Origin of the sequence: Actinoplanes sp. NPDC051851 (genome assembly GCF_040681165.1) — a bacterium.
Taxonomy (GTDB): domain Bacteria; phylum Actinomycetota; class Actinomycetes; order Mycobacteriales; family Micromonosporaceae; genus Actinoplanes.
Genome location: NZ_JBFAYF010000028.1, coordinates 1 through 57,671, shown reverse-complemented (window position 1 = coordinate 57,671; position 57,671 = coordinate 1). Strand labels below are relative to the sequence as shown.

Sequence of the window (57,671 nt, the reverse complement as noted above, 5' to 3'; positions counted from 1 at the left end):
CGGCGAAATCGCCTGCGAGCAGGTCCTCGGTCGGGGCAGAATCGTGCGCGGAGGCTGCGCCGGCACGACGCCGCGGCGCCTCCGGTTCCTCACCGCCCGGGGTTGCGTCCCGGCGGGCGGCGGCCTGGCGGACGCCGACGACCAGCGCCACCGCGGCCAGCAGGCTGGCCACGATCGAAGCTATCAGGGCGACACTCGAGCCGTTGAGCAGGCCGAGCGCCAGAAACAGCACCGCGACGAGGATGAGCAGGAAAATCGCAGGAATCATGGCTCATCCTCGTCGGGTGGGAGCGGCGCGCCGGGGAGGTCAGCGGCCCGTTTCGATGGCGTTGGAGCGGCCACCGCCGTACGAACCGGCCAGGCCGGCCGCGGCGAGACCACCGGAGCCGCCGACCGAGCGGCTGGCGTCGGCCCGGGCCATCTCGGCCTCCAGACCCTGGCCACGGCCGTCGAGGTCGCGCAGCTGGCTCTCCAGGTACGCCTTCAGACGCGTGCGGTACTCCCGCTCGAACTGCTTCAGCTCCTCGATGTGCTTCTGCAGCGCGGTCCGCTTGGCGTCCAGGCCGCCCATGGCCTCCTGGTGCCGCTGACGCGCGTCCCGCTCGAGCGCGTCCGCCTTGGCCCGGGCCTCGCGGGTGACCTCCTCGGCCTTGGAACGGGCATCGGAGAGAAGCTTGTCGGCCTCGCGGCGCGCGTCGGACACGTGGTCGTCGGCGGTGCGCTGGGCCATCATCAGGACGCGGAGCGCCTGCTGCTCGCCGTCCGCACCGGTCGGGCCGCCGCCGGGGCCGGGGCCCTGCGCGCGCACCTGCTCGAGCTCGGCCTGCATCTGGCGAGCCGCCTGCTCGGCCGCGGACTTGTCCCGCTGCACCCGGTCGAGCTGGGCCTTGAGGTCGTTGAGCTCGGCCGCGAGGCGAGGGTCGGCACCCGGGCCGGCTGGCGCGCCACCCCGACCGCCGCGCTCCACCTGGGCACGCAGCTCGTTGTTCTCCTCGATCAGACGGGCGAGCTCGCGCTCGACCTCGTCCAGGAAGGCGTCGACCTCCTCCTCGTCATACCCCCGCTTGCCGATCGGGGGCTTCTTGAAGGCGACGTTATGAACGTCGGCCGGGGTCAGCGGCATCGAAACTCCTCGGGTCAGTCGCGGCCGCGGTTGAGGCTGCTGTCTAGCTGTAGGTGTGAATCAACGGAACTAGCACGAACTCCATGAGCACGAACAGGATAACCAGCAGCACGATGGAAGCCAGGTCCAAACTCACGTTACCAATGCGCAGCGGTGGGATCACACGCCTCAACGCCCGCAGGGGTGGATCCGTGACGCTCCACACCGATTCGAGTGCGGCTGATGCCCCCCGTCCGGGCTGCCATCGGCGTCCGTACTGGAGTACCGCACCCAGCACGAACCTGGCCAGCAGCACCAGGAAGAAGAGGTACAGCAACAGATAGAGGATTTGGAACACGATCGACAGCACGTCCGGCGGATCCCTCGTTCGGGTCAACTCTGAGTGAAGAAGCCACCCTCAGCGATCTTGGCCTTGTCCTCCGCGGTGACCTGGACATTCGCCGGTGAGAGCAGGAAAACCCGGTTGGTCACGCGCTCGATCGTACCCCTCAGGCCAAACGCCAGCCCGGCGGCGAAGTCGACCAGACGGCGGGCGTCGGACTCATCCATCTCGGTGAGGTTGATGATCACGGGAACACCGTCCCGGAAGTGCTCGCCGATGGTCCGCGCCTCCCGGTACGTGGTCGGGTGCAGCGTGGTGATCTGGTACCGCTGCTCCTCCTCGACCAGGCGCTGGTGAACCTGCTGCTGGTGCACCGGGGGCTGCGGCGCGAGCGCCAGGTTCTCACGGGTGGAGTACGTCATCGCCGAGGACTGCTCGGGCGCGCTCGGACGGGTGATGGAGCGCACCCGGGAGCTCTCCATCCGCTCGTCCTCGGCCCGGTCCAGGTCGGCACGGGCCGACGCGACCCGGTCGCTCAGCCGCCCGCCGCGGTCGCGGTCGCCACGGTCGCGCTCCGACCGGTCGATCCGGGAGCGCGGGACGGTGCGCTCCTCCTCGACGTCGTCCTCGTCACCGAACTCGTCGGCGTACCGGTCGCTGGAGTAACGGTCGCGATCGCGCTCTCGGTCACGCCCCCCGCGGTAGGAGCTCTCCCGGTAGTTGCGGTCGTCGTACCCGCGGTCGTCGTCCTCCTCGACGAGACCCAGCCACACGCCGGCCTTTCGGAAAGCGCTCATGCCGGTACCCCGTCCTGCCGAGACTCCATGCCCCCACCTCCGTCCGCTGTGCGGCGCGCGCCCCCTCTGGCGCACCGCTGACCCCCCTCGCGGGCTGACCACCGGTCCGATGCGGACCGGCACCCGCTGCGACGCTGCGTCGTCGGACGCAACGGCCGCCGGTGGTGGCGCGTCGCGTAAAACAACACCTGTGTAGTTTGCTGCCCGCCGCAAGGCTACCGCAGCGAGTTTCGCATCCCGAGTAAAGATGTACCGATCCGTACGTGTGTCGCCCCGTGCCGCACCGCGGCCTCCAGGTCGCCACTCATGCCGGCCGAAATCGTTGTGGCGCCCGGGTATCGGCCGGCCACCTGTCCGGCGAGGACGGCGAGCCGCTCGAAGGCCCGGTCCGGTTCCCAGCCGACCGGCGCGACCGCCATCAGACCACCGAGCCGGAGACCGTCCGATGAGGCCACGGCCTCGCATACCCGGTGAAGATCGTTCTCAATCACGCCACCGCGGGCGGGATCGCCGTCGATGCTGACCTGGATCAGCGCCTCCAGCGGCTCGGCCCGGCCCGCGGCCGCCTTCGCCAGCGCCGCGACCAGGCGCTCCGAGTCGACGGACTCGACCACATCGGCGTACGCCGCGACCGACTTCGCCTTGTTCCGCTGGAGCTGACCGACGAAGTGCCAGCGCAGCCGGACCCCGGCGGCCCGCACCTCGGCCGCCTTGGGGCCCGCGTCCTGGTCCTTGTTCTCGCCGACGTCGGTGACGCCGAGCCCGGCGAGCAACAGCACGTCGCTCGCCGGGTAGGTCTTGGTCACCGCGGTCAGGGTGACCGCGCCGGGCGGCCGGCCGGCCGCCGCGCAGGCGGCCTCGATCCGCTCGTGCACCTGCTGAAGATTGGCGGCGAGCTCGGCCCGCCGCCCTTCGTCGTCAACCATGAAGGAGGGTCAGGACCCGTTCTTGAGGAAGTCCGGCACGTCGACGTCGTCGAAGAGCACCCGGCGCGGCGGCGGGGTGGTGCTGACCGGGGGCGGGGTGGTGACCGGGGCCGACGGCGCCGCGGGCACCGCGGGCGGGGTGGCGGGCGCCGGCACCTTGCGGACCGGCTCGGACGGCTTGTACGAGGGCGCGCCCCCGTCGAAGCCCGCCGCGATCACGGTGACCCGCACCTCGTCGCCGAGCGCGTCGTCGATCACCGCACCGAAGATGATGTTCGCGTCCGGGTGGGCCGCGTCGGTGACCAGCTGCGCCGCGTCGTTGATCTCGAACAGGCCGAGGTCCGAGCCGCCGGCGATGGAGAGCAGCACGCCGCGCGCGCCGTCCATGCTCTGCTCGAGCAGCGGGCTGGAGATCGCCTTCTCGGCCGCCTCGACCGCGCGGTTGTCGCCGCGGGCGCTGCCGATGCCCATCAGGGCGCTGCCCGCACCGCTCATCACGCTCTTGACGTCGGCGAAGTCCAGGTTGATCAGACCCGGCGTGGTGATCAGGTCGGTGATGCCCTGGACGCCGGAGAGGAGTACCTGGTCGGCCTGGCGGAACGCGTCCATCATGCTGATGCCGCGGTCGCCGAGCGCCAGCAGCCGGTCGTTCGGGATCACGATCAGCGTGTCGCACTGGTTGCGCAGCTCGTCGATGCCCGCCTCGGCCTGGACCTGGCGGCGCTTGCCCTCGAAGGAGAACGGCCGGGTGACCACGCCGATGGTCAGCGCGCCGAGCTTGCGGGCGATGTTCGCCACCACGGGCGCGCCGCCGGTGCCGGTACCGCCGCCCTCGCCACAGGTCACGAAGACCATGTCGGCGCCCTTGAGCACCTCCTCGATCTCGTCGCGGTGGTCCTCGGCGGCGTTCTTGCCGACCTCGGGCTGCGCGCCGGCACCGAGGCCCCGGGTCAGCTCGCGGCCGACGTCCAGCTTCACATCGGCATCGCTCATCAGCAGGGCCTGGGCATCGGTGTTGATCGCGATGAACTCGACGCCCTTGAGCCCTACCTCGATCATGCGGTTCACGGCGTTCACGCCGCCACCGCCGATGCCGACGACCTTGATGACCGCAAGGTAGTTGTGCGGAGGTGTCATCGGGCTCAGCCTTCCCTTCAGGGGTTTGCGGATGTCGTGGACCGCACTGCGACATCCACTCCGTACAAGGGAGGGCGAGGAAACCCTCACCCTCTACTAGAGGTTTAGAGTTATGTCAACCACTCCAACCTCTCGACGCAACGTAAGCGGACTTCTCGCCTCAACCAAAGACCCGGGACGGCGTGTCGCGTCCGCTTACGAGGTGAGAATCCGACTCACCCGTAACCTCAGCCCTAATATTACGTTCGTGGTGATTCACGTATTTGGTCCGGCTTGTTACCGGGCTACCGGATGGTCACCACGGTCGTCGCGCTGACGTCGATCTCGTCGCCCTTCTGCTTCAGCAGGGCCGTGGCGACCTCGCTCTTCTTGGCGCTGTCGGTGTCGTCGCCCCAGATCACCACCCGGCCCTTGCGCAACTCCAGGCGGATCTGCACCGGCGAGGCGACCGAGATCGCGATCAGCTGCTCGCGCAGATCGTCGCTGAGCGCGGCGAGCACGGTCAGCGCCGAGCCGGTGTTCTCGTCGTCCCGCCCCGGCGTCGCCAGCCGGGCCAGCGGCAGGCCGTCCGGCTGCTCGGCGACCGTACGGAACGGCACGCCCTCGCCGTCGATCAGCGTGAACCGCGTCCCGGCCGGCACCGCGGCCACCGGGGTGCGCTCCACCACCTCGATCATCAGGGTGCCCGGCCAGCGCCGGCTCACCGCGACCCGGTCCACCGGGGGCAGCGCGCGGATCCGGGCACCGACCCGGTCCAGGTCGACCCCGGCCAGCGGGCGGCCCTCCTGCACCGCGGCGGCGGCGCGCACCTGGTCGGCGGTGAGCACCTGGACGCCGACCACCTCGACGTTCCGGACACCGAGCACCGAGGTGCCGTAGACCAGCCAGGTCAGCACGCCGGCGACCAGCAGCACCCCGGCGCCGACGGCCCAGGGCATGGCCGCGCGCAGGCGGCGCTGGCGGGCCCGGGCCATGAACCGCCGTGCGGACGGCGGGACCGCGTCGGTGTCGGCGCGGACCAGCCGCCAGTTGCGCGTACCGCCGGCGGCCACCGGGTCAGCCCGCGAGGTCCGGGCGGCGGTCGGCCTCGGCGAGCGCGGCGAGCAGTTCGTCGCCCATCAGCGAGATCGGCGGGGCGCCCATGGTCACCACGACGTCGCCGGGACGGCTGCGGCGGACCACCTCGGCGGGCACGTCCTCCCAGTCCGGCACGAAGACCTTGTGCTCGGCGGGCAGGTCGATCGCGGCGGTCAGCGCGAGGCCGCCCTCGCCGGGGCCGCGGGTCTCGCCCGGGCCGAAGACCTCCATCACGATCGCCTGGTCGGCCAGGGCCAGCCCCTCGGCCAGCTCGGCCTGCAGGTCGCGGGTGCGGTACACCCGGTACGGCTGGAAGACCACCAGCAGACGACCGTCGCCGGCCACCTCGCGCAGCGTCCGGAGCGCCGCCAGCACCGAGGTCGGGTGGTACGCGTACTCGTCGTACACCCGGACGCCGGCCGCGATGCCCTTGCGCTCGAACCGGCGGCGGACCCCCGGGAACGACGCCAGCGCCTCGCGGATCTTGTCCAGCGGCAGGCCCAGCTTGATCGCGGTGAGCACGGTAGCCGCACTGTTCAGGCCCATGTGCTTGCCGGGCAGCGCGAGCTTGAACTCGCCCAGCCGCTCGCCGTCGAGTTCGGCGGTGAAGCGGACGCCGCTGACCGAGGTCACCACGTCGCTGATCCGCAGGTCGGCGCCCTCGGATTCGCCGTACGTGAAAACGGTCTTGCCCTGGCTCTTCAGCCCGGCGATGAGTTCCTCGGTGCCGGGGCCGTCGGCGCAGGTCACCACGAAGCCGTCGGCGAGCCCGCCGAACTCCAGGAAGCCCGCCTTGAGCGTCTCGAGGTCACCCCAGTTGTTGAGGTGGTCGCCCTCGATGTTCGTGATGATCGCGACGTGCGGCCGGTAGATCAGGAACGAGCGGTCGTGCTCGTCCGCCTCGGCCACGAAGTGCGGCCCGGTGCCGTGGTGGCCGTTGGAGCCGGCCGCGGACATCTCGCCGCCGATCACGAAGGACGGGTCCTGCCCGGCGTGCTGCAGGATCACCGTCATGATCGACGTGGTGGTGGTCTTGCCGTGCGTGCCGGCCACCGCGATGGTCTGCCGGTCGGTCATCGCCGCGGCGAGCGCCTCCGAACGGTGCAGCACGCGCAGCCCGCGGCGGCGCGCCTCGACCATCTCCACGTGGTCCCGCGGGATCGCGGTGGAGTAGACGACCGTGTCGACCCCGTCCAGGTTCGAGGCCTCGTGGGCCATGTGCACCGTGCCGCCGAGCGCGCGCAGCGCCGCCAGCGCGGGCCACTCCCGCAGCTCGCTGCCGGAGACCGGGACGCCACGGGTCAGCAGCAGGCGGGCCAGGCCGGCCATGCCGACCCCGCCGATGCCGATCAGGTGCACGCTGCCCAGGTCCTCGGCGGTCATCTCGCCGGCCGGCGTCAGCTCCGCCGTGTTCACCACTCGTCTCCCTCAGTCACTGTGTCCGCGAGCAATCCGCCCGCGAACAATGTGTCCGCGAACAATGCGCCCGCGAGCCCGTTCCACCGGCTCCCGGGCCTCATCGGCCCGCCGCTTCGAGAACGAACCGCAGCAGTTGCTCGTCACCGTCGCGCCGGCCGTACTGGCCCGCGGCGGCACCCATGTGCGCCAGCCGTTGCCGGTCCCGGGCGAGCGGGATGATGTTCCGTTCGATCCAGTCCGGGGTCAGCTCGCTGTTGTCGACCAGCAGCCCGCCGCCCGCCTCCACCACGGGCAGCGCGTTGCGGCGCTGCTCCTGGTTCGAGAACGGGTAGGGCACGTAGATCGCCGGCATGCCGAGCGCGGTCGTCTCGGCCACCGTGATCGCGCCGCCCCGGCAGAGCATCAGGTCGGCGGCAGCGTATCCGAGCTGCATGTCCGACAGGTAGGGCACGACGACATAGGGCACCGGCAGGTCGTTCGGCACGTCGAACGGGTCGTTGCGCCCGCCCTGGACGTGCAGCACCTGGATGCCGGCGTGGGCCAGTCGCTTGGCCGCGGCGGCGACCGCGAGATTGATCGTACGGGCCCCGGAGGACCCGCCGGAGACGAAGAGCACCGGCAGATCGGGGCGCAGGCCGAAGTGGTACAGAGCCTGGGGACGCAGCGCCGGGCGGTCCATGTGGGTGATCCCGGTCCGCAGCGGCACGCCGACCAGCCGGGCGTTGCGCAACGACTCGGCCTGCTCCAGCTGGTGCGGGAAGCCGACCGCGATGCGCTTGGTGAACTTCATGCCCATCCGGTTCGCGACGCCCGGCGGCACGTTCACCTCGTGGATCACGATGGGCAGCTCGCGGCGCCAGGCGGCCAGGTACGCCGGGACCGACACGTACCCGCCGAAGCCGACCACCACCTCGGCGCCCACCTCGTCGATGATCTCGCCGGCCGCCGCCGCGGACTTGTACATCCGGTCCGGGGTGCGCAGCAGATCGAGGTTGAGCGCCCGGGGCAGCTGGAACGCCGGGATCACCCGCAGGTCGTAGCCGGCCGCCGGGATGAGCGTGTTCTCCATCCCCTTGGGGCTGCCCAGCGTGGTGATCCTGATCTCCGGGAAGTGGCGCCGCAGGGCATCGGCGAAGGCGAGCAGCGGATAGATGTGGCCACCGGTGCCTCCTCCGGCGAGCACTACCGACCGCAGCGGAACCATCACCGTCTCCCTTCGCCCCCCGCACCAGCAGGTGTCCGATTACCTGGCCTCTTCTGCGCAGGCGGACGCGGCTGTGCCGGCCGCCGCGCGGGGGGAATCGGCGGCAGCGGGGCCCAGACTAGTCGCACCCATCGAGGCGTCGGACGGGCGTTCAGGGCTCGGGCCGCGTCGGGCTCCGCGCGGGCGAACGACGCCAGCATGCCGATCGCCGCCAGGGTCACCACGAGGGCGCTGCCACCAGCGGAGATGAACGGCAGCGGGATGCCGGTGATGGGGAGCAGGCCGACCACCACGCCCATGTTGATCGCCGCCTGGGTCACCAGCCACGTGGTGATCGCGGTGGCGGCGTACCGGCGGAACGGGTCGGCGGAGCGACGGGCGATCCGGAACCCGGTGTACGCCAGGACCGAGAGCAGTCCCAGCACCACCATGCAGCCGACCACCCCGAGCTCCTCGGCGACCACCGCGAAGATGAAGTCGTTCTCCGCCTCGGGCAACCAGTTCCACTTCAGCGCGCCCTTGCCCAGGCCCACCCCGAACCAGCCGCCCTCGAAGATCGCCGAGCGGCTCTGGATCAGCTGGTAGCAGGGTCCGTTGAGGTCGCACTGGTCCAGCGGGGTGAGGAACGCGGTGAGGCGCTCCAGGCGGTAGTTGGGCTCGCCCTCGGCACCCGATCCGGCGCCCCGGGAGGCGGCGGCGACCAGCAGCGCGAAGCCCGCGGCGCCGAGCACGCCGAGCGCGGAGAAGACCCGCAGGCGCACCCCGGCGGTCCAGAGCAGGCCGACGATCAGCGCCACCAGGACCAGCATGGTGCCCAGGTCGTTGTAGCCGACCAGGACGAAGAGCAGGCCGATCATCGGGAAGAGCGGCATCGCCAGTTCCCGCCAGTGCCCCAGGGCCGGGCCCTTGCGCGCGATCACGTCGGCGCCCCAGAGCACCATGCCGAGCTTGGCCAGCTCGGAGGGCTGGATGCTGACCGGGCCGAGGTAGAGCCAGAGCAGGTTGGCCGAGACCGGGCCGATCTCCGCCGCGCTGAGCAGGCCGACCTTCTTCATCAGCCCGAGCGCGTCGAGGACGCAGAGCAGCACGATCGCGATGCCCAGGATGTACTTGCCGAGGGTGCGCAGGGTCAGCGCGGGCAGCCGCTGGCAGACCCAGAACGCGACCAGGCCGAGCAGGGCGTAGACCGCCTGGCCGGAGATGGCCGAGAACGCGTTGCCGTTCTCGGCGTACGCCTTCACGCTGGTCGCCGAGAAGACCATCGTCAGGCCGATCAGCAGCAGCATGCCCGAGCTGGCGATCAGCAGGTAGTACGACGAGAGGGGGCGCGCCAGCAGCCCGTGCACCGCGGGCAGGAACTGCCGGCTCAGTGACGGGCGGTCCTTCTGGGTACGGTCGTCCGCCATAGCCCCATCATCGTCGGGTGTCCACGACTCGCCCCTCACCGCGGGGGGCGTGTCGCGTGAGAGTTAGCCCATGGCCGCCAGATGGTCGCTGTAGAAGAGACCGAGGCCGATCGCCGCGCAGATCCCCGCGATGATCCAGAACCGGACCACGATGTTGACCTCGCTCCACCCGGCCAGCTCGAAGTGGTGCTGGAGGGGTGCCATCCGGAACACCCGCTTACCGGTGCTCTTGAACGAGATGATCTGGATGACCACGGACATCGTGATCACCACGAAGAGACCGCCGATGATCACCGAGAGCAGGGTGGTCCGGGTGGCCACGGCGAGACCGCCGATCAGGCCGCCCAGGCCGAGCGCACCGGTGTCGCCCATGAAGATCCGGGCCGGGTTGGTGTTCCACCAGAGGAAGCCGACACAGGCCGCCGCGGCCGCCGCGGCGATCATCGCGATCTCCAGCGGGTCGCGGACCTGGTAGCAGTGCAGCTCGGTCAGGTGGTTGGTGGCCCGGTAGTCGTCGTCACCGCACCAGTGCCGGTACTGCCAGAAGCCGATCAGCGAGTACGCCCCGAGGACCAGGATCGACGCGCCGGTGGCGAGGCCGTCGAGACCGTCGGTGAGGTTCACGCCGTTCGACATCGCCATGATCACGAAGACGAAGACCATCACCGAGCCGACCTTGCCGACGTCCAGCCAGCTCACGTCCCGGATGAACGAGATGTGCTCGCTCGCCACGGTCTGGCCGTTGGTGCTTGGCACGTAGAGGGCCGCGATGCCGAACGCCGCGCCGACCAGCAACTGGCCGAGCAGCTTGCCCTTGGCGGAGAGGCCGTCCGAGTTGCGCTTGCGGACCTTCAGGAAGTCGTCCAGGAAGCCGATGGCGCCGCAGAAGACGAAGAGGCCGAGCAGGACCAGCGCGGTCATGGTCGGCTTCTCCTGGGCGATCTGCCGGTCCGGCAGGGTGGTCAGCGCCAGGTGCCCGGCCACGTACGCGAAGAGGGTGGCGATGATGAACGCCACCCCGCCCATCGTCGGGGTGCCCTTCTTGCCCATGTGGGTGGCGGGACCGATGGTGCGGATCGGCTGACCGGCCTTGAGGGCCGAGAAGACGCGGATCGCGATCGGGGTGCCGAACAGCGAGATCAGGAAGGCGACCGCGGCCGCGACGATGACTGCCCTCACGGGGCTAAACCTCCTCGGAACGCAGCCAGTCGGCCACATCCCACGTCCGGTAGCGGGAACCCTTGACCAGCACGACGTCGTCGGCGCGCAGGTCGGCCTGGAGAATCGCGATCGCGGCGGCCTGGTCGGCGGCGGCGTGCGCGGCACCCGGCCAGTCCGCCACCGCACCGGCGCCGTCCAGGATCGGGTGGGCGTTCTCGGCCACCGCGATCAGCCGGTCCACCCCGAGCGTGGCGGCGAGGCGGCCCGTCTCGGCGTGACCCGCGACCTCCTGGTCGCCGAGCTCGGCCATGTAGCCGAGCACCGCGGTGGTGCGCCGCCCCTCGCCCATCGCGGCGAGCGCGTGCAGCGCCGCGGCGGTCGAGGAGGGGTTGGCGTTGTACGAGTCGTCGATGACGGTCACGCCGTCCGGGCGGGTGAAGACGTCCATCCGCCGCTCGGAGACGATACCGACCTCGCCGAGCGCGGTGACCAGGTCCGCGAAGGCCATCCCGGCGGTGAGCGCCACCGCCGCGGCGGCGAGGGTGTTCGCGACTTGATGCCGCCCCGCGACGCCCAGCCGGACATGTCCGGTTTTATCGCCAGAAACAAGGTCGAAGGATGCCCTGCCGGAAGAATCAACGGAAACCGATGCCGCTCGCACATCGGCGTCCCCCGCCTCACCCGTGAAGATCACCCTGGCCCGGGTACGCGAGGACATCCCCGCGACCAGGGCGTCGTCGGCGTTCAGGATGGCGACTCCGGAAGGGGCGAGCGCCTCGACCATCTCGCCCTTGGCCAGCGCGGTCCCCTCGACCGACCCGAACTCGCCGATGTGCGCCGCCCCGACGTTGAGGACGAGGCCGATCGACGGGCGGGCTATCTCGGTCAGGTACCGGATGTGCCCGACCCCGCGGGCGCCCATCTCCAGCACCAGGAAGCGGGTCTTCTCGTCCGCCAGCAGCACCGTGTACGGGAACCCGAGCTCGTTGTTGAGCGAACCCTTCGGTGCCACCGTCGGCCCGAGGCGGGACAGCAGCTGACCGATGTAGTCCTTGGTGGTGGTCTTGCCGGACGAGCCGGTCAGCCCGACGACGGTCAGGTCGGGGAGCCGCTCCAGCACGGCGTGCGCCAGCGTGGCGAGCGCGGCCAGCTGCTCCTCGACCACGACGCCCGGCTGCCCGGTGTCGCGGGTGCCGAGCACCGCCGCCGCGCCGCCCGCGATCACCGCCGCGGCGTAGTCGTGGCCGTCCACCTTCTCACCGGCGAAGGCGACGAAGAGCCCGCCCGGGCCGACCTTGCGGGAGTCGTACTCCACGGTGCCGGTGACCTCGGCCGACGGGTCGGCGTTCACCACCCGCCCACCGGTGATCGCGGCGATCTCCCCCAGCGACAGACGGATCACGAGCGCTCCTCCAGTGCCGCGGCCAGCTCGATCCGGTCGTCGAACGGCAGCACCTGGCCGTTCACCTCCTGACCCTGTTCGTTGCCCTTGCCCAGGACGGCGATGACGTCGCCGGCCGACGCGAGACGGACCGCCTCGTCGATCGCCGCCCGGCGACCGGCGATCTCGACGGTCTTTCCCGCGGCGCCCGCCTCTTCAGCGCCCCGGTGCACCGCCGCGCGTACCGAGGAAGGGTCTTCGGTCCTGGGGTTGTCATCCGTGACGATCACCAGGTCGGCGCCGTGTGCCGCGGCCGCACCCATCAGTGGGCGCTTGCCCTTGTCGCGGTCGCCGCCGGCACCGATCACGCAGATCAGGCGGCCGCCGCGCGCGGTCGCGAGCTCGCGGAGCGCGGCCAGGGCGGCGACGATCGCGTTCGGCTTGTGGGCGTAGTCGACCACGCCGAGGATCTCGCCGGGCGACGCGACCTGCTCCAGGCGGCCGGGGACACCCTTGCACGCGGCGATCCCGGCGCCCGCGACCTGCGGATCGATCCCGGTCGCGACCAGCAGGGCGAGGGCGAGCAGCGCGTTGGCGACGTTGTGCAGGCCGGGCAGCGCGACGCCGGTCTCGACGGTCACGCCGTCCGGCCCGTGCGCCGTGAAGACCTGGCCGTAGGAAGAGGGCCGCACATCCGACGCCCACCAGCTTGCCGAAGTATCCCCCGAAGCGGAATAAGTCAACATTTCGGGTGAGAAAAGCGACATAACTGCTGGATCGTCGTGATTCAACACGCCGACCTCACTCCGGCCGTCGAAGAGCCGGGCCTTGGCCGCGAAGTACTCCTCCGACGACGGATGGAAATCGAGGTGGTCCTGACCGAAATTGGTGTACCCACCGGCGGCGAAGCGGATCCCGTCGGCCCGGCCCATCACCAGCGCGTGGCTGGAGACCTCCATGACCACCGCGGAGACCCCGCGCTCCACCCCGTGGGCCAGGATCGCCTGCAGGTCGGTCGCCTCCGGCGTGGTGCGCACGCTCTTGACCACCAGGTCGCCGAGCCGCGTCTCCACCGTGCCGACCAGGCCGGTGATCCGCCCGGCCGCCCGCAGACCCGCCTCCACCAGGTACGACGTCGAGGTCTTCCCCGCCGTCCCCGTGATGCCGATCATGGTGAGCCGACGGGACGGGTCGCCGTAGACCGCCGCCGAGGCCGCGCCGAGCACCGCGCGGGGATCCTCGGCGACCAGCACCGGCAGCCCGGCGGACTCCGCCCTCTCCCGGCCGGCCGGATCGGTCAGCACGGCGACGGCGCCCGAGCGCGCGGCGTCGTCGATGAATTCGGCGCCGTGCCGGTTGGCTCCGGGCAGCGCCGCGTACAGGTCGCCGGGACGCACCGCAGAACTACTGTGCGTGATGCCGGTGACCGATACGTCGGCACCGCCGAGCGTTGCCGGTAATAACGCGCTGAGCCGCGTCAATGACAGCGGCGCGACCGTCTCGGGTCGTGGAATGCCGGACACGGCGTCAGACCCTACCCCGTGCCGCACAGGTTCCGTTCAACGCCATGCGGAGACGCTCACGGATGGATCTTGAACGTCGGGGCCTTCGTGCCGGAAGGTAGCACACGGTAATGGAGCAGGGCATAGTTCATCATCTGCTGGAAGGCCGGTGCGGCCACCTCACCGCCGGTGCCGGTGGCGACGTCCATCGAGACCGCGATCACGAACTGCGGGTTCTCGGCGGGCGCCATACCCACGAACGAGCTGGCGTTGTGGCTGGTGTACTGCCCGTCGACCAGCATCTTCCCGGTGCCGGTCTTGCCCGCGACCCGATAGCCCTGGATGGCCGCCGCGGTGCCGGTGCCCTCACCGTCCTCGACCACCGCCTCCAGCAGCTCGCGCAGATCGGAGGCGACCTTCGTGTCCAGGACCCGGTGCGTCTCGGGCGCGGCGGCCGCGGTGACCTTCCCGTCGGCGCCGGAGATGGTCGCCTTGATCAGGTGCGGCTGGATGTAGACGCCGTCGTTGGCGATCGCGCCGTACCCGGCCGCCATCTGCACCAGCGTCGCCGAGACACTGTGGCCGATCGGCACCGAGCCGTACGCCGAGCCGCTCCAGTCCTCCGGCTTCAACAGCTCGCCCGCGGACTCGCCGGGCATGCCCTCGTTGGTCTTCTGTCCCAGCCCGAACTTCTGCTGGTACTCGTAGATCTTCTCCTTGCCGAGCATGTCGCCGATCTCGATGGTGCCCACGTTGGACGAGTACGCCAGCAGCCCGGCCAGGGTCAGCTTGGTGCCCTTGGCCTGCTGGTGACTGTCCTTGAAGACGGTGTCGCCCTTCTTGATCGCCGGACCGACGGTGATCGCCGAGTCCTTGTCGATCAGCCCCTCCTGCATCGCCGCGCCCAGGATGAACGCCTTGTGACTGGAGCCGGGGTCGGTGACCACCGCGGTCGGCACGTCGATCCGGTCGGTCGGCTTCGCCGCCTGCGGCTGGGCCGCGTTGTAGCTCGGGTAGCTCGCCTGCGCGACGATCTCGCCGGTCTTCGCGTTCAGCACCACCGCGCCGGCCACCGTGGCACCCTTCTCCTCGGCCTCCGCGTCCAGGATCTGCTGTACCCGGTACTGCACCTCCTGGTCGATGGTGAGCTGCAGCGAGCTGCCCGGCTGGGCCGCGGTGTAGCTCTCGTAGCCACCGGTGATCGGCACGTTCAGGTCGCCCTTGCCGACCTCGAAGACCCGCTTGCCGTCGGTGCCGTGCAGCAGGTCGTCGTAGCGCGCCTCCAGCCCCTCCAGGCCGTGATGGTCGTCGCCGGTGAAGCCGATCAGGTTCGCCGCCAGGTCCTTGCCGGGCACGTCACGCCGCTCGTCGCTGTGCGTGTAGATGCCGGGCAGCTCCAGCGCCTCGATCTTGTCGGCCTGCGCGATGTCCACGCCACGGGCCAGGTAGCGGAACCGCAGCCAGCGCCCGAGCACCTGCTTGCGCTGCATGTTCTCGATCAGCTCGGAGGGCGCGATGCCGACCAGCGGCGCCAGCTTCGCCGCGATCCCGGCGATGTCCTTCTGCAGGTCCGCGTTCTCCGGGTCGGCGTAGATGTAGCGCGCCTCGACGCTGTGCGCCAGCACGTTGCCGTTCACGTCCAGGATGCTGCCCCGCGCGGCCGGCAACTCGACCGTGCTGAGCCGCTTCTCGCGGAGCTCCAGCAGGCTGTTCACCTCCGACGGCGAGGTCGCCACCTGCAGCACCACCAGTCGCATGCCGATGGTCACGAAGAGGGAGAGCGCCAGCACGGTTCCCAGTCGCAGCCGCCGCGTGCTGTTGGCGAGCTTGGGCGGTTCCGCCGGCACTTCCATTCTTCCGGTACGCCGTACGCCCGGCCGCCCCTCGTCAGAGGCCGACGGCCCACGGCGGCGCATCCGCGACGTACCGGTCCCGGCGCGTTCGCCCTCCCGCCGCCGATCCCGCCCGTCGTCCCGGCCCCGGACACCACGCACGCCGTCCCGAATGCTCCGCGCCCGGCCATCGCCGCCCCGCGTCCCCTCGCCACCGCGCGCCGTGTCCCGGTCACCGCGCACGCCGCCCCTGCCACGCGCACCGTCCCTACCGCCCACGCCGTCCCGGCCGTTGCCGCCACGGGCGCCGCCCCTGTCGCCGCGCGGCCCGTCCCGGTCGTCACGCGCCCCGGCCCGATCGTCGTCCCGGCCGCCGCTGTTGCGCGTGCCCGGCGCCCGGCCATCCCGGCTGCCGCCGTCCCGGCCGGTCGCGCCCTCATTGCTCTTGGACGACTTTTCCGATTTACCGGATTTTTCCGGCGAGCCTGCACCGCCGTCCGCAGCCTGATCTCCGCGAGCGCCGCGCCCCCGCCGCTGCGGCGCGACCTCACCGCCGTCGAGGACCTGGAGCGCCGGCCGGAACGGGTCGGTGTTCCGCCCGGTCCGCGGCAGCCGCCCGCGCTCGGCGACGGTCCGCCCGCGCGGCGTGTAGGCCCGCGCCTCGCCGATGCTGTTGCGCCCCCGGCGCCCGGACCCACCGGCCTGCTCGTCGGTCTCCTCGGCGGGAACGTCACGTGACGCACCGCGCCGGGGCTGACTGCCCCGGCGCGGTGTCTCGTCGTCGTCTCGCGGTGCCACGGGCTACTGCCCCGTTCCCGCGGTCTGCTGCCCGGTCGTCCCGGTGCCCACGGCCCCGGTCCCCGTGCCGGTCGCCCCGGTCGTTCCCGTCCCGGTCGTTCCCGTCCCGGTCGCGTCGGCGCCCGCCGTCGCGGTGCCCGTCGATGGCGTGTCCGCCGCGCCGGTCTCGAGCGAGTCCTGCGCCGTGACCGACACCGACCCCTTACCCGGCGTGGGGGTACGGATGATCTTGCCGTCCGGCAGCCGGATCATCGCCGGCGAGTCGGCGGCGACCAGGCCGAGCTGGCGGGCCCGCGCGGCCAGGTTGCCCGGGCTGGAGGCCTCGATCAGCTCGTCGTTCAGCTGCTGCTGCTCCTTGTCCAGGTCGGCCTGGCTCTTGCGCAGCGCGTCCAGCCGGAACGACTGCTCCATCGTCTTGGTGTTGATCAGGAGAATGCCCAGCACCCCGACGAGCACCAGCGCGATCATCCCGGCCGCGAAGGCGGCCCGGGGCGCCCGGATCGGCAGCGGCGGCGCGACCCGCAGACGCGGGGTGGCCGGCGACTCGGTCTCCACCGGGTCCAGCCGCAGCGCGGCGGTTCCCTGCACGTCGCCCCGCATCCCTGATCGGCGCGTGTCGGACTGCTCACTCTCGGTGCCGGTGAGTCGGCGCGCCCCCCGGGCGCCGGCTCCCGTGGTCCCGGCATCGCGGCTCGCCTTCCGCCCCCCGGCGGTGGTGCGCGCTGATCCCGGCCGACCCCCCGACCGCGACGCGCTGGTTCGCTCGCTCATGCTGTTCCCTCCCCCTCGTCGTTCGCCCCCGGGCGTAACCGCCCTTGTCCCCCGTGCGTTTCAACTCGGGGTTGCCTCAGTCTTCCGCCGCGGACGGGCTCAGCCATGCGAGGCCGCTCGCGAACGGTCCTCGGTCCCCTGTTGCTCGCCTGCTCCCGCTCGTCGATCCGCTCCACCGCGCGCAGCTTCACCGAGGCCGCTCGCGGGTTCTCCGCCACCTCCGCCTCGCTCGGCGGCTCCGACCCCCTGGTCAGCAGCCGCAGAGTCGGGCCCGTTCCGGGCAGTTCGACCGGCAGGTCGATCGGCCCCGTGCTGCGCGACCTCGCGGTGAGGGCGCGCTTGACGATTTTGTCCTCCAGTGATTGATAACTCATCACCACAAGTCGCCCGCCGGGCGACAAGGCGTCCAAGGCGGACGGAACAGCCGACTCGAGAACCTCGAGCTCGCCGTTCACCTCAATGCGTAGTGCTTGGAAGGACCTTTTGGCGGGATTTCCACCCGTTCGCCGCGCGGCGGCCGGGATCGCGTCCTTCACCAGCTCGGCGAGCCGGGCCGTGGACGTGATCCGTGCCTTGGCCCGCTCCCGCACGATCGACGAGACGATCCGCGGCGCGAACTTCTCGTCGCCGTACTGCCGGAGGATCCGGACGAGCTCACCCGGCTCGTACCCGTTGACGACCTCCTCGGCGGTGATCCCGCGAGTCTGGTCCATCCGCATGTCGAGGGGCGCGTCCTGCGCGTACGCGAACCCGCGGTCCGCCTCGTCCAGCTGCAGCGACGAGACGCCGAGGTCGAAGAGCCCGCCCTGGATCGACGGGATGGAGAGCTCGGCGAGGACACGGGGCAGCTCGTGGTAGACGGCGTGCACCAGGTGCATGCGCCCGGCGAACCGCTCCAGCCGGTGCCGCGCGTGGGCGAGCGCCTCGGTGTCGCGGTCCAGTCCGATCAGGACGACGTCGGGGTAGCGCTCCAGCACCGCCTCGGCGTGACCACCCATGCCCAGGGTGAAGTCGACGTGCACCGCGCCCGGCAGGCCGAGGCCCGGACCGAGCAGATCGAGGCAGCGCTCCAGCAGTACCGGAACGTGCGCACCGCGCGGCTCCCCCATGACGACCCCCACTTGCCCCACCAGCTCGCGTCTCACCCGGTTGTTCCCTCTACCGTTCCTTCCCCGGCCGCCCATCCGTACCGCCAGATCCCCATCCGCTCGTTTCCGCGACCCGGCGGCAACCGGGCCCGGACACGCGCCTGGCGCCGGGGAAGAGGCGCCAGGAGCGGGAGCGGCTGGAGATCTCGCAGTACGGCGGCAGTGGCGTCCGGGCCGTAGGAGCGGCCCCATCCGAGTGCCACGCCCTACAGTCCGCCGGGCAGCACCCCCTCCTCGATGTCGGCGAAGTCCTCTTCACTCGCCGCGAGGTAGTCGTCCCAGGACTGCTTGTCCCAGATCTCGACCCTGGTGCTGGCCCCGATCACCACGAGATCCCGCTGGAGACTCGCATACTCCCGCAGGTGGCCCGGGATGGTGACCCGGCCCTGCTTGTCGGGGACCTCGTCGTGCGCACTGGCGAAGAACACCCGGCTGTACGCCCGGGCGGCCTTGTTGGTCACCGGTGCCTCGCGAAGCTGACCGGCGATCCGCTGGAACTCCGGCATCGGGAACACGTAAAGACAGCGCTCCTGCCCCTTCGTGATCACGACACCTCCCGCCAGCTCGTCGCGGAACTTCGCCGGGAGGATCAGCCGGCCCTTCTCGTCGAGGCGCGGGGTGTGCGTGCCGAGGAACATCGGCCTGAACCCCCCTTGCCGTGGCGACCACTCCTTCGCGGAGGGAGCGTCCGCCGTTCAACTCGGGCCGGCAGGCTCCGCGGTTGAGTCCCAGGGTTCGTTCCTCGGTCCTGCCACTGTGCCCCACTCTACTCCACTTCCCTCCACCTGCAACCCGAATGCGCCCGCTTGCGAGGGCTTTTCGCGGACGTCCTCCCAGCTCACAGGCGGTGGAGCGGAGTGGAGGGCCAGACCATGATCATCAAGGTCCGCTTTCCGACATCCACCCCCACCCCCCTCTCAACGCGGCGTCAATCACCCCTGCTGAGACCCCCGACACCCCGCCCCGTCCCCCCAGTGGAGGAAAGTGGAGCCCCCTCCCCAGCCAGGTTCACCCCCTTGCACACCGCGTGAGGTTCACCCCCTCCGCTCCGCGCCGCCCGAGGTTCACCCCCTGCCCCGCACCGCGTGAGATTCACCCCGCTCCGCACCACGACTCCCCCTCGCCGCAGCCACCGGTTCTTGGCTGGCACTCCGGGGTGCATCCGCGATCCCGACACACCCCGGAACACCAGCCACCAGACCCCCACCAGACCCCAGCTGGCACCCAGGGGTGCATCCGAGGGCCCGAGACACCCCACAACGCCAGCCGAGTGATCAGCCGGTGCCGATTCGCGGGATTCCGGGCAGACGGCTGGCGGCAGGCGGCCGGCTGATGGCTGCCCAGGACCGGCTCCGGGGCCTGCGCGGGCAACGGGCAGCCGGCGACGGACGGCGGCAGACGGCGGACGGCGGACGGCGGGCAGCCGGCGGCGAACGGCGAGCAGCCGGCGGCGAACGGCGAGCAGCCGGCAGCAGCGGGCGGCGGGCGGCGACAGGGTTCCGGCGCGGGAACGCCAGTGGGGCGCGGCCCGGAGTTCCGGGACGCGCCCCACTGGCGGTCATTCCTTATTTACTAAGTGCTGTCACGCAACGAGGCGGCGTACGACATAGTTGCTGCCGTAGATCTTGTGCTTGCCGACCCGGGCGCCGGTGTGCGGCGAGTCGTACATGTACCCGTTGCCGGCGTAGATCGCCGCGTGGTAGCCGTACGAACCCGACCGGAAGATGATCAGGTCGCCGACCTTCTTGTTCGACTTGCTGACGGCCTTGCCGTAGTTCTGCTGCGAGTTCGCCTTGTGCGGCAGCTTCTTACCGGCCGCCTTCTTGTAGACGTACTTGGTGAAGCCCGAACAGTCGAAGCGGCTCGGACCGGCTGCCGCGTACTTGTAGAGGGCGCCCTTGTGGCTCTTGGCCTCGGCGAGGATCTTGGCGCCGCTGGCGACGACCGTGATCTTGACCTTGGAGCTGACCTTCGAGGTGTAACCGGAGCCGGTGAAGACGGTCCGCACGTAGGCGGTCGACTTCTGCTTGTACTTCAGGGCCACCGTCCCGTTGGCGTTCTTCACGGTCTCGGTGTCCCAGGTGACCCACTTGCCACCCTTGTAACCCTGCAGGCGCACGGTGCCCTTGGCGATCTTCCCGGTGTTCGGGTCGATGACCTTGGCGGTGACGGTGAGGGTGGAGCCCCACTTGAGCTTCCGGGTGTTGACCTTCGCGATGGTCAGCTTGGGCGTGACCTTCGTGGAGGCGGCCGTCGTGACGGCGGTTGTCGTTACCGGGGTGGTCGTCGTAGCGGCGACCGCGGGCGTCGCCCCGATCAACTGGCCGGCGCAGAAGCAGAGGCCAAGGGAGAGGGCGGCGGTACCGGCGCCGGACATGCGGCGGCCCCGGCTCGAACGGTGTGCGGGCACGGAAAGTATTCCCTCCGGCACGCCTGCGAGGTTAGCTGTCGGGTTCGGGCGGGAAGGATGCCCGGCCGCCGGAGCGGCTTCACCCCAAGGTCCTGACCTGGTACGCCGTGAATGGTGCCAGCGCGGTGTGGACCGGGAATGGTTCCCCCGTCCCTGCCCCCGAATGCCTTTTTCGGTCGTACTGGTGTTGCGGTGGTCGCACCCTCAGACCCGGGGCAGGGCTCGGCGTGAGCCGTCCGGTGCGAGCCGCGATCGTTCGTCGCTGGCGGATTCCTTGGTACCTGAGAATTTCCTAGATCGTCAGGTCCTAAATCGTCACCGTCCGTGGTTGGCATTCTTGGCGATGTCCAATTTGTTACCGGACGAAGACAATTGCCAATACCTAAAGTAATCAACCAAACACGGAGCGTCGAAGACGATCGGTGAACCAGAACACAGAAAAAGTGGAGCGGTAACCCGTACGTGACCCGGGTAGGTCACCCACCGGCACAAACGCGGTAAACCGTTCGGCCGACCCCGACATCGCCGGTGTTCCACCCCTTCCGGCAACTCGACGTAACCCTTCGTTCCGGTACCCTCGCTGGCGTGACGGACGGGAAGATGCCCTTGCGGGCCGTGGTGGCGACCCAGGTGTCGAAGACCGCGGCGGCGCTCTCCAGGGCCGCGGGACGCGGCGACGGTTCGGTGATCGGTGGCTGGATCGGTCTCAAGATCGACCCTGACCTGCTGGCCCACCTGGCGTCCGGCCGGGCGGTCGCGCTCGTCTCCGGCACCAACGGCAAGACCACCACCACCCGGCTCACCGCCGCGGCGGTCGGGGTGCTCGGCCGGGTCGCCACCAACTCGTACGGTGCGAACATGCCCACCGGCCACACCTCGGCGCTCGCCAAGGAGGGGCACACCCCGTTCGCGGTCCTCGAGGTCGACGAGCACTACCTCGCCCAGGTCATCGAGGCGACCAGGCCGCGCGTGGTGGCCCTGCTCAACCTCTCCCGCGACCAGCTCGACCGGGCGAAGGAGGTGGCGATGATGGCGCAGCTGTGGAAGACCGCGCTCGCCAACCACCCCGACATCCGGGTGGTCGCCAACGCCGACGACCCGCTCGTGGTCTGGTCCGCCGCCGCCAGCCCGCAGGTGACCTGGTTCAGCGCCGGCCAGCGCTGGCTGGACGACTCGTTCGTCTGCCCGGAGAGCGGCCACCCGATCGAGCGCGCCAACGGCGACTGGTGGTGCACCGGCTGCCCGCTGCGCCGCCCGCGCCCGCAGTGGTCGGTCGAGGACGAGGGCGTCACCGACCCGCGCGGCGACTGGCACCTGGTCAAACTCCAGCTCCCCGGCAAGGTCAACATCGGTAACGCCGCGACGGCCCTCGCGGTCGCCGCCGAGTTCGGCGTACGCACGATCGAGGCGCTCCCCCGGCTCTCCCGGGTCACGTCGATCGCCGGCCGGTACGCGCAGGTCGACAAGGACGGCCGCAACATCCGGCTGCTCCTGGCGAAGAACCCGGCGAGCTGGCTCGAGGCCTTCGACATGGCCGACCAGGCGCCGACGCTGCTCTCGATCAACGCGCGGGACCCCGACGGCCTGGACACGTCCTGGCTCTACGACGTCGACTTCGCGCCGCTCCGCGACCGTCCGGTGCTGATCACCGGCGACCGCGCGTACGACCTGGCCGTCCGGCTCCAGGTGAACCAGGTGCCGTTCCGGCACGTACAAACTTTCGACGAGGCGCTGCAGGCCGTGCCGCCGGGCCGCCTCGAGGTGATCGCCAACTACACGGCGTTCCAGGACATCCGAGCGGAGTTGGACCGTGTCAACTGAGTCCCTGCGGATCGTCTGGATCTATCCGGATCTGCTCTCGACCTACGGCGACCGGGGCAACCTGCTGATCCTGGCGCACCGGGCGGCGGCCCGCGGCATCCCGGTGGAGACGTACGAGGTCCGCTCCGACCAGCCGATGCCGACCACCGCCGACATCTACCTGATCGGCGGCGGCGAGGACGGCCCGCAGGCGCTCGCGTCACAGCGGCTGCTCACCGACGGCGGGCTGCACCGCGCGGTCAACCAGGGCGCGGCCGTCCTGGCGATCTGCGCCGGCTACCAGCTCTTCGGTCACTCCTTCTTCGCCAAGGGCACGAAGTGCGCCGGCCTCGGGCTGCTCGACATCACCTCGGACCGGGGCGAGACCCGCGCCGTCGGCGAGCTCGGCGGGGAGATCGACCCCCGGCTCGGCCTGCCCCCGCTGACCGGTTTCGAGAACCACGGCGGGCGTACGCACCTCGGCGCGCACGCCGCTCCCCTGGCCCGGGTGACCGCCGGCATCGGGAACGACGGCCAGACCGAGGGCGCGTGGTACGGCAAGATCCTCGGCACCTACTCGCACGGCCCGGCGCTCGCTCGCAACCCAGCGATAGCCGATCTGCTACTGCGCTGGTCAACGGGCGCGGATAGGCTTCAGCCTCTCGACGACGCCTGGGCCGACCGGCTCCGGGGGGAGAGGCTCGCGGCGGCAAGCCCGGCATGACCCTGTTCTGAACCGACGACAGTTGGGGCGGTAGGCCTGCATGACCGACATCCTGATCGCCCCGCGGGGCGTGCACTCCGCGGACCCTCAGGCCGTTGCTCACGCGACCACGCCGACTCCGTCAGCCCCTCCGGCAGCCCCGGACGCCGCCAGGGCGGGCACGGCCACTGCGGAGGTGACCGCACCCGCCCACCCGGCCGCATCCGCCCACCCGGCCGCATCCGCCCACCCGGCCGCGTTCGGCTGGAAGCGCCGCCTCCCCCGTCTCGGCCTGTTGGCGGCCCTGATCGGGGGCCTCGCCGCCCTCGCCGCGGTCCTCCCGCTGCGCCAGATCGGCGAGACGGTCAGCGACCTCGGACCGGCCGCCGCCCCCGCCGTCGCGGTGCTGGGTGGCCTGCTGCTCTCGGTGCTGGTCCCGCGTACGGCGATCACCCTGGCCTGCGGCGCCCTCCTCGGCGCCGCCACCGGTGCCGCCGCCGCCCTGGCCGCCGCCATGATCGCCGCCGTCGCCACCTACTACGCGGGCCGCTGGGCCGGCCGCGGCGCCCTGCAGGCCCGCGCCGGCTCCCGGATGGCCCGCCTCGACGGCTGGCTCAACAAGCGCGGCCTCTCCGCCGTCCTCCTGGTCCGCTTCCTCCCGCTGGCCCCGTTCGGCCTGGTCGGCTACGCATACGGCACCACGAGCGTCTGCCGCAAGCGCTACCTCCTCGGCACCACGCTCGCCGCCATCCCGTCCACGGTCACCTACGCCGTGATCGGCGCCGCGGTGGTCCGCCCCGGCGAGATGAGCCCACTGACGGTCGCCCCCGCGGTGATCGGCTTCGCCCTCTCAACGGCCATCATCCTGCGCTGGCGCCACACCTCCCGCCGCCCGGCCTGCACCCCCGCCTGACCCACCCACCCGCCTGACCCACCCAGCCCGCGCCCCGGACTTCCCGCGCCTCGCACTTTCCCCGGCCGCCCCGGCTCCCCGCCCGGGCGGCCGCACTGTTCCACCCTCTCCGACAGCGGCTGGCGCCCAGGGGTGCCTCGTCCCTGCCCACACACCCGTCACCACCAGCCACTCAACCCGGGCTGGCGCCCAGGGGTACGGGTGCCTCGACCGCTCCGAGACACCCCTCAGTACCAGCCAAAGGGCGCACCGCCAGCTGAGAGCGGGGACGGGCGGGTCAGCCGGGAAACGGCGGGAACGAGTGGAAGCGGGCGGGTCGCGGGGGAACGGCGGGAACGAGTGGGTCAGCGGGGGAGCAGGCGGATCTCGGCGGCGGGGAGGGGCTTGGTGAACCAGTGGGCGTGGCGGGCGAACGGCAGCGGGTCGATCGGGGCGAGGAACGCCGTCAGGGCCGCCGCCTCCGCGGACAGGCCCGCCCAGTCGGCGCGGCTGAGCGGATGGAAGGCGGTCGCCTCGATGCCCTCGGGGGTGGCGCGCCAGACGCCCGCGACCCGGCCGTCGACCAGCAGGGTGGGCAGCACGTCGCCGTTCACCCGGGCGAAGGCCTTCCGGTGCTCGGGCGTCGTGAACCGGGCCTGGTCGGCGTGGGCCAGCAGCACGTTGTCCCACATCGGGAGCAGGCGCGGCGGAGCGGGCGTGTCCTCGTCGGGGAGCGGCGCGCCGGGTACGTCGTAGAGACCCGCGGACAGCTCGATCACGTCCGCGGAGCGGAGATCGGCGGCGACGGCGGCCCGCAGCACCGCACGCGGCAACAGGGTGAACCGGGCGATGTCGGCGATGGTGGCCGGACCGTAGGCGGCGAGATACCGCCGGACCAGAGCACGCGTAGCGGAATCCCGATCAGTACCGGACGCCGGGAGACCGGAGTGAAGAGAGGACGCCGGGAGACCGGAGTGAAATGAGGACGCCGGGAGACCGGACTGGAAGGAGGACGCCGGGCCGAAGCACCATGGGCTGTCGTCGGGCGCCCGCAGCACCGGGGCATACGTGCGCAGAGCCCACCACAACCCCTTGCGCTCCCCGCCGAAGTGCGACGCGATCATCGCCTCGATCTCCGGACCGGTACGCGGCACCGCCGTGAATTCAAGCAGCACCGGGAGGAAGGCGTCCGCCTCCTCGATCGAGAGGCCGGCGGCGGTGAACCGGCGATCGCCCAGCCGTGCGGCCCGCAGGATCCGGAGGACGGCAGCGTGAAGGTCCGGGTAGTCCCCGGCGAGCGCCGCGTGCAGCGTGATCCGCATCAGGGTGCCGCGGACGACCGTACGATCAAAAAAGGACCCACGCAGCGCGGCGGCATCGAAGTGCGCGACCCGGCACCAGAGGGACAGGAACGGCGAAGCCGGTGCTTGGGCCTGGAGCCCGACCAGGCGGCGGACCGCCTCGACGACCGGAACCGCCTCGCGCGCCAGGAGCATCTGGCGCGCGAGGGTGGCCCGGTTGAGGGCCCGGACGGTCAGCGGCGGCACGTCAGACGACGACGCTGACCAGGCGGCCCTTCACCACGATGACCTTCTTCGGGGTACGGTCCCCCAGCGACTCGGCGACGGCGGCCAGTGCGGCGGCGCGCACCTCCTCCTCCGGGGTGTCCGGGGTGACCTCGACCTTGGCGCGAACCTTGCCGTTGATCTGCACCGGGTACGTGACCGAGTCGGCGACCAGCTGGGCCGGATCGGCCACCGGGAAGTCCGCGTAGGCCAGCGTGCCCTGGTGGCCCAGCCTGCCCCACAGCTCCTCGGCCATGTGCGGGGCGAACGGGGACATCATCAGCACCAGCGGCTCGACCGCCTCGCGGGACACCACCGGCAGCGGGGTCAGCGTGTTGGTCAGCTCGATCAGCTTGGCGATCGCGGTGTTGAAGCGCAGCTCGTCCATGTCCTCACGGACACCGGCGATGACCCGGTGCAGCACCTTGCGGGACTTCGGGTCCAGCGGCTCGTCGGTGACCCGGTTCGCGCCGGTCTCCTCGTCGACCACCAGGCGCCAGGCCCGCTGCAGGAAGCGCTGCGAGCCGATCACCGCGCGGGTCTCCCAGGGGCGGGAGACGTCCAGCGGGCCCATCGCCATCTCGTAGACCCGGAACGTGTCGGCGCCGTACTGGTCGCACATCTCGTCGGGGGTCACCACGTTCTTCAGCGACTTGCCCATCTTGCCGTACTCGCGGTTGACCTGCTGGTCGCCGTAGAACCACTTGCCGTCGCGCTCGACGACCTCCTCGGCCGGCACGATCACGCCGCGGGCGTCCCGGAACGCGTACGCCTGGATGTAGCCCTGGTTGAACAGCTTCCGGAACGGCTCGAAGGACGAGACGTGGCCCAGGTCGAACAGGACCTTGTGCCAGAAGCGGGCGTACAGCAGGTGCAGCACGGCGTGCTCGACGCCGCCGACGTACAGGTCGACGCCGCCGCAGTCGCCGTCCTTGCGAGGGCCCATCCAGTAGGCCTCGTTGGCCGCGTCGACCAGGGCCTTCTCGTTGTGCGGGTCCAGGTAGCGCAGCTCGTACCAGCAGGAGCCGGCCCACTGCGGCATGGTGTTGGTCTCGCGGGTGTACGTCTTCGGCCCGTCGCCCAGGTCCAGCTCGACCTGTACCCAGTCCTTCTTGCGGGACAGCGGGGTCTCCGGCTCGCTGTCCGCGTCGTCCGCGTCGAAGGTGCGCGGCGAGAAGTCGTCCACATCGGGCAGTTCGACCGGCAGCATCGACTCGGGCAGCGCGATCGGCAGGCCGGTCTCGTCGTACACGATCGGGAAGGGCTCGCCCCAGTAGCGCTGGCGGCTGAACAGCCAGTCCCGCAGCCGGTAGGTGGTCGCGCCCCGGCCGGTTCCCTGCTCCTCCAGCCAGGCGATCATCGCCGCCTTCGCGGCGGTCTTGTCCCGACCGTTCAGGAAACCAGAGTTGATCACCGTGCCGTCGCCGGTGAAAGCTCCTTCAAACCCTTCAGGCGTTTCAACGGTACGGATCACCGGCAGATCAAAAGCGGTCGCGAAGTCGAAGTCGCGCTCGTCGTGCGCGGGCACCGCCATAATCGCGCCGGTCCCGTACCCGGCCAGTACGTAGTCCGCGATGAAGACCGGGACGCTCGCACCGTTGACCGGGTTGGTCGCGTAGGCACCGGTGAAGACGCCCGTCTTGGTCTTCCCGTCGGCGGTCCGCTCCTCCTCGGTCTTCGCGGCGGCCTCGGCCTGGTAGGCGGCGACCGCCTCGGCCGGGGTGGCCTTCCCGCCGGTCCAGACATCCTTCGTCCCCGCGGGCCAGGCGGCCGGGATCAGGGTGGCGACCAGCTCGTGCTCGGGCGCCAGGACCATGTAGGTGGCGCCGAACAGCGTGTCGGGGCGGGTGGTGAACACGGTGATCGTGTCCGCGCCGACGGTGAAGTCGACGTGCGCACCCTGCGAGCGGCCGATCCAGTTGCGCTGCATCAGCTTGACCGGCTCCGGCCAGTCCAGAGTGTCCAGATCCTCGACCAGCCGGTCACCGTACGCGGTGATCCGCATCATCCACTGTTTCAGGCTGCGCTGGAAGACCGGGAAGTTGCCGCGCTCGGAGCGACCGTCCGGGGTGACCTCCTCGTTCGCCAGCACGGTGCCCAGACCGGGGCACCAGTTGACCGGCGCCTCACTGACGTACGCCAGACGGTGGTCGTCGATGACCTTACGCCGCTCGGCGGGTGACAGGCTCGCCCACTCCGCGCCGCGCTCACCCGCCTCGAAGGAGGCGATCAGCTCGCTGACCGGCCGGGCCCTACCCACCGACGGGTCGAACCAGGAGTTGAAGACCTGCAGGAAGATCCACTGGGTCCAGCGGTAGTACTCCGGGTCGGTGGTGGAGAAGGAGCGCCGGTCGTCGTAGGCCAGGCCCAGGCGCCGCAGCTGCTGCTTGTACCGCTCCACGTTCGCGGCCGTGGTCACCGCGGGGTGGGTGCCGGTCTGCACCGCGTACTGCTCGGCGGGCAGGCCGAACGCGTCGAAGCCCATCGGGTGCAGCACGTTGAAGCCGGCCATCCGCTGGTACCGGGTGTAACAGTCGGTGCCGATGTAGCCCAGCGGGTGCCCGACGTGCAGGCCGGCGCCGGACGGGTACGGGAACATGTCCTGGACGTGCAGCTTGGGAGCGCCGGCGCGCGGGTGCGACGGGTCGGCCAGCTCACCGACCGGGTTCGGCGCGTGGAAGGTGCCGTGCTCCTGCCAGTACGCCTGCCAGCGCAGCTCGATCTCGCCGGCCAGCCCGGCGTTGTAGCGGAACGGCGGGGTCTCGGTCTCGCTCATCGTCTTCACCATCTCGTCTAGAACCACGAAGCTCGAACCCTGGAGGAGGGCATAAAAAAGCCCCTCACGCAGGAGGGGTTGCCGTGCTGGCCGTCAGGTCAGCACGGCTGGCTAAGAAGCAGCACAGACCGAGCCATGGCCGCCATGATACCCGCCCTCCGTCACGGACGGCGACCGGTATACCCGGCAGGCCGATCACCCTGGGTAGATGGACCACATTCGTTCGGTTTCCCGGGAAGAGAGCATTGATCCGGGCTTTCGGAGGGGTGCACGCTCAGGGATAACCTGTCAGGACGGGCGGCGAGCGCCGGAGGCCCACGGACCGCTGGGCGCCCGCAACCTTCGGTCCCCTGACGGTGCGTGATCCGTCACCAGGGGTAGACACGACTTGGAGGAGGCCCGTGACAACGCCGACCTGGGGCGAACCAGCCGGACCCCTGACCAGCGCCGAGTTCCTCTCGGCGACGCAGGCCATCATGGCCAACATCGAGCAGGTCATCGAGGGCAAGAGCGCGACGGTGCGCCTGGCGCTCGCGGTGCTGCTGGCGGAGGGGCACCTGCTGATCGAGGACGTGCCGGGCGTCGGCAAGACGAAGCTCGCCAAGGCGCTGGCCCGATCGATCGACTGCTCGGTCCGCCGCATCCAGTTCACCCCCGACCTGTTGCCGAGCGATGTCACCGGTGTGAGCGTCTACAACCAGGAGACCCGGGACTTCGAGTTCAAGCCGGGCGCCGTCTTCGCCAACCTGGTGGTCGGCGACGAGATCAACCGGGCCTCGCCGAAGACCCAGTCCGCGCTCCTGGAGTGCATGGAGGAGCGGCAGGTCACCGTCGACGGCACGACGTACGAGCTGCAGGCGCCCTTCATGGTGGTGGCGACGCAGAACCCGATCGAGATGGAGGGGACCTACCCGCTGCCCGAGGCGCAGCGCGACCGGTTCACCGCCCGGATCGCGATGGGCTACCCGGACCCGCGCGCCGAGCTCGCCATGCTCAGCGGCCACGGCGACCACGACCCGCTGAACGACCTGCGCGCGGTGGCCGACGCCGCGATGGTCCGCCGGCTGATCGCCACCGCCCGGGACGTGCACGCCGCCGAGGCCGTCCAGCAGTACGCGATCGCCCTGGTCACCGCGACCCGCGAGGCTCCGGAGATCCGGCTGGGCGCGTCGCCCCGGTCCACGCTGCAGCTGCTGCGTACGGCCAAGGCGGTCGCGGCCCTGGAGGGACGCGACTACGTCCTCCCCGACGATCTTCAGGCGCTCGCCGTGCCGGTCCTCGCGCACCGCATCATCCCGACGCCGGACGCGCAGCTCAACCGCCGGACCACGGACACCATCGTCTCGGAGATCGTGCACCGGCTGCCGCTGCCGCACGCGAGTCGCAACCCCTACGACACCCGGGACGGCCGCGCGCCGTACGAGTCCCGGGGGCGGTGAGCATGCGGGAGGCGCTGCGGGGTCTCACCACGCGCGGCCGCTCGTTCCTGGCCGCGGCCGTCGCCGCCGCGATCTCGGCGCTCATCCTCGGCGAGCGTGACCTGCTGCGGGTGGCCGTCCTGCTCGCCGTGCTGCCGCTGATGGCCGCCTGGTACGTCGGCCGGAGCCGGTACAGGCTGGCCTGCACCCGGTCGCTGGAGCCGTCCCGTGCCCCGGTCGGTTCCAGCGCACGGATCATCCTGCGGCTGCAGAACATGTCCCGGCTCCCCACCGGGACGATGCTGCTGGAGGACCGCCTGCCGTACGCTCTCGGCTCCCGCCCCCGGGTCGTCCTGGAGCGCCTCGGCGCGCATCAGGCCAGCTCGGTGGCGTACACGGTGCGCGCCGACGTCCGCGGGCGGTACCCGATCGGCCCGCTCGTCGTCCGGCTGACCGACCCGTTCGGGCTCTGCGAGCTGACCCGGTCGTTCCCCAGCGTGGACCAGCTGACCGTGATCCCGCAGGTGGTCGCGCTGCCCCGGGTCCGGCTGGCCGGGGAGTACGCGGGTGCCGGGGACAGCCGGGCCCGCTCGGTGGCCGTGCACGGCGAGGACGACGCGGCGACCCGGGAGTACCGGCGCGGCGACGACCTGCGGCGGGTGCACTGGCGGTCCACCGCGCGGACCGGCGAGCTGATGGTCCGCCGCGAGGAGCAGCCCTGGGAGAGCCGGGCCACCGTCGTGCTGGACACCCGGGCGGCCGCGCACCGCGGCGAGGGCCCGACGGCCAGCTTCGAGTGGGCCGTCTCGGCGGCCGCCAGCATCGCGATGCACCTGCGCTCCTCGGGCTACAAACTGCGCCTGGTCACCGGCTCCGGTGAGGACATCGACGCGAGCGAGGCGGGCGGCGAAGGACTGATCATGGATGCCCTGGCGGACGTGAAGCCGGTCTCCGGCGGTGACATCGCGGCGCTGGTCGAGTACGTCCGGCGCCGCTCCGACGGCGGGCTGGTGATCGGGCTCTTCGGCTCGCTCACGGTCGCCGAGGCGCAGCTGCTCGGCGGGCTGCGCGGCAACGGCGCGAGCTGCATCGGCTTCGCCGTCGACAGCGCCACCTGGACCCCGATGACCAGCGGCGACCGGCAGGAGTCGGACCGCGAGCACGCGGCCGCCTCGCTGGCCCTGGTGCGCAGCGGCTGGCGGTCGGTGCCGGTCACCCACGGTGACACCCTGACGGCCATCTGGCCGACCGTGGGGCGCGGTTCCCAGGGGTACGCCTATCGGGCCACCATGGCCGAGACCGTGAGCGGGGTGAACCGATGACCGGCCGGCGCCGCCTCGGGATGGTCGCGGCGATCGCCACCCTGCTCGCCTCGGCGCCCCTCTCCGCGATCTTCGACACCTGGACCTGGCTGCTGCAGACCACGCTGGTGGTCCTCATGATCGCCGGCAGCGCGGTGGCCACCCGATCGCTCCGGTTCCCCACCTGGGCACAGGCGATCGGCATGGTGGTGGCCCTGCTGGTCACGCTCACCTGGATCTATCCGAACGGCGGCGAGGTACTGATCCCGACGCCGGGTACGCTCGCGCACTTCGCCGACCTCGTCCAGCAGGCCGGGGAGGACACCCGGTCGTACGGCGTACCGGTGCCGGACCGGGACGGCCTGCTCTTCGTCGCGGTGCTCGGCATCGGCCTGGTCGCGATCGTGGTGGACCTGCTCACCGCGGTGTTCCGCCGTCCCGCGCTGGCCGGCCTGCCGATGCTGGCGATCTACTCCATCCCGGTCGCGGTCTACCTGGACAGCGTCCCGGTGGCCCCGTTCATCATCGCCGCGGTCGGCTACCTCTGGCTGCTGGTCGCGGACAACGTCGACCGGGTACGCCGGTTCGGCCGCCGCTTCACCGGCGACGGCCGCGACGTGGACGTCTGGGAGCCCTCGCCGCTCGCCGCGGCGGGCCGCCGGCTCGGCGTGGCCGGCGTGGTGGTCGCGGTGCTGCTGCCGCTGGCGGTGCCGACGGTGAGCGGCGGGCTGCTCTCCCGGATCACCCAGAGCGGCACCGGCGTGGGCAACGGGCTGGGCTCCGGCGGCGGCCGGATCAACCTGTTCGCATCGCTGAGCGGGCAGCTCCAGCAGACCAACACGGTCAACCTGCTCAAGGTGACCACGAACGAACCGGACCCGTTCTACCTGCGCTTCGGGGTGGCCGACACGCTCACCGACGCGGGCTTCTCGAACCAGTCGCCGACCGGGAGCGCCCTCAGCCGGGGCAGCCTCCCCGATCCGCAGGCAGACCAGTCCACCAACCAGGCCTCCTCGTTCGACCGGTACCACGCGGAGATCGAGGTGACCGACGGGCTGCGGCAGAACATCGCCCCGATCTACTCGTACCTGGTGGGGATCAACGGGATCACCGGCAGCTGGGCGTACGACTCCAGTCAGCAGGTGCTCTTCTCCGGCCGGTCGACCACCAGCGAGCAGAAGTACTCGATCGACTACCTGCGCCCGAAGTACACCGCGAGCCAGCTGCGGAACGCCCCGACGCTGGCCGAGAACGATCTGATCCGGCAGAACTTCACCAAGGTCCCGCCGGACGAGGCGGTCGACGGCAAGGTGCAGAAGCTGATCAAGGGCAAGGACAACGACTACGACCGGGTACGGGCAATCTACGACTCGTTCTCCCGCGACAACGGGTTCACGTACAGCCTCACCACCCAGGCCGCGGGTAACGCCTCGGACATCGCCGCCTTCCTGGAGAAGAAGGAGGGCTACTGCCAGCAGTACGCCGCGGCGATGGCGTGGATGGTGCGGGCGGCGGGCATCCCGGCCCGGGTCGCGTTCGGCTTCACCCGGGGTACGCCCGAGGACACCGACACGTACGTGATCACCAACCGGAACGCGCACGCCTGGACCGAGGTCTACTTCCAGGGCTTCGGGTGGGTGCCGTTCGACGCGACACCCGCGGCCAACGTGTCCGGTTCCGCCCGCTCGGCGTGGGCACCCGACACGGACAGCCCGGAGCCGGCCGCCTCGGCCTCGACCGGCGCGGCCGCCCCCGGCGCGACCTCATCCGCCGCGGCGGGTGCCGCCGACCGCCCGGACCGCTCCAACGACGGCACCGACTCCGGCACCAGCGACGCGCTGACCCCGGCCGCCGGTTCCTCGAACGCGCTGCCGATCGCCGTCCTGGTCACCCTGCTCGTCGCGTTGCTGCTGGTCCCGGCAGTCCGCCGGATCCTGCTGCGCCGCCGCCGGCACGCGGTCACCACCGGCCCACCGCCGGTCCAGGCGACCGTCGAGGGCACCGGGGACACCATCACCGACATCGTGGTGACCACCGAGGAGGGCCGCGCCCGGGCCGACGCCCACGCGGCGTGGGACGAACTCATCGACACGATGATCGACTTCCGCGTCCCGGTCGACCCGACGGAGACCCCGCGCCACACGGCCCAGCGCCTGATCCGGGATGCGGTCCTCACCGGCGACCCGGCCGAGGCCGCCACCCTGCTCGGCACCGCCGAGGAGCGCGCCCGGTACGCCCGCCAGCCCCTCCAGGGCGCCGAGCTGACCACCGCGCTCACCCGGCTCCGCTCCGGCATCTCCCACTCGGCCACGCCCCGGGCTCGCTTCCGCGCGACGTTCCTGCCCCCCTCGGTCTTCCTGAGCTGGCGGCTGGCGCTGAGCGAGGCATCCACCCGCACGGTCGAGGCCGCTTCCCGCCTCCGCGACCACACCACCCGTTTCAGCCCCCGCCGCCTCCTGAAGTCCTCCCGCTGACCCCACCCACCCCTGAGCCCCAGCCCCACCTCCCGGCTGGTGCCCAGGGGTGCCTCACCCCTCCCCACACACCCCCACGCGCCAGCCACCGACTCCCAACCGGGGTCCTGGACCGTGTGCGGTGGTCGTCCGCGGCGCCTGAACCGTGTACAGCAATCGCCGGCGGCGCCCGGACGTGTGCGGTGGTCGCCTCTGCGAAGCGCGGCGTGTGGGGTGGGTGGTCGCGGGGAGTCGTTGCTCGGGGTGTGCTCGAGGAGTGCTCGGGGAGGCAGGGGGGAACCACCGACGGCGGCCCGGAAGGCCGCCGTCAGTCGTGGTGAAGTCCGGCCGTCAGCCGGTCAGCGGTGCCCCTCCGGGCGCTGCCGCCACCGGTCCTCGAGCCGGTCGATGAGGCCGCCGCGGCGGCCCTGCCGTGTGCGCCGTGTCGCCGTACCGCCGACCACCTTCAGGTCGGGGGCCTGGCCCCGCCGTCGCGACTGCATCGCGAAAGCGGCCGCGCCCAGCATGACCACGAAACCGGAGACGCCGAGCAGGGTGTTGCTGGCGACCGTTCCGAAGACGACTAGGCAGAGACCAAGGACGATCACGAACGCGGCGATGATGAGCCGGCGCCGTGCGTGGAAACGCGGGTCGCTGGCCCGCACAGCCGAGGCGAACTTGGGGTCCTCGGCAAGCGACCGCTCGATCTGATCGAACAGCCGCTGCTCGTGCTCCGAGAGCGGCACGGCATTCCTCCCCGGGCGCATGTCCGGCCCCACGTGGGGTCGGGGCAGCCGTCGGCTGCCTTATCACGCAAGTTTACGAGGGGGTAGCCGGGTCGGAAAGCGGGACGACCGCCGAGTGCGGGTGATTTTCGGCCCCCGGAAGATCGATTCGTCCGAAAAGACCGGGTAACTCGGCAGATAACCGGTGGTGACCTGCCCGGATACGTTCCGGCGCCGGAGCGGGCCGCCGACCGATTTCATCGACGGACATCATCGGGCGATCAGCAGCGGAACGGTCATCTCGGCCGCGGTGAGGGAGCCGTGATACGCGATCAACCGGCCCACCTTGCCCGGCTCCCGGTCCGAGGCGAGGGCCACCGTCCGGTTGCGGCAGACGACCACCAGGTCACCGATGCGACCCGCGTGCCCGGGCGGCACCGGGCCGAACCAGCCCTCGGCGACCGCCTCGTCCCGGGTCAGCACCCACGCGTCGTCGCCGAGGACGCCCCGCCAGGTGGCGCGCACGTCGTCGAGGGCCCCGTCGGCGCAGTACAGGTAGCGGACCCGGGGCTCGCCGGTCACCCCGGTCAGGCCGGCACGCAGCTCGGGGCGGGTCGCGGTGTCGTAGCGCCCGGCGGCCGGCACGTTGAGCTGGCCGTGATCCGCGACGACCAGCAGCGCGGCGGCCGGCGGCAGCCCGTGCACCAGGCGGTCGAGCAGCCGGTCGACGCCGCGGGCCGCCGCCCGCCAGGCCGGCGAGCAGATCCCGTCCTCGTGACCGCAATGGTCCAGGTCGGGGTGGTAGCCGTAGACGAGCGCCGGGCCGCTCTCACGCAGCGCGGTCAGCATCCCCTCGGCGACGGCGTCCCCATCGGCGGCGCCCCGGTACACGCCGCCACGGTTCGCGGCGAGGCTCAATCCGGTGCCCTCGAACTGGGGACGGCTGACCACGGTGACGCGTACCCCGGAGGCCGTTGCTCTTTCCATCCGGGTCGGCACCGGCTGCCACTGCGCCGGGTCCGGGTCGTCGGTCCAGGCGATGTGGGTGAGCGGGCGGCCGTCCGGGCGGCGGACGGTGAAGCCGAGGATGCCGTGCGCGCCGGGCGGCGCCCCGGTGCCGAGGGTGACCAGGCTGACCGGGGTGGTGGAGGGGAATCCCGCGGTCAGCGTCCCGGCGTGACCGCGCCCGCCCGCGGCCAGATCGGCGAGGACCGGGGCGTACGGCGCCATCAGCGGCAGCTGATACGCCCCCATCCCGTCCACCAGCAGCACGCCGATCCGGTCCACCCCGTCCAGCCGCTCCCGGAGCCCGAGGACGTCGTCCGCACCGGGCACCCCGAGGACCGCGCAGACGCTGGGCAGCAGGTCCGCGAGCGACCCGGCGCCGTAGGCGGGCGTGATCATCCGGAGCGCGTCCGGATGCAGTCCGTCGTCGGGCACGGGAGCTATCGGAGGATCCCCCATGGGTCAGGAGCGGCGGGCGAAGAGGTGCAGCTGGGAGGCGATGTCCCGGAACGGCGGGTGCGCGCTCAGCGCCAGCTCCAGGTCCAGCACCGCCTGCGGGTCCTCCTCCAGCACCGTGGCCGGCAGCAGGTCGGCGACCACCCGGACGCCGTGCACCTCCTCGACCGTCAGCCCGGCGGCGGCGAGCAGCCCGGCGGCCGTCTCCGCGTCGTACCGGCGGCGCAGCGTGTCACGCGGGCCGGAACGCCCCTCCGGGTCGGTGACCAGGGCGGACGCGGCGGCCAGGTGACCGTTCACGGCCCGGTTGAGCACCGCGGCGGCGCGGCCGGCGACGAGCAGGCTGAGTGCGCCGCCCGGGCGCAGCGCGGTGGCGATCGCGGCGGCCACCCGGGACGGGTCGTCGACCACCTCGAGGACGGCATGGCAGAGGATCAGGTCGGCGGCGGCCGGCTCGACCAGGGTGGCCAGGGCGTCCCCGTCGCCCTGCACGGCGGTGACCCGGTCGGCCACCCCGGCGTCGGCGGCCCGCCGGGTCAGCGCGGCGAGCGCGTCCGGGCTGGCGTCGACCACGGTGACCCGGTGCCCGGCCTCGGCGAGCGGCACGGCGAATCCACCGGTCCCGCCGCCGACGTCGAGGACGGTCAGCTCCCGGCCGGCGTGCCGGTCCAGCTCCCGGCGCAGTACGGCCCAGACCGCCGCGGTACGCGCGGTGGTCGCCGGCTTTCCGGTACGTGCGAGTGCGGTGTCCACCCCCGCAGGGTATCGGTCGGCGGCCCTCAGAACTCGAACAGGACGCCGGTCGCCCGCGCGAGCTCGCAATCATTGCCGTACGTGTGCCGCCACGTCACACTCCGCCCCCGCCACACCCCGGTGACCTGCGCGGTGACCGGCCGGAAGACCAGGTAGCAGTACGTGTCCCCGGGCGAGAGGCGCCCCGGGTCCGCGCCGACCACGGCGAGGGCCGCGCAGGCCTCGGCCGCCCGGGGATGCCCGCCGCCGGCCGGATCGCAGGTCAGCGCGACCGTCACGGGACCGCCCGAGCCGTCCTCGTACATCAGGCGCAATGTCGAGGTGGCGACCGGTGCGGGCTGGACCGCCATGATCGCCGCCACGGCCATTGCGATTTTCAAGGCCATATTTCGGATTTTATCGGAAATCTCGGGAGCGAGGCGTGACCGGCGGCGTGATCGCCTCCAGCCGGTCGGCGACCAGGTTCACCACCCCCTCCACCTTCTCCAGCGTGCCCCGGATCAGCAGCGCGGTACTGGTCCGGGCCACCCGCCGGTACCGCGTCCACAGCCCCGGTGAGCAGGTCACGTTCAGCATCCCGGTCTCGTCCTCCAGGTTCACGAAGGTCACCCCGCCCGCGGTGGCCGGCCGCTGCCGGTGGGTGACGATCCCGCCGACCCGGATCCGGGTGCCGGCCGGCACCTCGGGCAGCGACGCGATCGGCAGCGCCCCGGCCGCGGTCAGCTGCTCGCGGAGGAACCGGGCCGGGTGTGTCTCCGGCGAGAGCCCGGTCGCCCAGACGTCCGCGACCAGTTCGTCCACCTCGCTCATTCCGGGCAGCATCGGGGCCTCGGTACCGGTCACCGTGCCGGGCAGCCGGTCCGGCCGGTCCCGGGCGGCCGCACCCGCCGCCCAGAGCGCCTCCCGCCGGGAGAGCCCGAACCCGGCGAACGCGTCGGCGGTGGCGAGCGCCTCCAGGTGGGCGGTGGTGCACCCGGTCCGCCTCGCGAGATCCGTCATCGACCGATAGGGGCCATGCTCGCGGCGTTCCCTCTCGATCGTGGCGGCCAGGTCGTCGCCGATCGTGCGTACCCGGGCGAGGCCCTGCCGGACCGCCGGGCCGCCGAGTCCCCACGCCTGCGGCGGCTCCCCCGGCTCGCTCGACCGGCGGGTCGACGGCGCCGTCTCCAGGATCGCGGCGGCGTCGCTGCGGTTGATGTCCGGGCGGCGCACCTCGACACCGTGCCGCCGCGCGTCGTCGACCAGGGTCTGCGGCGAGTAGAAGCCCATCGGCTGGGCGTTGAGCAGTGCCGCGCAGAACGCCGCCGGGTGGTACCGCTTCAGCCAGGCGCTCGCGTAGACCAGGTAGGCGAAGCTCATCGCGTGGCTCTCCGGGAAGCCGTAGCTGGCGAACGCGGAGAGCTTGTGGAACAGGTCGTCGGCCAGTTCGCCGGTGATCCCGTTGCCGGCCATCCCCTCGTACAGTCTGATTCTGATCTTCTCCATCCGCTGCACCGACCGCTTCGAGCCCATCGCCCGCCGCAGCTGATCGGCCTCGGACGGGTCGAAGCCGGCCACGTCGATCGCGAGCTGCATCAGCTGCTCCTGGAAGAGCGGCACCCCCAGCGTCTTGGCCAGCGCGTTCTCCATCAGCGGGTGCGGCACGCGGGGCGGCTCCAGGCCGTTCTTCCGTCTGATGTACGGGTGGACCGACCCGCCCTGGATCGGACCCGGCCGGATCAGCGCCACCTCGATCACCAGGTCGTAGAACTCACGGGGCTTGAGCCGGGGCAGCGTGGCCATCTGGGCCCGGCTCTCCACCTGGAACACCCCGACCGAGTCGGCCCGGCAGAGCATCGCGTAGACCTCGGGGTCGTCGAGCCGCATCGTCCCGATGTCCAGCTCGTCGTCGATCATGTCGTACGCGTAGTGCAGCGCCGAGAGCATCCCGAGGCCGAGCAGGTCGAACTTGACCAGGTCGACGGCGGCACAGTCGTCCTTGTCCCACTGGAGCACGGTCCGTCCCGGCATCCGCCCCCACTCCACCGGGCAGACCTCGATGATCGGCCGGTCGCAGATCACCATGCCGCCGGAGTGGATGCCCAGGTGCCGGGGGAAGCCCTGCACCTCGTTCGCGAAGTCGACCACCCGCTGCGGGATGTCCGCGTCGGCGGTGGCCACGTCGCCCCACCGGTCGATCTGCCTGCTCCACGCGTCCTGCTGCCCGGCCGAGAAGCCGAACGCCCGGGCCATGTCCCGCACCGCCGACCGGGGGCGGTACGAGATCACGTTCGCGACCTGCGCGGTGTGCTCCCGCCCGTACTTCGCGTAGACGTGCTGGATCACCTCCTCCCGCCGGTCCGACTCGATGTCCACGTCGATGTCGGGCGGCCCGTCCCGCTCCGGGGCGAGGAACCGCTCGAAGAGCAGCCGGTGCTCGACCGCGTCCACGTTGGTGATGAAGAGCGCGTAGCAGACCGCCGAGTTCGCCGCCGAGCCCCGGCCCTGGCAGTAGATGTCGTTGTCCCGGCAGAACCGGACGATGTCGTAGACGACCAGGAAGTAACCGGGGAAGCCGAGCTCCTCGATCATCCGGAGCTCGTACTCCAGTTGCCGGTACGCCCGCGGGTGGTGCTCGCCGTACCGCTGCCGGGCGCCCTCCCGGGTCAGCTCGCGCAGCCAGCTCATCTCGGTGTGCCCGTCGGGAACCGGGTAGTCCGGCAGCCGGGGCGCGACCAGATCCAGGTCGAACGCGAGATCGTCGGCGTACATCGCGGCGTTCGCCACCGCGCCCGGGTACGCCGCGAACCGCCGGGCCATCTCGTCGCCGCCGCGCAGGTGGGCGACGCCCGCCGCGGGCAGCCAGCCGTCCATCTCGTCCAGGCTGCGCCGGGCCCGGACGGCGGCGAGCGCGGTGGCGAGCCGGCGGCGGGACGGGGTCGCGTAGTGAACGTTCCCGGTCGCCACCACCTCCAGCCTGCGGGCGCGGGCCAGCGCGTACAGGACGTCGTTCCGGTCCTCGTCGTACGGATCGCCGTGATCGGTCAGCTCGACGGCCACGTTCGGCGCGCCGAAGAGGTCCACGAGCCGGTCCAGTTCATCCGCCGCGCCCTCGACACCCCGGGTGGCCAGGGCGAGCGGGACGGTCCCCTTGCGGCACCCGGTCAGCACCAGCACGTGATCCCGGAGCGTCTCGGCGATCGCTTCCAGTCCGCCGTACTCCGGGCGCCCCTTCTCCCCACCGGCCAGCTGCCCCTCCGAGATCACCCGGGCCAGTCGCGCGTACCCCTCGTGGCCGTGCGCGAGGGCCAGCAGATGAGACCCCTCCGGGTCCGGCTCACCGTTCTGCGGCCTGGAAAGGCCGAGGGAGAGCTCCGATCCGAATATCGTACGCACTCCCAGCTCACGGGCCGACTGTGAGAAGCGGACAACCCCGTAGAACCCGTCGTGATCGGTCACCGCCAGTCCGGTCAGGCCGAGCCGGGCCGCCTCCTCGGCCAGTTCCTCGGGGTGGCTGGCCCCGTCCAGGAAACTGAAGTTCGTATGGCAGTGCAGCTCCGCGTAGTCGGTGCCGGACTCCGCACGCACCAGCCCCGGCGCCCGCCGGTACGGCTCCCGCTTCCGGGTCCAGGCCGGCGAGTCACCCCCGTCCCCGTCGACCGCGAGCGGGTCGGCGACGGCGTCCGGCCCGGGCTCGCCCCAGAGGTCACGGGCCTTCCGGGCGGCGCTCCGCCGCCCGGAGAGCGTGCCCTCCATCTCGGCCCAGGACCTCTCCGGGTTGTGGAAGCTCATCGGAGAATCCCCTCAGTCATAGAGCGCCTCCACCGACCAGCGGCCCGCGGAGAGGGAGAGCAGCAGCGCCCGGCCGTCGGCCAGGGTCATCTGGAACCGGACCCGGCGGCGGGACTCCTCCGGGGCCCACCAGCGCTCGTCGAGCGGCCATGGACCGGCCCATCCGGTGATCGGGACCGGGGCCGCACGGTCCACGGCCAGGCTGGTGGGGACGCCGGTGACCTCGAGCCGGGCGCTGACCCCGACCGGGAGCCCGGTCTCGTCGTAGACCACCGCGGGCCGAGGCTCCGGGAACACCACCGAGGGAGACGGCGCGGGGAGACGGCCGGGCCAGGGCGGCTGCCGCATCGGGGGCCGGCCGGACCGCCGGGTGGTCTGCCGGTTCGAGAGCTCCGGCCGCGCCGACTGCTCTCTGAGATGGGCAAAATCGGTCTCCTGACCCAGGATCGGAACGCTCTCCACCCCCGGGACCGGTGCCGCTCGCGGCGCGGCCGGACGACGCGGCGACCGCTCGTCGCCCCACGGCACCAAGCGAACCTGATCATCGGCGGACCGGCCGCCGTCGAGCACCGGCGTGACCACCGACTCCGGCCCGAGCAGGCCCTGCACCCGGCTGAACGCCCGGTGCGCGCGGTCCCGTTCGGCGCCCGCGTCACCCCAGAGCCCCGGTTGCAGCCCCACGTGGGCGAGGATCCCGTCCGGGATCAGGCTCAGCCGGACCAGCCCGGCGGTCGGCCGGACCGCGGTGCCGCGCCGGGCCCCGGTCAGCCAGCCGTCCAGCTGCCAGCGCACCCGCTCGGCGATCGCGGCCGCGCCGAGCAGCCCGTCGTGCCGCCACACCCGGTGCAGCTCCTGACCGTCCTCGGTCACCGCCTCGATGCCCAGCCGGGTACAGGCCAGACCGTACGCAGTCAGCCGGTCGTGCAGCTGCTCGGCCAGGATCCGCCCGGCGAACGCGGCTGTGTCCACTCGGGCCAGAGGTTCGTCATAGGTCTCCGTGACGGCCAGGTCCGGGGGCGGCTGCCGCACCGCGAGCGGCCGGTGGTCCTCACCCCGCGCGAGCCGGTGGGCCAGGGCACCCTCGAGACCGAATCTGGTCAGCACGTCCCCGGGCGGCAGCGCGGCGAACTCCCCCAGCGTCTTCAGCCCGAGCCGCCACAGCAGATCGGTCAGCTCGGGCCGCCCGAGGGCCTCGATCGGTTCCCCGGCGAGAAAGGCCGCCGTCCCGCCCGGCGCGACGATCAGCCCGGCGCGCGCCGCGATCCCGGCCGCGAACACGCTGTCCGCGATCCCGATCTGGCTCTCCACCGCGCAGCTCTGCGCAACGTGCTCGACGATCCGCTCGGCGGCCCGCTCCTCCCCGCCGTAGTACCGGGACGGCCCACGGGCGGCGAGCGCACACGCACCCGCCCTGATCACCTCCACCCCGGCAGCGACCTCCTCGACCGCCGCGACCACCGGTTCGAAGGCCCGCGCATCCCGTCCGGGGTCATGCTCAACGACGATCAGTTGCGGACAACGGGACTGCGCTTCCCGCCGCCTCAGCCCCCATCGCACACCTTCCCGGCGCGCGGCTTCGGAGCAGGCGAGCACCCGGTTGTCATGGAGCACCGCGACGGCGTGCGCGGAGGACGCCCCGTCCACGATCTCGGCAGCGGTGACCGGCCAGTCGGGGCACCAGAGCAGAAGGGTCCTCATCAGGCACTCTCCCGACGGGGCTCCACCAGCGTCAGCCCTGTCGGCGTCACCCCTGCCTGTGTCGGTTCTGCCGACGCTCCCTGCTGGTCGTTATTTCGTGAAATAACGCCTATATCCGATTTTGTAACCAGCCCCGGCATCCACATGGTCGACTCCTTGGGCCGGGCCGCCGCCCCGCGTCCACGCGCCACCACGGTCACCTCACGCCGCCGCAGCCTCCCCCGCCCGTCCCCGAGCCCTTCCCACTTCCCCCGGCTCACCTGAAGGGTCACATCCGCTCCGGCCCAGTCCCCGAACGGCACCAGCACACTCCCCCGCTGCCGCGCCCGCGCCGCCAACCGGCTCGCGATCGACGCCGGCACCTCCCCCGGTACGGCCGCGACCACCACGTCCACCCCGTCGATCAGCGCGGCCACCACGGTCGGCCAGTCCGGTCCGGGCTCCGGCACCAGCGCCAGCCGTTCCAGCACGATCCCGCTCTCCGCCGCCGCGAGCACCCCGAGCCCCGGCACCCCGACCACCGCACACCAGGACCCGGCCCGCGACGCCTCCACCAGCAGCGCCAGCATCAGCGACATCCCGCCCGCCGCGCACCCGGCCCCAGCCGCCCGCGTGCCACCCACACCACGCGGCATGTCACCCACACCACGCGGCATGTCACCCACACCACGCGGCGATCCCGCGATCGCCACCGTGTGCCCGCGGCGCAGCCCTCGGCCGGGCAGCAGTTCCCCCAGCTCGGCCACCACCGGCAGCATCCGGTGGGCTCCCGCCTCCGCCGAACCGGTCGCGGTACGAACCAGTCCGGCCAGCGCGGACGTCCCGCTGATCATGTGCCCCGCCATCGTGCCGCCCCGCTCTGCTCCCCGTGCCGCCCCGCTTCCTTCCCACGCCCACCCGAACCGCGCCGCCCACCCGAACCACACCGCCCGAACCGCGCCGCCCGCCCGAACCGCGCCGCCCACCCGAACCGCGCCGCCCGGGCTGCCCGCGCTCTCTCCGGGCAGGCAACAGCTCTGGGAGCAGGGAACTCCAGCACGCAGGCATCGCCGGTCCGGCCTCGGGGATCACGAGAGGCGGCGGCGAACGCCCCTCGTGACCCGCGACCCCGGACCGGCGATCCCGGTGCCCGGTTCTCCGCCAGACCGACTCAGCCAAGCAACTCAGCCAAGCAACTCAGTCAAGCAACTCAGCCCGCAGGTTCAGCCACACTGGCTCAGGCCGCCCGGCTCACCCGGCGACAACGGCTCCGGCCTCAGGCCGCCCGGCTCACCCCGGCGGCAGCGGCTCCGGGCTGGTCATGCGGCCAGTGGTGGCTGGTAGGCCACCCCCAGGGAGGACTCCGCGACCGCGACGAACTGTTCGGCGGCGCGCAGCAGGTCGTCGGCCTCGCGGGCGCTCACCACGTGCGGGATGCCCGCCTCGGCCGCCGCCCGCTTGCCGGCGCCGAGCGCGAAATAGCCCGCCCACTCGCCGAACTCCGGCGCGACCATGACGAGCAACGACCAGACGCTGGTCGCCCTGGTCCGGCGGCTGCCGGACGGCACTCCGGGACGGGCGCGGGCGGCGAGCAGCGCGGCGGCCGCGCGCAGGGCGGCCAGATGGGCGGTCGCATACCGCAGACCGTCGGGCCCGGTGCGCTCCGCCTCGGCCAGGCCCTGCCGGGCGATCGCCAAGAGCTGGGAGGGTGTCCGGTGGGGCAGCATGTGCGCCGGGACCGTGGGCGCCTCGGCCCGGGCCGAGGCGCCGGGCACCGGCGCCAGGCCGGAGACCGGCTGGATGCTCGCCATAGGGTTTCTCCTCGCCTGTTCCGCGTCTTCCACGTCTTCCGCATCGACATGTGTGCGATTCACCGGGCCGCCGCGGAGAAGATTCGGCGACCAGGAGGTCGGGCAGCCCATGACCGGGGGCGGCCGATGCCGGGGCTCCACTGGGCAGTGGGAGCCCCGGCGGGCAGCCGGCCGGATGCGAAGCTTCCCCACACCACACCCGGCCAACAGCTCCGGCGGGTCCGTCGCCCGCCACCGGGGGTCAGGGGGCGACGAGCGACGGCCTGCCTTGTGCCGGCCCGGACCCGCGAATGCCCGGACCACGCGTGCGGCACTTCGCGGTGCCGCACCCGGAAGACGCGCCGCGAAACACGCTCCCGGGGCCAGAACGGAGATCTTTCGAACATCCGTTCTAACTACCGCCGACACTAGCACCCCCGCACGAGAAAACCACGACCTTCCCGGCCCTTTTTCGAACAGATGATCGACTCCCGGAAGGCGGTGATCAGCCCGGAAACAACATCATCATCGATCCCATCCTGCTAACGTCCCCGATGAGCAGGATGGTGAGCAGGATGATGAGCAGGATAGGATGACATGAACGCCGAGGAGCTTGCGGAGATCGTCGAGAACCTCCGCCTACTGGGCAGTGACCTGGCGGATGTAGAGGTGAAGAAGTCTCAGGGCGGCCTGCCGAAAAGCCTGCGCGAGACGTTGTCCGCCTTCTCCAACACGCGTGGCGGAACCGTCATCCTAGGCCTCGACGAGACAGAGAGATTCGCACCGGTAGCACTCCCGAATCCCGCGAAGCTCGCATCTGACGTGGCCTCGCTCTGCTCCACCGAGATGGAGCCGCCGTTACGGCCTCACATCCAGATCCTGCCCTTCGAGGGGACTCAGATGCTCGTGGCCGAGGTACCCGAGATCCCCCGTGAGCAAAAACCCTGCTATTACAAGGGAGCCGGTCTCACCAAGGGCGCCTACACACGGGTCCATGACGGCGACAGGCAGTTGTCCAGCTACGAGGTGCAGATGATGCTGTCTGCCCGGGGCCAGCCGAAGGACGACCTGGAGCCGGTACCGGGCGTGGGCCTCGAAGCACTCGATCCCCATCTCATCACGGCCATGGTGCTGCGACTCCGCGGCAGCCGCCCGTACGTCTATCGCAATCTGACCACGGAGGAGATCCTCCGCCGCACGAGGATCCTGATTCCTCGCTCCGACGGATCGGGGGACGACGTGTCCGTGGGTGGTCTCCTCGCGCTGGGCGACTACCCGCAAGAGCACTTCCCTCAGCTCATGATCACCTTCGTCCACTACCCCACAGTGAACGGCCCGGACGAGGAGTCCGGCGTCCGGTTCCTCGACAGCGTCGCGATCGAAGGGCCGATTCCGGTCATGGTTCGCGACACGCTCGCCGCCGTACGGCGCAACATGTCCCGCCGATCCATAACCACGGGGGCCGGGCGGCAGGACATCTGGGAATACCCCGAAACCGCTTTACGGGAGGCCGTCACCAACGCTCTCGTACATCGGGATCTCTCCCCTGCTTCACGGGGCTCACAGGTCCAGGTCGAGATGTTCCCGGACCGGCTCGTCATCCGGAACGCCGGCGGCCTCTACGGTCCGGTGACGTTGGAGAACCTCGGTACGGAGGGAGCAACGTCGTCACGTAACGCCGCGCTCCTCAGAATTCTGGAGGATGCCCCCATCCCGGGTGAGGACCGAACGGTCTGCGAGAACCGCGGATCGGGAATCCGCGCCATGCTGATCTCCCTGCGACGTTCCGGTATGTCCGCTCCGACGTTCGACGACCGGATCTCTTCCTTCGTGGTGACCTTCCCGAACCACTCGCTGCTGAGTGATGACGTGATCCGGTGGATCGGCGGCCTCGGCGAGCAGGGATTGACGGACAGCCAGTGCATGGCGCTGGGAGCGTTGCACGACGGAGCGGACCTCGACAACGCCGGCTATCGAAAACTGACCGGGCTCGACTCTCGCAAGGTCACGGCCGAGCTTCAGGACCTGGTAGCCCGCCAGCTCGTGGAACAGGTGGGTACTCGCCGGTGGGCCCGATACCGATTGATGCGGCCCGGTTCAGGTGAAGGGACAGGGCCGCATCATCGGACAACGCAGGCGGACAGGCGGCAGGAGATCCTCGACGCGATCGGCTCCACGATCGCCTCCCGCGCCGAGCTCGCGGCGCGAACCGGACTGTCGGATCAGACCGTTCGCCGCTGGCTCACCCTGCTCCGCAAGGAGGGCCTGGTCGAGGCGACGGAGAGGTCGACCGCGAGCAAGCACACCAGATACCGCCGCTTGTAGCTCGGGGTCAGCCGACGTGGACGGCGGGGCGGCGGTTCTGGTCGGGCTCGTGCTGGCGGATGATCTCGCGGACCACCGGGGCCGTGTCGCCCCTGCCCAGAAGCAGGTAGCGGAAGAGGTGACCCAGCGGGCTGCCCTCGGCCCACTCGAAGTAGCAGTGCGGGCGTAGGCCGGTGGCGTCCCGGAGGGCGAGCAGCACCGCGGCGATCGCGTTCGGGGCGGCCGGGCTCTCCACCCGCAGGATGCGGTAGCCGTCGACGTCGACGCCGCGTACCGCCAGGGCGTCGCTGAACGCGGACGGGTCGGCCACGTCCACCTCCAGGAAGAGGATGTCGGCGCGGCCCGGTACCGGGTTCATGCCGCGCTGCTCGCCCTCCTTCGCCGCGTACTCCGTCTCGTCGCCGGCCTGCCGCCGGTTGGCGATGATGTTGAGCTGGCCGTCGTGGGCGATCGAGTCCGCGATGAAGCGGCGGGCGGGTTCGTCGAACTCGATGCGGTCGGCGCGCAGCTCGGTGGTCCGGGTGACCCGGGAGATCAGCGAGATCAGGATGATCGCGCCGATGAAGACCGCGGAGATGGCGATGCCGTCCGGCTTCTCGATGATGTTGTCGCCGAGGGCGTAGAGCAGGACCAGCGTGAGTACGCCGAACCCGGCCGTCGCCCCGCGCTGCCCGGCCCGGTGCGCCGAGACGGTCACCGCGAACGCGCCGGAGACCATCATCGCCAGGATGCCGGTCGCGTACGCCCCGGCCTGCGCGTTCACGTCCGCACCGAAGGCGATCGTGAGGCCCACGCTGATCACCGTGTAGACCAGCACCACCGGGCGTACGGCACGGGCCCACTCCGGCGCCATCCCGTACCCGGGCAGGTAGCGCGGCACGATGTTGATCAGGCCGGCCATCGCGGAGGCGCCGGCGAACCAGAGGATCAGGATGCTGCTGATGTCGTAGACGGTGCCGAAGACCTCGCCGAGCTTCTCGTGCGCGAGGTAGGCGAGGGCCCGCCCGTTCGCCTGCCCGCCCTCCTCGAACTCGGCGGCGGGGATCAGCACCGTGGTCACGAAGCTCGTCGCGATCAGGTAGACGCTCATGATCCCGGCGGCCGTGGTGAGCAGCCTGCGGGTGTTGTGGATCCGTTCCTCGCCGCTGGAAGAACGGATCAGCGGCATCATGCTGACCCCGGTCTCGAACCCGGAGAGCCCCAGCACCAGCGCCGGGAATGCCAAGATCGACGGGCCCAGGAGAGAAGAGAAGCCGCCCGTGGAGCCGAGCCGGGAGGTCCAGGCGGAAAAGGCGCCCGAGGTGCCGAAGACGTCCACCAGACCGACCACGGTGATCACCGCGTTCAGCAGGAGGAAGATCGCGACCAGCGGGATCGCCACCCCGACCGCCTCGCTGAAGCCGAGCAGGAAGACGAAGCCGAGGACCAGCAGCAGCACCACGGTGATCAGCACCTGGTGCCCGTGCAGGAAGCCCGGCAGGTACGGGTTCTCCGACATGTGCACGGTCGCGTCCGCCGCGGACAGCGTGATCGTGATGATCCACGAGGTGCAGACGAAGCCGAGCAGCACCAGTACGAAGACCTTCCCGCGCCAGAACGGCAGCAGGTCCTCCAGCATCGCCACCGAGCCCTGCCCGTGCGGGCTCTCCCGGGCCACCCGCCGGTACATCGGCAGCATCCCGAGCAGGGTCAGCGCCACGATCAGCAGCGTCGCCAGCGGGGAGAGCGCCCCGGCGGCCAGCGCGGCGATCGCAGGCAGGTAGGAGAGCGTGGAGAAGTAGTCCACCCCGGTCAGGCACATCACCTTCCACCAGGGCTGCTGGTGCTCGGTCTGCTCCGACTCGGGCCCGACCGGCTGCACCCGGTGGGCCAGCAGCCAGCGCGCGGCCGGCCGGGTCGGCGTGTAGGGCCGCACCGGGCTGTCCACGCAGGCCGGCACCTCGATCTCCGCGCTCACTGGCCACTCCTCGATAGGACGCAGGTGACAGGATGCACCATGAACACCACAGGAGGCGGGTATGGCACAGACGATCGTGGTCACCGGCGCCAGTTCCGGCATCGGACTGGCCGCCGCACGACAGCTCGCCGCCCGCGGTGACGAGGTGGTGATGGTCGGCCGCGACCCGGACCGCCTCGCTGCCGCGGTCGAGCTGGTCAAGCCGGCCGCCCACTACCGCGCCGACTTCGAGGTCCTCGACGAGGTCCGTGAGCTCGCCGCGGCCCTCCTGAAGAACCACGAGCGGATCGACGTCCTGGCGAACAACGCCGGCGGCATGGTCGGTCACTACCGCGAGACCGTGGACGGGCACGAGGCGACCACGCAGGGCAATCATCTCGCCCCGTTCCTCCTCACCCACCTGCTGCGCGAGCGGCTGACCGGCGGGCGCGTCGTGAACACCGCCTCCCGCGCGCACCGCCAGGGCAGACCGGGGACGGTCTTCACCGAGGACGCACGGTCGTACAGCAAGTGGCGTTCCTACGGGGCGGCCAAGGCCGCGAACATCCTCTTCGCCGCGGAGGCCGCCCGACGCTGGCCGGAAGTGTTCAGCGTGGCCTTCCACCCCGGCGTGGTGCGCACCAATTTCGGCGCGGGCTGGCTCACCCGCCTCGTCTGGAAGCACGCGCCCGGCCTGATCACCCCGGAGGCCGCCGGTGAGCTGCTGGTCTGGCTGATCACCACGCCGCCGGAGCAGCTGGAGAACGGCGCCTACTACGTCGGCCGGACGGTCACCCGGCCCTCCGCGCACGCCCGTGACCCGCAGTTCGCCGGGAGGTTCTGGGACGCCAGCGCCGAGGCCGTCGGACTGTAACGGATCATGTCGCTGGTCGCTCTGCACGTCTGGCGGGTGCCCCGGCGCGCCATCGGCCCGGCCCTGCTGCGCATGGCCTTCGCCCGCCGTCACCTGCGCGGCGTCCGCTTCGGCAGGTTCCTCGGCACCGGCACGGGGATCACCTTCGGGCCCGGCGACGCGGATCTCTCCCGCTGGGCGGCGATCACCGTGAGCGATTCTCCCGTACGATTCCCTGCCTGGGACGGCATCGCGATCGGGCAGGCACGGCTCGACCTGACGCCGCTGATCAGCCGCGGACAGTGGTCCGGTCGCGAGCCCTTCCAGCCCACCGGGGAGAAGGCCGACGGCACGGTCCTCGCGCTCACCCGTGCCCGGCTCCGCCCGTCCCGCGCGCTGCGTTTCTGGCGTGCCGTCCCGCCGGTGGCCCGCGAGGTGGCCGCCGCACCGGGACTGCTCGCCCGCTTCGGGATCGGCGAGGCACCGATCGGCTGGCAGGGCACCGTCAGCGTGTGGCGGAGCGCGGCGGATCTCACCGCGTTCGCGTACCGTCAGCCGGAGCACCGCGCGGCCATCGCCCGCACCCCTGCGGACCGCTGGTACGCCGAGGAGCTCTTCGCCCGGTTCGCGGTACGCGACATCAGCGGCGACCGTTCGGTGCTCGGCTGGCAGAATGCCGGTCCGGAACACCCGGCGGAAGAGGAGCGGCTTAACCGATGAGGCTCGTTGCTTGGCAGCCGGACGACCTGCTGCGCCGGCTGGACGACGTGGTCGCCGTGTACGGCGAGGCGATGGGCTACCGACAGGAGCTGCTGCAGACCCGCCGCGGCTACATCGGCTCGCACGTGCGCCGCCCCGGTTTCCGCGCGGTGGCCACGCTGACCACCGAGGGCAAGGTCGCCGGTTTCGGGTACGGCTACACCTCCGCCGCCGGCCAGTGGTGGCACGACCAGGTCCGCTTCTCGCTGGACGAGCCGTCCCGCCGGCACTGGCTGACCAACTGCTTCGAGGTCGTCGAGCTGCACGTCCGCCCGGCCGCCCAGGGCCACGGCGTCGGCGCCCGCCAGCTGCGCGCCCTGCTCGCGATGGCCGAGGGCCGCACGGTGCTGCTCTCCACCCCGGAGGCCGACGAGCAGGCGTCCCGTGCCTGGCGCCTCTACCGCCGCTTCGGCTTCACCGACGTCCTCCGGCACTTCTACTTCCCGGGCGACGAGCGCGCCTTCGCCATCCTCGGCCGCGAGCTACCCCTCACCGCCGCCCACCCGGTCGAGGGACTCCCCGGCGCCTCCACCTCTTGACCGGCTCCGGCGTCCCCGCGGAGTCAGGCATTTCCGAAAAGCCGGAGAAGCCGGGGGGATGGGGAGGCGCGGCGGTCCCCTGGGCGCTCCTGGCCACGCTCGTTCTGGCGCAGATCACCTATCCGCTCACCCATGGCAGCGCCCGGGCGCACGTCACCGTGCTGACCGTGGTGCTCGGGGTCGTGCTCTCGCTGAGCCACGCCTGGCTCACCCGCGGGGCCCGTCAGGCCGGTGCCCTGGTGCTCACCGCGACGCTCGGCGGGTTCGCGGTCGAGGCCGTGGGTGTGGCGACCGGATTCCCGTTCGGGACCTACGACTACTCCGGGCAACTGGGGCCCCGGCTGCTCGGCGTACCGCTGATCATCCCGCTGGCCTGGACCTGGATGGCCTGGCCCGCCTGGCTCGCCGCGCTCCACGCCGTCCGCTCCCGGGTGGGCCGGATCCTCGTCGCGGGGACCGGGCTGGCCGCCTGGGACCTCTTCCTCGATCCGCAGATGGTCGCCGAGGGCTACTGGCGGTGGCACTCCCCCACGCCCGCGCTCCCCGGCGTACCCGGCATCCCGGCCGGCAACTACCTCGGCTGGCTCGCCTTCGCACTGCTCCTGATGACCGCCCTCGCCGCCGCCACCGGTGCCCGGGAGCCGGATCCCGCCGACGCCCCGATGCTCGCGCTCTGGCTCTGGACGTACGCCTCCTCGGTCCTCGCCCACGCGGTCTTCCTCGGCCTTCCCGCCTCCGCCGCCTGGGGTGCGCTGCTGATGGGCGCCACGCTGATCCCGCTGGGAAGGACGCTGTGCATCTCTGCCTCACCCTCCTTCTCGCGCTGAACGCCCTGCTCACGGCCCACACCGCGGTCAACGCCCGGCTGCTGCGCCGGCCCCGCCGCGACGCGGGCAGCACCGAGCGGATCGCCGTGCTGCTGCCGCTGCGCAACGAGGCCGAACGGGTCGGCCCCTGCCTGCGGTCCCTGCTGGCCCAGCGCGGCGTGCCGAACCTGAGCATCCACGTCCTCGACGACGACTCCACCGACGACACCGCCGGCGTGGTCCGGGCGATCGCCGGGGACGACCCCCGGGTCACCCTGCACCTCGGCGCTCCCCCACCCCCGGGATGGCTCGGCAAACCGCACGCCTGCCATCGACTGGCCGGGTACGTCCCCGAGGCCGACCTCCTGGCCTTCGTCGACGCCGACGTCACCCTGGCACCCGACGCGATCGCCGGTGCCGCCGCGCTGCTCCGGGAGGCCGGCGTCACGCTGCTCAGCCCGTACCCCAGGATCGAGGGAGCGGGCCGCCTGGCGCAACCACTGCTGCAGTGGTCCTGGCTCACCTTCCTGCCGTTGCGCCTGATGGAGCGCTCGCCGCGCCCGTCGCTGGCCGCCGCCGGTGGGCAGTGGCTGATGGTCGACCGCGCCGGGTATCAGCGGGCCGGTGGGCACGCCGCCGTGCGCGACCGCGTCCTGGAGGACGTCGAGCTGGCCCGCGCCGTCAAACGCTCCGGCGGCCGGATCGCGCTGGCCGACGGCTCCCGCCTCGCCACCTGCCGGATGTACGAATCCCGGCGCGAACTCGCCGACGGCTACGCCAAATCGCTCTGGGCGTCCTTCGGCTCGCCGTCCGGCGCGGCCTGCGTCCTCCTCTTCCTCCTTCTCACGTACGCTCTCCCGCCCCTGATCGCACTCTCCTGCGCGTTCCTTGCTCCGATGTGGGCGGTGCTCGCGGGCGCCGCCTATCTCCTCGCGGTCCTCGGCCGGGTGATCGTCGCGGCCGCGACGGGTGGCCGCGTCCTCCCCGACCCGCTGGCCCATCCGGTGTCGATCGTGTACTTCGGCCGGCTGGTGGCCCGCTCCTTCCGCGGCCGGCGCCGCGGGACGCTGACGTGGCGGGGCCGCCCGCTGGGGTGACCGGGACGCCGCGGTGCACCAGGAGAGGGCGCCCGGCGGCGCTCCGCTACGGTCTGGCGCTCCGCTACGGTCTGGCGCGGCGGGACGTGCGGGCCCGAGGACGAGGGGTGCCGGGATGGCGGCGGGTCGAGGGCGTAAGCCGATCGTGGTCGAGGGGCTGGTCCACGCGGAACCGACGGTGATGGCCTGGGCGGACGGCGAGCGCGAGCTCTGGTGGTCCCGGGCAGCGGCGCTCGATCACGGGCTGGCGGAACCGGACTGGGGACTCGCCGCGACCGGCGCCGACCGGCTCTCCGACCTGACCCCGCCGCAGGCCTCCTGGCTGATCACGACGGGACCGGACGCACCGGCCCGGGCGCTGCTCGCGACCTCGGCGCCGATCCGGTACCGGCAGCAGGCCGACCTGTCCCGGGTGGCGGTGGCCCGGTTCGAGCTCGACGCGCTGCCGCCGGCGCTCCGGGACGCGGGCGAGAACGCCGACCGCCTCGGCTTCCTGCTGCTGCCGTACCGGGGTCCCGAGGCGGCGGCCCTGGTCGCGGGGTGGCTCCGCCATCTCGGCTCGGCGCGGCTCTGGGCGCGGCTGTGGCTGGCCCGGCACCCGGAGGCCGCGGCGGCGGCGCTGATCCCGGCGGCGGCCGGGCGCCCGGGAAAGCCCCGGCAGAACGCCGAGGAGGCGCTGCGCCACCTGGCCGTCACCGGTCACCGGCACACCGTGCTCACGGCCGCCGACGGATACGGCGCGGCCGCCCTCGACGCGATCACCGCGCTGCTGGAGGACGCCGGCGACACCCCGGCCGCGCGGAAGGTCAGGGCCCCCGCGTGGGCCCGCGCCGACCTGCTGCCCGAGATCCGGACCGCGGACGGCGGGATCCTGCCGGCCGAGGACACCGCCCGGCTGATCGACGGGCTGATCCGGACCCGCCTGGACGACGCGCCGGAGCCCCCGCCCGGCGATCCCGCGCCCGCCGACGGGCGCCAGCCGGGCGTCGAGTCCTCGGCCGCCGCCCAGCCGCTGGTCGCGCCGCCCGGCCCCGGGACCCGGCAGCTGATCGCCGCCTGCGATCGGGCGAGCCTGGCGGCGTTCGGGCGGGCGCTGTTCGACGCGTGGACGGCCGACGGGATGCCGGCCGCCGAGGCCTGGGCCGTGCTGGCGCAGGCGCACCTCGGCGACGACGCCACGATGGAGGCGGTGGCACCGCAGGTACGCTCCTGGCCGGGGCGCAGCCGGTGGGCGCGGGCGATCGACGGGTTCGCGGTGCTGGCCACGGTGGGCACCGACACCGCGCTCCGGCACCTGCTCGCGATCGAGGAGGGGATGTCCGGCGGGGCGATGAACGACCGGGCGCTCGACTACCTGACCCGGGCCGCCGGGCGCCGCGGGCTCTCGGTGACCGGGCTCGCCGACCGGCTGACCGTCACGCACGGGCTGGAGACCGGGGTCGTCCTGGACTACGGGGCGCGGGAGTTCACCGTGGTCGTCGACGAGCATCTGACCGCTTCGGTACGCGCGGCGGACGGGCGGGTGCTCGCGCGTCCACCGAAGCCGGGCGTGAAGGACGCCCGGCCCGACGCGTACCAGAAATTCTTGATCTTGAAAAAGGATCTCCGGGCGACCGCGGTGGCCCAGATCGCGCGACTGGAACGGGAGATGCACACGCACCGCCGTCGCCCGGCGCGCGATCTGCCCGGCGTCGTGCTGCCGCACCCGGTCCTCGGGCCGATCGCCCGGCGGCTGCTGTGGGGCGAGTACGACGCGGAGGATCGCCTGGTCCGCGCGGTCCGGATCGCGGAGGACGGCAGCTTCGCGGACGTCCACGACACCACCGCGACCGTCGGCGGGGACGCGCCGCTCGGCATCGTGCACCCGGCGGAGCTGGGCATCGAGCTGGGCACCTGGGCGCACACGTTCACCGACTACGAGATCCTGCAGCCGTTCCCGCAGGTCCACCGGCCGGTGGTGACGCTGACCGCCACCGAGCGAACGGCGACCAGTCTGACCGGATTCGGTCCAGTGCCCACCGAGCGGGTCGTGGCCCTGATGCGCGACCGGTGGGCGGGGAACGCCTACCAGTCCGCGTCCCGCCGGCACACCCAGCTGTCCCACCCTCTCCCCGGCGGGCTGACGCTGCTCGTCCAGGTCGAGCCCGGCGTGACCATGACCGGTCAGCAGGTGAGCGACGAGCAGCGGATCACCGAGATCTGGGCCGACGACGCGTGGTCGGACCACTGGCAGCGGGCACGCCGCGTCGCGATGGGCGACTGCGACGCGGCCGCCCTCTCCGAGCTGCTGGTCGAGCTGCACACCCTCATTCCCTCGTGATGAGCTTCGCGTACGCCACCACGTCCTGCGGGTCACGGGTCGCACAGCCCACGTAGTTGTCCGGCCGGATCAGCATCAGGGCCGGCCCGTGCACGTCGTACGCCCCGGCGGCCGCCGCGTCGTCGATCCGGTGCACGGCGATCGACCCGGGCAGCTCCGGCAGGTAACCGGTCCAGCCGAAGGCCAGCAGGGTCGCCCGCGGCCCCCGCAGCAGGTCGAAGATCCGCCCGTCCGCCAGCGGCGCGTCCGGGGCGCGGTCGCCGGCCCGGACCGCGCCCGGGCCGGCCCGGTGCTCGGCGGCGAGCGGGCCGCCCCGGTAGTTCAGCGAGAGCTGCCGCAGCACCGGGTCGTCGCGGCGCATCGCGTCCTCCTCCCCGTCGTACTGCTTCCGGTGCAGCTTCGTGCTGATGCCGAGGACGTGCGCGGCGACCGGCAGGCGCTCCGCCTCGTACGTGTCCAGCAGCGCGTCGTCGCCGGTCGCGAGCTTCCAGCCCAGGTTGAAAGCGTCCTGGATCCCGGTGTTCAGGCCCTGCCCGCCGGCCGGGGAGTGCACGTGGGCCGCGTCGCCCGCGAGGAACACGTTCCCGGCCCGGAAGCGGGACGCCATCCGCATGTTCGCCCGGAACTCCGACGTCCAGCCGATCTCGGTCACCGTGATCGACGGGTCCACCCCGGCGACCAGCTCCTCGACACTCTTCCCCTTCTCCGGGGTGGTCAGCTGCCACCAGTCGGTGCCGGCGAGCGGGCAGAGGCCGAGCTTGAGCCCCTGCCCCTCCGGCCAGATGTGCCAGGCGTCCCGGTCCAGCCCGGTCAGGCGCACGTCGGCGATGAACATCCGCTCCTCCTCGTGGGTGCTGCCCTCGAAGGGGATGCCGAGCGCCTTGCGGATCGTGCTGCGCCCGCCGTCCGCCCCGACGACGTAACGCGCCGTGACGATCTCGCCGGTGTCCAGCGTCAGGCGTACGCCGGAATCGTCCTGGGTCAGGCCCGCGACGCCGGTGCCCAGCTCGACCGGGATCCCCTCGGCGAGCAGTTCGGACGTACGCCATTGGGGCACCATCAGCCCGTTCGGCCAGGGCACCGAGGGGGTCGGCTCGTGCACCTCGTCCATCCGCTGCTCCATGGTCCCGCCGTCCGGCAGGTGGATCAGCAGCGACGGGTAGAGGCCGCCGACCGCCTGGAACCGGCCGAGCAGGCCCATCGCGTCGAGCACCTCGAGCGTGCGCGGCTGGAGCCCCTTGCCCCGCGACCCGTCGAACGGCTTCGGCGACCGCTCCAGGATCCGGAACGGCACGCCGCGGCTCCGCAGCTCCCGGGCGAGGGTGAGGCCGGTGGGGCCGGCGCCCACAATTACAGTGAACTTGGATTCAGTGAACATAGATTCACCGTAGAGCGCTGCTAATCTCCCCGTCAAGGGGGCGGGGATGTCAGTGCGAAAGCAGCAGGCGGAGCGGACCGAGGCGGAGCTCAAGGCCGCGGCGATCCGGGTGTTCGAGCGGGTCGGCTACCTGAACGCCAAGATCACCGACATCACCGCCGAGGCAGGCCGCGCGACCGGCTCGTTCTACAAGCACTTCGCCAGCAAGGAGAAGCTGCTCGAGGCGCTGCTGGAGGACCTGCTCGACGTCGGGGACGCCAACGCCCTGCAGGCCGGCCACCTCGACGACTTCCGGGACCGGGCCGCGGTGCGCTACCACGTGGCCGCCTTCTGGCAGACCTACCGCCGGCACCGCCCGGTCCTGGTCGCGCTCCAGCAGGCCTCGATCGTCGACGAGGAGTTCGCCCGCCGCAGCCGGGAGATGTACGAGCCCGACCTGCACCACATCGCCGACCACATGCGCCACCTGCCGGGCGATCCACTGATGGCGGCGTCACTCTTCACCGTCACGCTGGCGGCCCTCGCCAACGGCTGGCTCGACGCGAACCACCCGACCCCGGTCCGGGCGGTGACCTCGGACGAGGAGGCGATCGAGGCCATCACCACCTTCCTGCACGCCGGCCTGGGCGCCGACTTGGGCGCCGGCCTGGGCGCCGGGCCCGGGGCCAGCCCTTCCAGCCCGCTCAGCCCAATCAGCCCTTCCAGCCCGCTCAGCCCTTGAGGACCACTCAGCCCCTGAGGCCCATGATCACGATTCGCAGGGTGCGCTCCTGCAGGCCGGCGTCCCAGCCGCCGTGCAGGGCTCCCTGGGAGAGGCTGACCAGCAGCGCCATCACCTCCGGCACCTCGACGTCCGGCGCGACCTCGCCGGCCGCCTGAGCCTGCGCCAGCAACGACGCCACCGCGTTGCGGAGGTGCCCGACCGCCTCGGGCAGGCCGATCTCCACCCCCGAGCGGGCCAGCAGGTCGACCACCGACCGCTTCGCCGCCGCCTGGGCGACCAGCCGGCGGAGGAACTCGAACAGCCCGCCACCCGCACCCGGCCCGTCACCCGCACCCGACTCGCCGCCCGCACCCGACTCGCCGCCCCCGCCACCCCCGCCCAGTTGGCCGGCCTCCGCGATCAGCCGGGCCAGCAGGCGCTTCATGATGGCCGCGAGCAGGTCGTTCTTGGTCGGGAAGTGCCGGAACACCGTGCCGATCGCCACCCCGGCCCGGCGCGCCACCTCCTCGGTCGACGCACCCGCCCCGCCCTCGGCGAACACCGTCTCGGCCGCGTCCAGGATGCGCGCCCGGTTCCGCTGGGCGTCCGCGCGCAGCGGCGGTCCCTCTAGCAAGTCGAGTCTCCACTCATTATTCTGCGAGGCAGCGAAGTCGAGTACCCACTCATCTTAATCCGGAGGTACGTCGTGACACCGCACCAGATCTTCGACCGCATGCGCGCGGAGTGGCTCTCCGGCGCACCCACCTACGACGGCGCCATGCTCGCCGACGACGTGGTGACCGAGCTGCCGTTCGCCCCGCCCGGCCGGCCCACCCGACTGGAGGGGAAGCAGGCCGTCATCGAGCTGGCCCGGGCCGGGCGCGCGAGCTTCCCGGTCCGCTTCGACGACTGCCGCGACGTGGTGATCCACGAGACGGCCGACCCGGACGTGATCATCGTGGAGTACGAGCTGGTCGGCACGCACACGGCCACCGGGGTGCAGTCCTCGGCACCGTTCATCGGGGTACTGCGCACCCGGGACGGCCTGCTCGCGGGCTGGCGCGAGTACCAGCACACCATGGCGATCGCCGCCGCCCTGGCCGGATAGCCACGCCCCAGGAGAGCCACGCCCGGGGAGAGCCACGCCGCCTGGAGCACCGCAGGCCGGGCGGCAGGCGCACACGAACAGCACCGGTGGGGCAGCAGTCGCACACGAACAACGCCGACAGGGCAGCAGCTGCACACGAACGGCGTGGATCGGGCGGCGCGTGCACACGATCAGCCGGGTTCAGGTACGCCGGGCGCACACGACCCATGATCGGGTGCACGCGCAGCCATTGGTGGCTGGTGGTGAGGGGTGTGTCGGCGGGCTTGAGTGACCTCTGGGTGCCAGCTTTCCCGGCGCGGCTGGTGGTCAGGGGTCTCTCGGAGGGCCTGAGACACCCCTGGCCACCAG

At 71.8% G+C, this 57,671-nt stretch carries 46 protein-coding genes and 1 riboswitch (1 of these 47 running past the window's edge); of the genes, 15 read left to right on the top strand and 31 right to left on the bottom strand.

Annotated elements, in window-relative coordinates; translation table 11 throughout:
- From AB0M08_RS25370 to AB0M08_RS25285, 18 genes are all read right to left on the bottom strand, one after another.
- Positions 1-268 carry the 5' portion of a hypothetical protein gene (locus AB0M08_RS25370; RefSeq protein ID WP_364498031.1) on the bottom strand. It extends 752 nt beyond the left edge of the window, so 268 of the gene's 1,020 nt are visible here — the first part of the coding sequence; its start codon is at positions 266-268; its stop codon lies off the left edge, out of view.
- Between the two features lie 39 nt (positions 269-307).
- On the bottom strand, positions 308-1,123 hold the full coding sequence (locus tag AB0M08_RS25365) for a DivIVA domain-containing protein (protein WP_364497842.1): 816 nt from the start codon (positions 1,121-1,123) through the stop codon (positions 308-310).
- Positions 1,124-1,166: 43 nt separating this feature from the next.
- Positions 1,167-1,472 (bottom strand): YggT family protein, encoded by a 306-nt coding sequence (locus AB0M08_RS25360; RefSeq protein WP_364497840.1) that lies wholly within the window; start codon positions 1,470-1,472, stop codon positions 1,167-1,169.
- 23 nt (positions 1,473-1,495) lie between these two features.
- Complete coding sequence (locus AB0M08_RS25355) at positions 1,496-2,242, bottom strand: cell division protein SepF (RefSeq protein WP_364497837.1); 747 nt, start codon at positions 2,240-2,242, stop codon at positions 1,496-1,498.
- A 215-nt stretch (positions 2,243-2,457) separates the two neighbouring features.
- Positions 2,458-3,168 carry a YggS family pyridoxal phosphate-dependent enzyme gene (locus AB0M08_RS25350; protein WP_364497835.1) on the bottom strand — a complete coding sequence of 237 codons (711 nt, stop codon included), beginning with the start codon at positions 3,166-3,168 and terminating at the stop codon, positions 2,458-2,460.
- Between the two features lie 9 nt (positions 3,169-3,177).
- Positions 3,178-4,305, bottom strand: a complete 1,128-nt coding sequence (gene ftsZ, locus AB0M08_RS25345; RefSeq protein ID WP_364497832.1) for a cell division protein FtsZ — start codon at positions 4,303-4,305, stop codon at positions 3,178-3,180.
- A 284-nt stretch (positions 4,306-4,589) separates the two neighbouring features.
- Complete coding sequence (locus AB0M08_RS25340; RefSeq protein ID WP_364497829.1) at positions 4,590-5,357, bottom strand: FtsQ-type POTRA domain-containing protein; 768 nt, start codon at positions 5,355-5,357, stop codon at positions 4,590-4,592.
- A 4-nt stretch (positions 5,358-5,361) separates the two neighbouring features.
- Positions 5,362-6,765: a UDP-N-acetylmuramate--L-alanine ligase gene (gene murC / locus AB0M08_RS25335; protein ID WP_364498025.1), complete on the bottom strand. Its 1,404-nt coding sequence runs from the start codon at positions 6,763-6,765 to the stop codon at positions 5,362-5,364.
- 133 nt (positions 6,766-6,898) lie between these two features.
- A complete protein-coding gene (gene murG, locus AB0M08_RS25330) occupies positions 6,899-8,005 on the bottom strand; it encodes an undecaprenyldiphospho-muramoylpentapeptide beta-N-acetylglucosaminyltransferase (protein ID WP_364497826.1) in 1,107 nt (368 codons plus the stop codon).
- Complete coding sequence (locus tag AB0M08_RS25325; protein WP_364497823.1) at positions 8,005-9,411, bottom strand: putative peptidoglycan glycosyltransferase FtsW; 1,407 nt, start codon at positions 9,409-9,411, stop codon at positions 8,005-8,007. Before AB0M08_RS25325 ends, murG begins: the two co-directional genes overlap by 1 nt.
- A 63-nt stretch (positions 9,412-9,474) precedes the next feature.
- Entirely contained in the window at positions 9,475-10,590 is a 1,116-nt protein-coding gene (mraY, locus tag AB0M08_RS25320; protein ID WP_364497820.1) for a phospho-N-acetylmuramoyl-pentapeptide-transferase, read from the bottom strand.
- 4 nt (positions 10,591-10,594) lie between these two features.
- Positions 10,595-11,974, bottom strand: a complete 1,380-nt coding sequence (gene murF / locus AB0M08_RS25315; RefSeq protein WP_364497817.1) for a UDP-N-acetylmuramoyl-tripeptide--D-alanyl-D-alanine ligase — start codon at positions 11,972-11,974, stop codon at positions 10,595-10,597.
- The gene (locus AB0M08_RS25310; protein WP_364498022.1) at positions 11,971-13,440 is read right to left on the bottom strand and encodes a UDP-N-acetylmuramoyl-L-alanyl-D-glutamate--2,6-diaminopimelate ligase; all 1,470 of its coding nucleotides are present in this window, start codon (positions 13,438-13,440) and stop codon (positions 11,971-11,973) included. The genes murF and AB0M08_RS25310 overlap by 4 nt, the downstream gene beginning before the upstream one ends.
- Before the next feature lie 92 nt (positions 13,441-13,532).
- On the bottom strand, positions 13,533-16,085 hold the full coding sequence (locus AB0M08_RS25305; protein WP_364497814.1) for a penicillin-binding protein 2: 2,553 nt from the start codon (positions 16,083-16,085) through the stop codon (positions 13,533-13,535).
- A 3-nt stretch (positions 16,086-16,088) separates the two neighbouring features.
- A complete protein-coding gene (locus tag AB0M08_RS25300; protein ID WP_364497811.1) occupies positions 16,089-16,673 on the bottom strand; it encodes a hypothetical protein in 585 nt (194 codons plus the stop codon).
- Positions 16,674-16,852: 179 nt separating this feature from the next.
- Positions 16,853-17,977 (bottom strand): 16S rRNA (cytosine(1402)-N(4))-methyltransferase RsmH, encoded by a 1,125-nt coding sequence (gene rsmH / locus AB0M08_RS25295; protein ID WP_364497808.1) that lies wholly within the window; start codon positions 17,975-17,977, stop codon positions 16,853-16,855.
- A 233-nt stretch (positions 17,978-18,210) separates the two neighbouring features.
- Positions 18,211-18,642 (bottom strand): division/cell wall cluster transcriptional repressor MraZ, encoded by a 432-nt coding sequence (gene mraZ / locus AB0M08_RS25290; RefSeq protein ID WP_364497805.1) that lies wholly within the window; start codon positions 18,640-18,642, stop codon positions 18,211-18,213.
- Between the two features lie 944 nt (positions 18,643-19,586).
- Entirely contained in the window at positions 19,587-20,414 is an 828-nt protein-coding gene (locus AB0M08_RS25285) for an NlpC/P60 family protein (protein ID WP_364497802.1), read from the bottom strand.
- Positions 20,415-20,419: 5 nt separating this feature from the next.
- Positions 20,420-20,602, bottom strand: a riboswitch (cyclic di-AMP (ydaO/yuaA leader).
- Positions 20,603-21,014: 412 nt separating this feature from the next.
- Between AB0M08_RS25285 and AB0M08_RS25280 the strand changes: the two genes are divergently transcribed.
- From AB0M08_RS25280 to AB0M08_RS25270, 3 genes are all read left to right on the top strand, one after another.
- Positions 21,015-22,235, top strand: coding sequence for a MurT ligase domain-containing protein (locus tag AB0M08_RS25280; RefSeq protein WP_364498019.1), 1,221 nt, complete (start codon positions 21,015-21,017; stop codon positions 22,233-22,235).
- On the top strand, positions 22,225-22,938 hold the full coding sequence (locus AB0M08_RS25275) for a glutamine amidotransferase (protein WP_364497799.1): 714 nt from the start codon (positions 22,225-22,227) through the stop codon (positions 22,936-22,938). The genes AB0M08_RS25280 and AB0M08_RS25275 overlap by 11 nt, the downstream gene beginning before the upstream one ends.
- Positions 22,939-23,113: 175 nt before the next feature.
- Entirely contained in the window at positions 23,114-23,830 is a 717-nt protein-coding gene (locus AB0M08_RS25270; protein WP_364497796.1) for a VTT domain-containing protein, read from the top strand.
- Between the two features lie 344 nt (positions 23,831-24,174).
- Here AB0M08_RS25270 and AB0M08_RS25265 read toward each other — a convergent pair whose 3' ends face one another.
- Together AB0M08_RS25265 and leuS are read right to left on the bottom strand one after the other, a co-directional pair.
- Complete coding sequence (locus AB0M08_RS25265; RefSeq protein WP_364497794.1) at positions 24,175-25,356, bottom strand: winged helix DNA-binding domain-containing protein; 1,182 nt, start codon at positions 25,354-25,356, stop codon at positions 24,175-24,177.
- Position 25,357: 1 nt separating this feature from the next.
- Positions 25,358-28,150: a leucine--tRNA ligase gene (gene leuS / locus AB0M08_RS25260; protein ID WP_364497792.1), complete on the bottom strand. Its 2,793-nt coding sequence runs from the start codon at positions 28,148-28,150 to the stop codon at positions 25,358-25,360.
- A 476-nt stretch (positions 28,151-28,626) separates the two neighbouring features.
- Here leuS and AB0M08_RS25255 point away from each other — a divergent pair, with 476 nt between their 5' ends.
- The 3 genes from AB0M08_RS25255 to AB0M08_RS25245 are packed head-to-tail and all read left to right on the top strand — an operon-like array spanning position 28,627 to position 33,343.
- Complete coding sequence (locus AB0M08_RS25255) at positions 28,627-29,589, top strand: MoxR family ATPase (RefSeq protein WP_364498016.1); 963 nt, start codon at positions 28,627-28,629, stop codon at positions 29,587-29,589.
- Between the two features lie 2 nt (positions 29,590-29,591).
- A complete protein-coding gene (locus AB0M08_RS25250; RefSeq protein WP_364498014.1) occupies positions 29,592-30,890 on the top strand; it encodes a DUF58 domain-containing protein in 1,299 nt (432 codons plus the stop codon).
- A complete protein-coding gene (locus AB0M08_RS25245) occupies positions 30,887-33,343 on the top strand; it encodes a DUF3488 and transglutaminase-like domain-containing protein (protein WP_364497789.1) in 2,457 nt (818 codons plus the stop codon). Before AB0M08_RS25250 ends, AB0M08_RS25245 begins: the two co-directional genes overlap by 4 nt.
- 338 nt (positions 33,344-33,681) lie before the next feature.
- On the opposite strand, the gene AB0M08_RS25240 is transcribed toward AB0M08_RS25245, so the two are convergent.
- From AB0M08_RS25240 to AB0M08_RS25205, 8 genes are all read right to left on the bottom strand, one after another.
- Positions 33,682-34,068, bottom strand: coding sequence for a DUF3040 domain-containing protein (locus AB0M08_RS25240; protein ID WP_364497787.1), 387 nt, complete (start codon positions 34,066-34,068; stop codon positions 33,682-33,684).
- A 249-nt stretch (positions 34,069-34,317) separates the two neighbouring features.
- Complete coding sequence (locus AB0M08_RS25235) at positions 34,318-35,511, bottom strand: nucleotide pyrophosphatase/phosphodiesterase family protein (protein WP_364497785.1); 1,194 nt, start codon at positions 35,509-35,511, stop codon at positions 34,318-34,320.
- Between the two features lie 3 nt (positions 35,512-35,514).
- Positions 35,515-36,261 (bottom strand): methyltransferase domain-containing protein, encoded by a 747-nt coding sequence (locus tag AB0M08_RS25230; RefSeq protein ID WP_364497782.1) that lies wholly within the window; start codon positions 36,259-36,261, stop codon positions 35,515-35,517.
- 26 nt (positions 36,262-36,287) lie between these two features.
- On the bottom strand, positions 36,288-36,647 hold the full coding sequence (locus tag AB0M08_RS25225) for an SSI family serine proteinase inhibitor (protein ID WP_364497780.1): 360 nt from the start codon (positions 36,645-36,647) through the stop codon (positions 36,288-36,290).
- 10 nt (positions 36,648-36,657) lie between these two features.
- Entirely contained in the window at positions 36,658-40,032 is a 3,375-nt protein-coding gene (locus tag AB0M08_RS25220) for an error-prone DNA polymerase (RefSeq protein ID WP_364497778.1), read from the bottom strand.
- A 12-nt stretch (positions 40,033-40,044) separates the two neighbouring features.
- Entirely contained in the window at positions 40,045-41,730 is a 1,686-nt protein-coding gene (locus tag AB0M08_RS25215) for a DNA polymerase Y family protein (protein WP_364497775.1), read from the bottom strand.
- On the bottom strand, positions 41,730-42,575 hold the full coding sequence (locus tag AB0M08_RS25210; protein ID WP_364497772.1) for a hypothetical protein: 846 nt from the start codon (positions 42,573-42,575) through the stop codon (positions 41,730-41,732). Before AB0M08_RS25210 ends, AB0M08_RS25215 begins: the two co-directional genes overlap by 1 nt.
- A gap of 453 nt (positions 42,576-43,028) precedes the next feature.
- Entirely contained in the window at positions 43,029-43,436 is a 408-nt protein-coding gene (locus AB0M08_RS25205) for an SAV_6107 family HEPN domain-containing protein (RefSeq protein WP_364498011.1), read from the bottom strand.
- Positions 43,437-44,096: 660 nt separating this feature from the next.
- On the opposite strand from AB0M08_RS25205, the gene AB0M08_RS25200 reads away from it, so the two are divergent.
- Positions 44,097-45,824 carry an ATP-binding protein gene (locus AB0M08_RS25200; RefSeq protein WP_364497770.1) on the top strand — a complete coding sequence of 576 codons (1,728 nt, stop codon included), beginning with the start codon at positions 44,097-44,099 and terminating at the stop codon, positions 45,822-45,824.
- Between the two features lie 7 nt (positions 45,825-45,831).
- Here AB0M08_RS25200 and AB0M08_RS25195 read toward each other — a convergent pair whose 3' ends face one another.
- Positions 45,832-47,763 carry an amino acid transporter gene (locus AB0M08_RS25195; RefSeq protein WP_364498008.1) on the bottom strand — a complete coding sequence of 644 codons (1,932 nt, stop codon included), beginning with the start codon at positions 47,761-47,763 and terminating at the stop codon, positions 45,832-45,834.
- A gap of 79 nt (positions 47,764-47,842) precedes the next feature.
- On the opposite strand from AB0M08_RS25195, the gene AB0M08_RS25190 reads away from it, so the two are divergent.
- The 6 genes from AB0M08_RS25190 to AB0M08_RS25165 all read left to right on the top strand — a co-directional run bounded on the left by AB0M08_RS25190 (position 47,843) and on the right by AB0M08_RS25165 (position 54,134).
- Positions 47,843-48,634 (top strand): SDR family NAD(P)-dependent oxidoreductase, encoded by a 792-nt coding sequence (locus AB0M08_RS25190; protein ID WP_364497767.1) that lies wholly within the window; start codon positions 47,843-47,845, stop codon positions 48,632-48,634.
- A 6-nt stretch (positions 48,635-48,640) separates the two neighbouring features.
- A complete protein-coding gene (locus AB0M08_RS25185) occupies positions 48,641-49,333 on the top strand; it encodes a monooxygenase (protein WP_364497764.1) in 693 nt (230 codons plus the stop codon).
- Positions 49,330-49,911 carry a GNAT family N-acetyltransferase gene (locus AB0M08_RS25180; protein ID WP_364497761.1) on the top strand — a complete coding sequence of 194 codons (582 nt, stop codon included), beginning with the start codon at positions 49,330-49,332 and terminating at the stop codon, positions 49,909-49,911. Before AB0M08_RS25185 ends, AB0M08_RS25180 begins: the two co-directional genes overlap by 4 nt.
- 29 nt (positions 49,912-49,940) lie before the next feature.
- Entirely contained in the window at positions 49,941-50,738 is a 798-nt protein-coding gene (locus tag AB0M08_RS25175) for a carotenoid biosynthesis protein (protein ID WP_364498005.1), read from the top strand.
- The gene (locus tag AB0M08_RS25170; protein ID WP_364497758.1) at positions 50,705-51,814 is read left to right on the top strand and encodes a glycosyltransferase family A protein; all 1,110 of its coding nucleotides are present in this window, start codon (positions 50,705-50,707) and stop codon (positions 51,812-51,814) included. The genes AB0M08_RS25175 and AB0M08_RS25170 overlap by 34 nt, the downstream gene beginning before the upstream one ends.
- Before the next feature lie 115 nt (positions 51,815-51,929).
- Positions 51,930-54,134, top strand: coding sequence for a DUF4132 domain-containing protein (locus AB0M08_RS25165; protein WP_364497755.1), 2,205 nt, complete (start codon positions 51,930-51,932; stop codon positions 54,132-54,134).
- Here AB0M08_RS25165 and AB0M08_RS25160 read toward each other — a convergent pair.
- Entirely contained in the window at positions 54,121-55,512 is a 1,392-nt protein-coding gene (locus AB0M08_RS25160; protein ID WP_364497753.1) for an FAD-dependent monooxygenase, read from the bottom strand. The genes AB0M08_RS25165 and AB0M08_RS25160 overlap by 14 nt on opposite strands.
- A 46-nt stretch (positions 55,513-55,558) precedes the next feature.
- Here AB0M08_RS25160 and AB0M08_RS25155 point away from each other — a divergent pair, with 46 nt between their 5' ends.
- Positions 55,559-56,233: a TetR/AcrR family transcriptional regulator gene (locus tag AB0M08_RS25155; RefSeq protein ID WP_364497751.1), complete on the top strand. Its 675-nt coding sequence runs from the start codon at positions 55,559-55,561 to the stop codon at positions 56,231-56,233.
- A gap of 7 nt (positions 56,234-56,240) precedes the next feature.
- Here AB0M08_RS25155 and AB0M08_RS25150 read toward each other — a convergent pair whose 3' ends face one another.
- A complete protein-coding gene (locus tag AB0M08_RS25150) occupies positions 56,241-56,849 on the bottom strand; it encodes a helix-turn-helix domain-containing protein (protein ID WP_364497749.1) in 609 nt (202 codons plus the stop codon).
- Positions 56,850-56,921: 72 nt separating this feature from the next.
- Between AB0M08_RS25150 and AB0M08_RS25145 the strand changes: the two genes are divergently transcribed.
- Complete coding sequence (locus AB0M08_RS25145) at positions 56,922-57,323, top strand: nuclear transport factor 2 family protein (RefSeq protein ID WP_364497747.1); 402 nt, start codon at positions 56,922-56,924, stop codon at positions 57,321-57,323.
- The last annotated feature ends 348 nt before the right edge of the window (positions 57,324-57,671 follow it).

Coding starts and splice junctions, on each gene's coding strand:
- AB0M08_RS25225 (WP_364497780.1), bottom strand. CDS start 36,647: ATGGCCTTGAAAATCGCAATGGCCGTGGCGGCGATCATGGCGGTCCAG.
- AB0M08_RS25190 (WP_364497767.1), top strand. CDS start 47,843: ATGGCACAGACGATCGTGGTCACCGGCGCCAGTTCCGGCATCGGACTG.
- AB0M08_RS25245 (WP_364497789.1), top strand. CDS start 30,887: ATGACCGGCCGGCGCCGCCTCGGGATGGTCGCGGCGATCGCCACCCTG.
- AB0M08_RS25235 (WP_364497785.1), bottom strand. CDS start 35,511: ATGGGGGATCCTCCGATAGCTCCCGTGCCCGACGACGGACTGCATCCG.
- AB0M08_RS25185 (WP_364497764.1), top strand. CDS start 48,641: ATGTCGCTGGTCGCTCTGCACGTCTGGCGGGTGCCCCGGCGCGCCATC.
- AB0M08_RS25155 (WP_364497751.1), top strand. CDS start 55,559: ATGTCAGTGCGAAAGCAGCAGGCGGAGCGGACCGAGGCGGAGCTCAAG.
- murG (WP_364497826.1), bottom strand. CDS start 8,005: ATGGTTCCGCTGCGGTCGGTAGTGCTCGCCGGAGGAGGCACCGGTGGC.
- leuS (WP_364497792.1), bottom strand. CDS start 28,150: ATGAGCGAGACCGAGACCCCGCCGTTCCGCTACAACGCCGGGCTGGCC.
- AB0M08_RS25350 (WP_364497835.1), bottom strand. CDS start 3,168: ATGGTTGACGACGAAGGGCGGCGGGCCGAGCTCGCCGCCAATCTTCAG.
- ftsZ (WP_364497832.1), bottom strand. CDS start 4,305: ATGACACCTCCGCACAACTACCTTGCGGTCATCAAGGTCGTCGGCATC.
- AB0M08_RS25250 (WP_364498014.1), top strand. CDS start 29,592: ATGCGGGAGGCGCTGCGGGGTCTCACCACGCGCGGCCGCTCGTTCCTG.
- AB0M08_RS25215 (WP_364497775.1), bottom strand. CDS start 41,730: ATGAGGACCCTTCTGCTCTGGTGCCCCGACTGGCCGGTCACCGCTGCC.
- murC (WP_364498025.1), bottom strand. CDS start 6,765: ATGACCGCCGAGGACCTGGGCAGCGTGCACCTGATCGGCATCGGCGGG.
- AB0M08_RS25165 (WP_364497755.1), top strand. CDS start 51,930: ATGGCGGCGGGTCGAGGGCGTAAGCCGATCGTGGTCGAGGGGCTGGTC.
- AB0M08_RS25210 (WP_364497772.1), bottom strand. CDS start 42,575: ATGGCGGGGCACATGATCAGCGGGACGTCCGCGCTGGCCGGACTGGTT.
- AB0M08_RS25205 (WP_364498011.1), bottom strand. CDS start 43,436: ATGCTGCCCCACCGGACACCCTCCCAGCTCTTGGCGATCGCCCGGCAG.
- AB0M08_RS25280 (WP_364498019.1), top strand. CDS start 21,015: ATGCCCTTGCGGGCCGTGGTGGCGACCCAGGTGTCGAAGACCGCGGCG.
- AB0M08_RS25200 (WP_364497770.1), top strand. CDS start 44,097: ATGAACGCCGAGGAGCTTGCGGAGATCGTCGAGAACCTCCGCCTACTG.
- AB0M08_RS25255 (WP_364498016.1), top strand. CDS start 28,627: ATGGCCAACATCGAGCAGGTCATCGAGGGCAAGAGCGCGACGGTGCGC.
- AB0M08_RS25180 (WP_364497761.1), top strand. CDS start 49,330: ATGAGGCTCGTTGCTTGGCAGCCGGACGACCTGCTGCGCCGGCTGGAC.
- AB0M08_RS25325 (WP_364497823.1), bottom strand. CDS start 9,411: ATGGCGGACGACCGTACCCAGAAGGACCGCCCGTCACTGAGCCGGCAG.
- AB0M08_RS25365 (WP_364497842.1), bottom strand. CDS start 1,123: ATGCCGCTGACCCCGGCCGACGTTCATAACGTCGCCTTCAAGAAGCCC.
- AB0M08_RS25220 (WP_364497778.1), bottom strand. CDS start 40,032: ATGAGCTTCCACAACCCGGAGAGGTCCTGGGCCGAGATGGAGGGCACG.
- AB0M08_RS25160 (WP_364497753.1), bottom strand. CDS start 55,512: ATGTTCACTGAATCCAAGTTCACTGTAATTGTGGGCGCCGGCCCCACC.
- mraZ (WP_364497805.1), bottom strand. CDS start 18,642: ATGTTCCTCGGCACGCACACCCCGCGCCTCGACGAGAAGGGCCGGCTG.
- AB0M08_RS25355 (WP_364497837.1), bottom strand. CDS start 2,242: ATGAGCGCTTTCCGAAAGGCCGGCGTGTGGCTGGGTCTCGTCGAGGAG.